Raw genomic sequence first — 45,479 nt, forward strand, 5'->3', positions numbered from 1 at the left:
TCCCATGCGCCTAAGAGCAGAAAGTATTGTAACATTGCTCATTGGTCTTTCTTTTGACCGAGCATTAGGAAACACATATTTCCATTGTCCTGTTAATGGCTGAATCTCTTTCAAAATAGAAACCGCCTGCTTAGAAAGCGGTATGATGTGCGGTCTTCTCATCTTCATTTTTTCGGCTGGAATCTTCCACAGTCCTGCATGTAAATCTATTTCAGACCATTCTGCCTGCCTGAGTTCGCCAGGACGCAACATAACATAAGGAGTCAGCCTCAAGGCACATTTAGTAACAATATCGCCTGTATAGCTGTCTATAGCCCTCATAAGCCCGCCTATCTCGTCAGTCTCAGTTATTGTTGCCATATTCTTAGATACTCTTGCTGTCAAAGCTCCTTTGAGGTCATGGCTAATATTCCTTTCCGCTCTTCCAGTGGCGATAGCGAAAGAATAAACCTCGCCAACAATATTTTTAGTTCTGTGTGCAACATCAATAGAGCCTCTTTCTTCTATTAGTCTAAGAACAGATAATAACTCCTGAGCTGTTATATTTTTTACTGGTCTATCACCAATATAAGGAAAGATATTTTTCTCTAATGCTCTCCATTTCCTCTGAGCATGGCTTTCAATCCATTTTGGTTTGTTGACAGCGTGCCACTCGGTAGCCACATCTTTAAACCTGTTACTCGCTTCACAGTATATATTATATTTCTTAGCCTTCTTTAACTCATTAGGGTCAATACCTTCCGAAATCAGCTTTCTTGCCTCATCTCGCTTTTCTCTGGCTTCTTTAAGTGATATTTCAGGATAAGAGCCTATTACATAGGTTTTCCTTTTATTTGCATAGCGGTAGTCTAGACGAAAGGTTTTACCGCCTGCTTCGGATACATAGATATACATGCTTTTTTCATCTTGAATCTTATAGCCTTTGTCTTTTGCTTTAGCAGTTCTTATGGCGGTATCAGTTGTTCCCATGACGGTATAACCTCATCAGAATATTATAAGCAATAACACTATAACTGATTGTATAAAAAGATATTTTACTGGTCATGGCGGTATAGCTTATATAATGATTATATCGTACCGTCAATCATACCGTCAAGAAAAGTTGGCTTTCGTTGGATTTGTCTGGAACTCTAAAGAGTTGAAACCCCCTCCAAATGGGCATTAAAAAAGGCTTCGCAGATTTCTCTGGAAGCCCTTAAACTTCGATTAAATGGCGGTGCAGGGAATTGAACCCCGGACACTGCGGATATGAGCCGCATGCTCTAACCATCTGAGCTACACCGCCGTAAGATAGGGATGTTTATATACCCTATCTTTTTATCACAGTCAATAAGTTTTTAATTCGCAAGAACAAAGTCTTTATTCTTTATTTCAACAATGACGAAAGAATCCTTTGAAAGCCCTGTGTGGTCGCCGGGCGTCATATTGAATTCACCAGCTATGCCGATCATCTTTTTAATTTTTTCAAGCTCTCCGGCAAGTTTATCGCCGCCTGTGTGCGCTTTGCTGTAAGCAGTTTTGAACAGCATGAAAGCGTCATATGCGTGTCCGCCGAAAGCAGATACCGGTGATTTGAAATTGCCTTCAAAATCGTTCTTATATTTCACGAGCGTCTTTTTGAATTTATCGCTGTCGGGAAGCTGGTCAGCAACAACGATTCTGCCAGCTGTGAGTTTTATGCCGTTTGCCGCATCTCCCGCAAGCTCAATAAACTTCATGGACGCAACGCCCTGTGTCATATAAAGATCGCCCATGCCGAGCTGCTGGGCATTTCTGGCGATGATGGCAGGAGCCGCACCAGCCGCCCAACAGATGACGGCATCATACTTCTTCCCTTTGATGTTAGAAAGCTGGGAGGTCATATCCTTGTCTTTGTCGCGGAATTTCTCGTCCGCAACAATGTTCATTCCGTATTTCTTTGCGATATCAAGAACCGCGTCTCTGCCTGTTGAGCCGTAACCGCTCTGTTCAGTGATAAGCGCTATGTTCTTTTTCTTTTTAGACGCAAGGTATTCCAGCAGTTTTTCAGCAACCTGAGTGTCTGACTGGGGAGTTTTATATACATATTTGTTAACCGGAGTAACGATATCAAGGCTGGCAGCGCATGATATCAGCGGGAGTTTATATCTTGCCGCAAGATTTTTGATAGCCAGAGCAGAGCCTGTTCTGGACGGTCCCAAAACAGCGACAACCTTGTCGACAGTTGCAAGTCTTTTGAAAGAGTTTATGGTGATGTTCTCGTCACCCTGCGTATCATAGATAAAAAGTTTTATCTTTTCGCCGTTGATTCCGCCCTGTTTGTTCACTTCTTCAACAAGCATCTCAAGGGTCTGCTTTTCAGGCATCCCGAGGAAGCTTGTCGGTCCTGTAACGGAAAAAAGACCGCCAAGCCTTATCTCCGCGTGCGCCACGGCACAGATGAGCAGCGCGAGCATAATAAAAGATATCTTTCTCATTAATCTCACTCCTTGGAAAACGTCGGTCGTTGATTATATCAGATGTCATGATAATTTCAAATGTTTTGTCAGACTAATTATAGGCTTTATTGGTAACAAAATAGTTATAATTACAACTAAAATTATGTAAAGTTTGTGATTAAAATGTCGATATAAAAACACAGGAGATTTATATGGACCTGTCATCAATAGCTGCAGCCGCCAGCGATATGAAAGCGGCCGAAACACAATATGCTGCCAACATAAAAGTCATGAAAATGGCTATGGATACTCAGAAAGCAGGACTTTCCGTTCTGGCTCCTCTTGATTCCGCAGCAGCAGGTGTCAGCCGTGCCGCAGACGGTACTGGCAAAGGCACGCTTCTCGACATTATGGCGTAAAAGTGACATCTCCTAATGATATATACAGAGATCAATTACTCGCTAAACATATTGTTTATATAAATCATTACGATATGCTGATTAGCGGAGGACTTAATGCGCATAACATCAGCCTCAACCCTTAACAATCCTGTTATAAACCAGGCTTCAAATACCAGAACCGCCTCTAAAACGCAATCCGATGGAGGATTCTTTCAGGCTGTCGAAGATTTTTTTCAACCCATATGGCCTTTTCCGCCTGAAAAATCAGAAGAATCCGAATCAGCACTGGAGTCTTTTACAGAGGATGCAATAAAGACAGCATCCATAAATATTCTTGCATAGTTTTTGAGGGAAGAAATGTCAATAACACCTGCACGCAGCAGTCTCACAAGTTCTGCACAACAGATAAAAAGTGACGTAAAATCTGCACAAAGACAGATTAAGAATGATGTTAAGAATGCAGTCTCGGACGTGAAAAGTAATGTCAAAAGCGCCGTTTCCGATGTTAAAAGCAACATAAAAGCTGCAAAAACAGAAATCAAAGACAACGCCGAGGACGCTGTTGAAGACGTTAAGAGTACAACTCTCGGAGACATAGCAAAGGCGCTAGGACTGGATATATTTGCCTGATTACCTGATGATGCTTCCGTCGGCTATTTTTATGTACTGAACACGCTCAAGAGTCTGGAACTGTCTGATCTTTTTGCGCAGAACAAGCCCCACAGCGTCCTCAAGGTTCATCTCATGCCTGTCAAGCCACTCTGAAAGCCCCTGATTCAGCTCAGTTACGGCAGAAAATCCTTTTTTATAGAGCATAGATGCGACCTGAACAGTTGATGCGCCGGCAAGAACGTACTGTGTCAGAACGTCGGCGTTATGAACGCCAGTTGAAGCGGAAATATCTATAGAAGATTCTTTAGCAACAGCCGCAACCCAGCGTATAACATTATATGCTTCACTCTCCTGCGAAAAATAATGCACGGGTTCAAGCTCCAGCGTATCGGTATTTATCTTCATCTGATAGTATCTGTTAAAAAGCGTCACAGCTTTTGCGCCCGCGCTATGCAGTCTGCGCACCATATAGGGTACTGCGGTGACATTCTGCCCTATCTTCACGGAAACGGGTATGCTGACTGTCTCTTTGACCTCATGAACCACTTCAAAGTATCTGGATTCCACTTCCTGCGAAGAGATTCCGGCGTCAAAAGGCATAAAGGATATATTCAGTTCGATGCCGTGCGCTCCGGCTTCCTCGATGGATTTCGCATATTCCGTCCACCATTTCCCGCCTTCGCAGTTCACGCTTGCGATAACGGGTACTGAGACCGCTTTAACAGCTTTTCGCACAAGTTCGAGGTATTCGCCGGCACCGTAAACCATAGCGGCGTCAGCGTTCATATAATCGTATGCCTCACTGTGGAAGGATGTATCTATATCAAGCCCGCTGTCCTGACGGATCTCCTCTTCAAAGAGCGATTTGAGGATAACTGCGCCTGCGCCTGCCTCTTCCGCCTTTTTCAGATTATCGACGTCCTTGGTCAGCGTGCTGCTTGCTGTTATAACTGGGCTTTTCAGTTTCATTCCCATATAGGTTGTGCTGATGTCGGGCATATTGGTCTCCTAGTCCTTAATGAGCAGTTCTCTGGGCTTGGAAGTACCGTCGCTGGGAGCCACGATACCCTGTTTTTCCATTATCTCAACAATGCGCGCGGCTCTGTTATAGCCTATCCGCAGATATCTCTGTACCATGGATATGGAGGCGAAACCTTTCTGGCGCACCAGTTCAAGTGCTTCCTGATATTTCTCATCCATTTCGCTGTCGTCGACATCCTCAGCGTCAAGACTCTGCTCGCGCACAAGATCCATGTTGTATTCCGGCTTGCCGATGCTTTTAAGGTGTTCAACTATTCTGCCCACCTCTTCATCCGAAACAAAACATCCGTGTACGCGTGTGCAGTCGCTCATGCCCGGCGGAATGAAAAGGCTGTCACCTTTGCCGAGAAGCACTTCAGCACCGCCGGTGTCCAGAATGGTTCTGGAATCTATCTTGGACGAAACACGGAACGACAGACGTGCCGGCATGTTCGCTTTTATGATACCTGTAATGACATTGACAGATGGGCGCTGTGTCGCGAGAACAAGGTGTATGCCCACCGCACGCGCCATCTGGGCAATACGGATGATGGACTGTTCAACCTCTTTTCCGGAAACCAGCATAAGATCCGCGAACTCGTCCACGATAACCACCAGATAGGGCATTTTGGGCAGTTCGGGGTCGTTTTCCGCCCTCATGTTATATGAATCTATGTTGCGCACCTTAAGTGACGCAAGAGCTGAGTATCTGTTCTCCATCTCTTCAACAACGTTCTTAAGGACGTTCGCCGCCTTGCGAGGGTCTGTGACAACCGGTGCGGCAAGGTGTGGGATATCGTCGTAAACTGAAAGCTCAACCATCTTCGGGTCGACCATTATAAATTTCACTTTGTCGGGCGAGGCTTTAAATATTATTGAACATATAAGCGTATTCACTGCCACGGATTTACCGCTGCCTGTTGTTCCCGCCACCAGAAGGTGGGGCATGGTGGCGAGGTCACTGACATAGCCTTTTCCTGCTATGTCCTTCCCCATTGCGAAAGTAAGAGGCGAGGGGCTGTTGGCATATTCTCTCGATTTAAGAAGTTCGCTGAGAGATACCATCGCGCGGTATTTATTGGGAAGCTCTATACCCACAACGGATTTGCCGGGGATAGGAGCTATTATGCGCACGCTGACCGCTGACATTGCCAGAGCAAGGTCGTCGGTCAGATTTGCTATCTTGTTTATCTTAACGCCGGGTGCTGGCTCAAACTCGTACTGAGTAACCACTGGTCCCGGCTGAATTTCGCGTATCTTACCGTTAACGCCAAAATCTGCAAGTTTGGAGAGCAGAAGCTCGCCCTTAATTTTCATCTCTTCGGGAGATTCGGCGCGGCTGTCCTTCTTCGCCTCGTCCAGAAGGGAAAGAGGCACGGTGTAGTTTCCTATGACCTGTTCCATGGTGACGGGTTCTTTTATATTCACATGGTTGAACGGCTCTTTAACTTTCGGCTTATTCACCGCTATACTTTCAAGGTTTCCCAGTTCCTCTTCAACCTTCGGAACTGTCTGAACGGCAGGTTTTTCAGGCACCGCAACCTTTGATGGAGGAGTATAAACATCTTCCTTATCAGCACCCACAGATCTGTTAAGACTGCCTATGGGAGAATTTTCGTCAACGGGCATATTCTTAACAGGCATGAAATCGCCGTAGTCAGGCTCTTCATCCTCCGTTACAACACGGCTGGAACCTTCCTTTCTCTTCAGTTCGGGTATCTTCGGCAGGTTAATCCCGTCGCGGATGAAGCTGATTATAACCCTCGGAAAGAGCGCCAGAAGTGTCAGCAGTATCAGGAAAATACAGACGATAACCCCGCCTACCCGCCCCACAAGTGACGAAAACAGGTCAGCGGAAAAAAGTCCCCAGAGACCGCCTGTGGGTTTCTGGGAAAATATGAAATCCGTACCGCCCAAAAAGCCGGACAGAGTTGAAAGCAGGTAAAGCAGGATAAGAAACAGGATAAAACGGAAAATCGTGCGTTTCCATTTCATTGCCTTGTTTTTACGGTGCAGATGTGCGCTGTACGCCAGCCAGATGAGTACGCTGGGAAGCAGAAACGTCGTCCAGCCGAAAAAAGTCGCAAGGATATCGCTGATATAGGCTCCCGTCTTGCCGAACAGGTTTGAAACGTTCTGTTCATAGTTTGAAAAGACTATGAAGGTGTAACCAGGGTCGGATTCCGAATGGGAATAGATGGCAAGAGCGGCAAAGACCGTCAGAAAAGCGATCGCAAGAAAAACAATGTCGGCTCGGATGCTTTTGGTTTCTATATCCATACTATTGATATGATTCCCACTATGAGGCAATACAGAGCAAAAGCCCTGAGATTTGCCCGTTTTATAAAGTATACCATAATATTTATGGCAAAAAGTCCCGTTATGAACGCCGCTATCATCCCGACGATATACATCGGGATATGTGCAGACGGCACTGCGTCAAGGTGCCTTGACTGCAGAATTATAGCTCCTATTATCGCCGGAATTGACATAAGAAATGTAAATTCTCCCATTTCCGAACGTTTTATACCGAGAAAAAGTCCTGCTGCCGTTGTCGAACCCGCTCTGGAAATCCCCGGAAGTACGGCGATGCCCTGAACAATACCGATAATAAAGGCTGTTCCGGCTGATATCAGTTTCTGCCCGTGGAATCTGTCGGAAAAGAGCAGAAGTACCGATGTCACTATCAGAAAATATCCGACAAACGTAGGCGTGGCAAACATCCCCTCGACACTCTTTTCAAGCGACAGTCCTATAATGCCTGTAGGGATGGTGGCAATGATTATTCCCCAGAAAAATCTTTTATTCTCGAAGTAAATAACCTTATAGCTGCTGTTCACCAGCCCCAGCGGGCTGATTATAAGCTCGAATATTCTGTGGCGGAAATAGACAAAAACAGCGCCCAGTGTGGCGCCGTGCAGCAGAGTGTCATAAAGCATCCCGGGCTGCTGAAAGTCTTTCATAAGTGCCTGTGCAAGAACAAGGTGTCCCGAACTGCTGACCGGAAGGAATTCCGTCAGCCCCTGAACGATACCTAAAATAATGGCATCAAAATAACTCATTTATTTCTCCGTAACAACCGGGATTACCAGCGGTCTTCTGTCCAGTGTCTTTTTGAAATACCGCTTCGTCAGGCGTCTGAGTCCGTCCTTAATCTCCGTGTTGTCATAATCTTCCGCATTAATAAATTCATGCATATGTTCCGTCAGAAACTCCTGAAGTCTTGCCAGATTCTTTTCATCCGGCTTAAAGCCCGCAGTTTCCACCACCGGAGGCAGTTCAAACGTGCCGTCGGGGTTTTTCCGCATAACAACGGTAACGGCTCCGTCGCGGCTCAGGTGTTTGCGCTCGCGTACGGATTCCTCGTCCATGGAAAAATGACCGCGCAGGTCGATGAATATCTTACTGGCGGGAACCTTGTCCCTGCGTTCAAATTCGCCCCGATGGAACTTTATTCTGTCGCCGTCCTCAAGCATCAGCACGTTTTCGTTGTCCAGCATGGACATGCTTTTAAGCATCCTTTTCATGGTGATAAGGTGCATCGGCTCGCCGTGTATTGGGATGACGTATTTCGGGCGGGTGAAGTTCACCATCAGCTTAATCTCTTCCTGAGATGCGTGACCGGAAACGTGTATCCGGTTCTTGCCGATGTCAACAACTGTACCGCCTGACTTGTATATCATATTTACCAGATTTATCAGATTCTTTTCATTGCCCGGAATAACCCGAGCGGATATCACGAAAAGGTCGCCATCCTTAACGGAGAGGTCTTTTCTTTCGCCGGAAACCACTCTGTAAAGGGTGCTGTTCGTCTCTCCCTGACAACCTGTGATTATAAAGCATATTTTGTCGGGATCCATCCGCTTTGCAGTTTTAAGATCAACTATCATGTCGGTCGGCAGTGCGATATGCCCCAGATCCGCCGCAATGGACACGTTTCTGTCCAGAGCCGCACCTTCCAGAACAACCTTGCGTCCGCATTCGCGTGCAATGTCAAAAACCTGCTTGAACCTGTCGACGTTTGACGAAAATGTCGTGAAAAATATCCGTCCGGTTGCGTTGCGGAATATTTTTGAAAGATCGCTGCGGATAGATGATTCGGAATAGGTGAATCCTTCCCTCTCGGCATTAGTGGAATCTATCAGCAGAGCTGTAAGTCCCTGTTCTGCAAGCACTGTGAAATCAGCAGGACAAAAAGGTTCGCCGCCCACAGGGGTCTGGTCTATCTTGAAATCGGAACAGTGGAGCGCAGAGAAATCTTCCGTGACGATATGCAGAGCATAGGTATCGCTGATGGAATGGGTTACTGGTATGAAAGTAATCGAGAAACACCCTGCCTGTACAGTCTGTCTGGGATCGATGAAATTGAGGTCAAAGGGACAGTGTCTGGCGCGCCCTTTTGCGGCCAGAATACCAAGCGACAGCCTTCCTCCGTACACGGGCAGATCAAATTTACGCAGAAGTATCGGCACGGCGCCAACATGGTCTTCGTGTCCGTGGGTTATAAAAACCCCTTTCAGCTTATGCTTTATCTGCTCGATATAATCAAAGCCCGGGACAACGTAGTCTATACCGGGAAAGCTGCTATCTGCGAACATTACTCCGCAGTCAACAATAATAGCGGAACTTTCGGTCTCGTAGACATACATATTCATGCCTATCTCGCCGACACCGCCTAAAATTGAAATAGAACAAGACATAAGAGTATATTAATGAAGTCCTGAAGAAAATACAAGCAAGTTAAACATCAGACGATGAATATCTTCCCGTCAATATTTCTTCCAAACCTCTGGCTATGCCCGATACGCCAGAAGACACGGGAAATATCTGTTATATCGGTATCGTCATCAAACACAAATATTTTTGAAAACCTGCCGTAAAAGGGGTCATTTTTAAGTCTTTTCAGCAGAATATCGTTAATTCCGTCCGCAAGGACAAAGCAGAGCCGCCCGTATACGCCCACTTCCGGATGCCGTATGTCCCGCACTGCGGAATAGCTCTCACGAAAACGGTAGAAATTGACACGAGCAGCAGCCTGACCAAGATACACGTTCTCCATAGGCGGAATATCCGTTATCATTGTCTGCAAAAAACCGCCGCGCATCATCTGCACGGATTTTATATTCAGCACTGGAAAATCCTTCGGCTCGGTGAAGCGTCCGGTGTGATTCAGAAACCTGCCGCCCTTGGCGCGCTCCGCACCGACAGTCCCGTGGATTATAACACGGGTATCAGACGGAACAGGGAAACCGGAAGTGCGTATATACTTTACATCGCCAAGACGGGAAGCAAGCCGCAAAGCGTCCGTGTCATATGGAAAACTGCATGCGCATGTGAACACCAGAAACGGCGAACAGCCCACCGCGATAGTGACGGGAATGTCTCCGTGTGCTTCTGCTATGGATTTTGCCAGTCCGCTTTTGTCAGCGCAGTGGATAACAGCACGCTTTTCGCCGATGGGTTCGATGCGGTAGATTCCGCCATGGTATATGCCGCTGTGTTCGTTTATGACGCATCCAAGGTTTATGGAACCTGACGTATCGCCATCATGGAATTTGCAGAGCGGGAGGTCTTCAAGCCCTTTAAGAGTGTCGTATGCCCTGGGATCTGTAAAAGAAAGCTGTGAAATATCCCGCGATTGACGGTTTGCGCGCTCGGCAAGTGTGTCCGCGGACATGCCCCATGCCGCTTCAAGACGCTCCATTGACGCGAAGGCATTTATAAGCAGAGGAAACTTTGAACCTGCAACACAGGCAAAAAAAGGCGGTTCACTGTTCATACAGCCGCTTTTTGCCAGTTTTGAAAGCTCTTCCCCGCTGCGTTCCCCCTCAAGAAAGGGTATCTCTGTGTATTTCAGGTAAAAATCAAAATCGGGTATAACGTCCTCCTGACGGCATACCCGATTATACACATAAAAAAAAGGAGAACGCACCTTTATTCTGTGCGGAACTCGTTGGCAAGTGCCATAAGCTCCGAAGAATCTTTCTGGAGCTGAGCCACAGTGTCGTTCACATTTGAAACGGCAACGAAGCTCTGTTTTATACTGTCGGTAACGTTTTCAAGCCGCGCGCCTATCTCGTTCATAGATCTTGTCTGCTCCATAACTGATGAGGACATGCTCGAATTGGCACCTTTAATCTGATCCATGGCATTGATGATCCCGTCGAAAGTAACCTTCGCATCGGTGATGGTGCTTACGCCCACCGTAACCGTTTCAGCCGCCTCTTTCATTGTGGAGTTCACCGTCTGGGTTTCAGACTGAAGGGTGGAGATTATCTTGCCTATTTCCGTTGTAGCAGACTGGGTTTTCTCCGCCAGCTTGCGCACCTCGTCGGCAACAACCGCAAATCCTCTGCCTGCCTCCCCTGCTCTTGCAGCTTCAATGGCAGCGTTCAGCGCAAGGAGGTTAGTCTGGTCTGCAATATCGCTGATGACGCTTATGATATTTCCTATCTCCCCTGAAGATTCGGAAAGCCTGTCAACTGTGGCGGAAAGTTCATCCACCTGAGTGTTTATATCCTGTATGGCGCTGAGCGACCTGTCCAGCTTAACTCCGCCGTCTCTGGTCTTGGATATTGTTTCGTCTGTCTGAACGGAGATATTGCCCAGACTGTTCTCAACAGCGTCCGCCTGCTCCCGAACGGCGGAAAGCTCTGAACTGATACCGGTTATCTCTTCGGTCTGTATGCGAAAAGTAGCCGCGAATTCCTCCATTGTGGAGGCGAGTTCGCTGTTTATGCTTGAAAGGTCTGTGGTACTCTCTTTAACCCTTACGATTATCCTTTGCAGATTCTCGACAAAGGTATTCATGTATGCCGCAAGCTGACCTACCTCGTCGGTTCTGTCCAGCGTGATCCGTTTGGTCAGATCTCTCTCATCGGTCATTTTATCGCGCAGGAATATAAGGTCTTTCGCAAGTATCCCTGTGACTATTATAACCGTGAGCAGAAGGGTTATTATCGCTCCAACATGTATGAATGCAAGACCCTTGATAACTTTTTGCTGATACACAAGGAATTCACTTTCATATGAGCCTGTGGCAACGACCCAGCCCAGCTTATCAAGAGTGAAATATTTCAGAAGCTTAACTGCGGGTTCGCCGTCTTTAAGATCGCTGTACTCTATCTCGCCATTTTTTTCCTCTATCATCTTTTTGATATAAGCAAGCCCTTCGGTGTCTTTATCCTCAAGCCCGTTCTGACCCTGTTTCTGAGGGTGAACAAGATAGTTGCCTTCTGTATCGATTATAAACGGGAATCCGGTCTCAGCGACCTTCATCTTTGAGAACGAATTTCTTATTGAGTCAAGAAGTACGTCTTCCGATATCCCTACATAAAGCACGCCGATAACATCGCCGCCTGATTTTATGGGTTCATATACAGTCCAGTACCATTTACCGACAACGTTAGCCCTGCCTCTGTATGTTTCACCGGACATCACTGTCTGATAAACAACGGAATCACGCGGAATAAAAGTACCCACCGCGCGGGTGCCGTCTTTTTTCATAACGTTCGTGGAAACACGCAGGAGCCCCTTGTCTATAACCTGAAATATTGTAGCGGTCAGTCCTTTGATATCCGCGCGTTTTGCCGCTGCATCAACGGGTGTAAAGTTGCCGTAGATATCCTCGCCGTCATACATCATGGCGGGGATAGTCACGGAATATTCGTCGCCGCTCTTCTGATCCACAGCTTTAACGGTTTTTGTGTTCGCGCTGTCGATGGAAAATTCAGATTTCATATAAAGAAGGGTGCGGAACGTTGAAAAGTTTGATCTGACAAGTTCAATTGACTGTGCATAAAAAAGATTAACGGTTTCGCCCAAAACCGCTGTGTTTTCCTCAAGCGATGCTCTTGATTCGAGAAGCATCTCTTTTTTCACTTTTTCTCCCGTCGTATAGGCGAGAATAAGGAAAATGAGTATCAGTGGAATGCCGAAATACAGCGAGTATTTCGCTCTGATGCTTTTAATCTTCATCTTTCCCCCAAAACCAATAGAATCTAATCGTTAGTGTATTTGTGTATGAAAAAATATAGAGTGTACAAACATTAATTCAATAAAAAATTAACATAATGAATCATTATTTTTTTATGCAAATTGTGGCATCGCAGATACCAAAGCTCATCGGATTGAATTGAGCTTCAGAAAATCCTGCATCAAGAATCATTTGTCGGTATACATCCTTTTTAGGAAATTTGTAAACCGAATCGGGAAGATATTCATATGCTTTTCTGTTTCCGGAGATGATACCGCCGATGAAAGGGAGTATCTTCGTAAAATAAAGCCTGTAAAGTCTGCTGAAAATCGGTCCTTCCGGCTGTGAAAACTCAAGTATGCAGAGCTTTCCGCCGTCTTTAAGCACTCTGTGCATCTCTTTCAGACCTTTCGGCTTGTCGGTCACATTCCTGAAACCGAATGATATGGTAATCCTGTCGAAACTGTTGTCGGCAAACGGCAGGCAGTGGGCATCCGCCACACTGAACGAACCTTTCGGGAATTTCTGTTTACCTATCAGCATCATGTTATAGCTGAAATCGCCGCCCACAAGGTTAACGCCCAAAACCCTTCTGTCCATCTCTATCATCATGTCGGCTGTTCCGCACGCAAGGTCGAGAACTGTCTGACCGCCTGCGATACCCGCCAGTTTAATAGCTTTTTTCCGCCAGCGCACGTCGGTACGGAAACTCAGAACCCTGTTCAGAAGATCGTACCTTCCGGCAATATTGTCAAACATCTGCTGTATTTCTTTTGATTTCTGTTCCAAGAAAAAACCCCTTAAATCCTTATGATCATGCAGGTGAAATCATCCTTCTGCATATCTCTGTCCAATACCATATCCTCGTAAAGAACATCAAGTATATTATCAGCACCGGAATTTGCAAGCTGTTTGACCTTCTTCATAAGATTATCTTCGGTCATATATTCAATCAGACCATCGGTATAGAGAAACAGCGTGTCGCCTTTTAAAAGCGGTTCACTCTTCACCGTGTATTTCTCCTCCATCAGCCCGATAGGAAGAAAGTCTGAAACTATTGTTTTATCACCGCTCTCCGAAAGGTGCATGATCGGCTCGTGTCCGCAAGAGATGTAGCGAAGACTGAGGTCTTTTTTATCTATGAAGCCGAAAAAAGCCGTGATGAATCTGTCGCCGAAATTTTTACCCAGCAGGAAGCTGTTCAGTGTTCCCGCCAGTTTGTCCAGCGCGACATCCCTGTCGAAAAGATCGGCATTCTCTGTGAAAACGCTGAGTACTACAGTAAAAACGGCTGCGGAATAACCTTTCCCGCAAACATCGGCAATGCAGAAAAAAAGCCCTTCCGGCGTTTCTTTCACAGTCATATAATCGCCGCCGGCAGCGCGTGCCGGATGGTTTATACCGCGCAGGGATATTCCGCAGTCTGCCGAAACGGATTTGGATACAAACTTGTTCAGTATCTCGCCTGTTGCGGACATTTCTGATTCCTGAATTTTCAGTTTTGTCATTTTCTGATGATACATTGCGTTTTCAACAGCAGTTGAGACGATGGACGAAACCAGTTCTGAAAATTCCTTATCCGGTATTATGTCAAAATGTATATTGAAAAGCAGAATGCGGATGTTCTTTGTCTCTTCATAGATAAAAAATATATTCTCAATGTTGAATTTGGAACAGTCTATCCGGTCCTCGATAAATTCCGTGTAGTCTACACCCATCACATAGGAATAAGCGCCCTGTTCGCCGATGCGGATGTTGTTCCGCACGTCGCCCTCTTCCAGCCCGAAGCCTATGAACTCGCTGTTATGAAGAACACAGCCCGCCTCTGCGGAAAAGACGTCCATAAAGAATGTGAGTGCAAGCGCCACAACCTCGTCAAGCTCAACAGCTCGCAGTATCCTGCTGCTCTGCTTAACAAATTCGATCTTCTTCTGGTAATCCACATATACGTTTATGTTCTTTTCACGGGCGATAAGCTCCGCAAGCCGCTGTCCTATATAGTCGCTGAAAGCGATGAGTTCCGCGAATATTTTATATTCCGGTGCCTCATGAAAACTGACTGCGCAGTATACAGTTCCCATATGACTGAAAAACACGGTACCGTAAACTTCTATCTTTTCGTCGAAAAATTCGAGGGTATGGCGTTCCTTTGAATTTCCGGTGCCGTCGAACCCAAGATCGTGTATGTCGTATTTCCCTTCCGCATTTCTATGCGCGCCTGTCACGGGCGTACAGATACTCATATCTATCTGCCATATGGTAAAAGGCGCAAAGCATGCGCTATCCAGATACTCACGCATCCCGTGATAAAAATCCTGAATACCGTTGGCAAAAAGAGCGTCGAGAAGCTTTTTAGGAAATATCATTATCCGCCTTCTCCGAATCCAGCACAGGGTCAACCGCCTCGTGCAGTTTTTCAAGTGGCAGCCCCAGTGCAAGCGCACAGTCGGAAATTGTGTCCTCAAGCGCCTCCGTGTCGTCTATGTTCTTGTGCATCTGGTTGGCAAAATACAGCACGCGGCTGAAAGTGTCCTTGCCAAGCTGATGGTGATAGCGTACTGATTCGGCTATGCTCTTAACCACTGCCCATTTGGTAAGTACCAGCTCGCCAACGGCGCAGTGGTCGGTTCCGAGCTGATTGCGCTCATCTTCAATTGTGACCGCCTCCTTAACAAGAAAGTCCACAATAACGGTCTTGCCCATATCGTGCATAAGACCTGCCAGATAAAGCGCGTCCTCGTCTTCGCCCACCAGCTTCGCGATAGCCTCGCAAAGTCTTGCAACGGCAAATCCGTGCTGCCATATTTTCTGACCTGTTGTTTTCAGCAGGCTGAAATTTTTATTGTAAAAAGACTCGGTTGAAACAGCCAGCGCAAGATTCTTGACGGTATTAAGTCCCAGAAGCACCGTCGCTCTGTCGATACTGGATATCTCCTGACGCACACCGTAGAAAGGGGAATTCACCAGTTTTATGATGCGGGAACTGAGTCCCTGATCTTTCTTAATCTGGTCAACAAAATCCTTGATCTTCGTCTTATCGTTGCGCGTAAGCCTTACCAGTTCCCTCGCAAGAGCAGGCAGAGGCGGGATATTCTCAGCTTTCGCTATTATTTTGGCTTTCAGTGTATCAAACTCGCTGCCGTTGGCTGTGGACGTCTGAACCTTTCCGCTGAACATTTTTTTAACCACTTCTTCCGGTTTCAGAGGAGGGAAAAATATCCCGGAAATTTTGAAATCCGTAAGCGCGTCAAGGAGCTGCCTGTCTTTTTTTGTGATGTAGAAAAATGTGGGAACAGAGAACTTCTTCGGCAGACGGAAAAGGGTGGACGCCTCAGCTATTTCGATGACGCAGAGATCCGCGTTCTTCTCAGAAGTTATCTCCCCGTGTCCGGCGATGGCGGACTGAAACAGGTTTCTGCTCTCCTGCGAGCCTATGAAAAGAACACGCATCACGACCTGCTTTTTATTATGTCGATCAGCTCTTTGGGACTGAACGGCTTTGTCAGATATTCATCTGCACCCGCGTCCCTGCCTTTTTTAATATCGTCGGATTCTGCCATGGCTGTCAGCAGAACGACTGGTATGGAAGCAAGTTCGGGAACGGACTTTATTTCGGCGCACGCCTCAAGTCCGGTCTTTTCCGGCATCATGACGTCAAGCACGATGACGTCCGGCACCAGCTCCTTTGCCATTTCCACCGCCTGTTGACCGTTTCCTGCCTCATAAACATCAAAACCACTCTTCTTCAGATGAAGCGCCACCACTTTGCGAAGGCGAAGCTCATCATCGGCAATTAATACTCTCATCATGGAACCTCAAAATAATGGATGTTTTATCATAGCTCATCACTATACCGGTTCTCTCAAAAATCTCCGCAAAAATGGCAAATATGGGCTGTATCTCATTATAACCCTTATCGGGCAGAATATATATTTTGTTCTCGTCGTGGGTCACCTTAAGTTCCGCTGCAGACGACGAAAGCGCTTCCTGCAAAAGGATCTGAAACAGGCTTTTAAAAGAGTACGCATCACAGCTCACGCTTACGCCTTTCAGATGACTGTTTACAGCTGCACCCTCCTGCGACACTGCATTTTTGATATAAAGCCCTGTGAGAAGAGCTATATCCACATCTTCAAGCTCTATGTCGTGCGGTTTCCCAAGCACATGGTTGAAACAAACGCTCATCCCTCTGTCATAAAGGTCAAGCAAATAACCGGACTCCATTATCATATCGGTCATGGACTTGTCTGTAAGCCCTTCCGCAACTACATCCAGCATGGCAACGACAACAGACGTACATGTCCTGATATGGTGGGAGAAATACCGATATGTAACGTCCAGACGACGTTCAATATCCTCAGGTGAAGACATCCGAGCTACCCCCGATTTCTTGGAATTAAAATCATAAAAAGATTTTACACGAATTTTCAGTAAAATGCTCGAAATATTTACTAAGACAGAATGTGCGGGCAGGTTTAATGCCCGCACGATAAGAATTATGTGTACTAATTCGTGATGAGGGTCTGGGCAGGAAGGATTGAACCCTTATACTTTTCCTCTATAAACTTTTTGACATCTTCGGAAACGAGAACGTCTGCAAGTTTTTTAAGAGCGGGATCGTTCACCCTGTCAGATTTCACAACAAGAATGTTTGCATACGGAGAATCGGAATCCTCTATAAAGAGAGCATCCTTTGAAGGATTGAGACCGCCCTCAAGAGCATAGTTTGTATTTATAACAGCTATGTCCACATCCTGAAGCGCGCGGGGAAGCTGTGCGGCATCAAGTGTTTTAACAGTCAGCTTTTTTGGGTTATCCACTATATCCTGAACTGTCGCCTGTATTCCGACCCCTTCGTTCAGTTTCAGAAGCCCTGCCTTTTCAAGAAGCACAAGTGCGCGTCCTGCGTTTGAAGGATCGTTGGGAATTGCGATAACCGCTTTGTCCTTTATCTCTTCAACTGATTTCACTTTTGACGAATAAAGACCGATAGGCTCGATATGCACTTTTGCAACAGCGACAAGACTAAGTCCATGGTCTTCGTTGAAAGAATCGAGATACGGCATGTGCTGGAAGTAGTTAGCATCCAGATCACCTTTGTCCAGCGCAAGGTTCGGCTGAACGTAGTCAGTGAACTGCACTATCTCAAGATCAACACCTTCTTTCGCCAGAATAGGTTTCACAAACTCCAGAATCTCCGCATGGGGAACGGGAGTTGCGCCCACTTTTATTACCACGGGGGCATCCTGTTTCGGTTCCGCCGCAGCCTCCTCTTTTTTGGGTTTTGAGCATCCTGAAATAAGCAGAACACTGAAAACCGCAACAATGAGTGCCGTAATACTTCTTTTTCTCATATAAACCTCCGTCTATATTATCTTTTTGTATGCATTGCGCTGACCGCAAGTCTGGTACCGAGGGTCTGAACCGCCTGAACGAATACAACAAGCACAGCAACGGTGATTATCATCACGTCGGTACGGAAACGGTTATATCCGTACTGGATGGCAAGGTCGCCGAGACCGCCGCCACCCACTGCACCCGCCATAGCGGTGTAGCCGATAACATTGATTATTGTGATTGCCGCGCCGAGAATAAGTGATGACTTCGCCTCCGGCAGCAGTACCTTATAAATTATCTGAAAAGGGGACGCGCCCATGGACTGCGCCGCCTCTATGACCCCGTGGGGTATCTCTTTCAGGGAGGATTCCACAACCCTCGCCACAAAAGGAGCCGCCGCCACAACCAGCGGAACTACCGCCGCAGTTGTGCCTATCGACGTGCCGATTACCATTCTGGTGAACGGTATCAGCGCCACCATAAGGACGATGAAGGGGGCGGAACGCAGGATGTTGATAATAGTTCCCAGCGTCCTCTCCACCCATGGCGCAGGCACAATATGCCCCTTTGATGTCACAACAAGCAGTATCCCCAGCGGAAGCCCTATCACATAGGACATAACTGCGGAAGCCGCCACCATATATAAAGTTTCAAGCACTGCCGGAGTGAGAAGCCCCAGCATTGATGCGATATATCCGTCACTCATAGCTCACCCTCTCAACGGAAAGATTCTGTCCCAGAAGATATTCGTGCGCCTTTTTTCTCTGCTCTTCCGTTCCGCGCAGTTCCAGAAGCAGGTTGCCGAACAGAGTAGTTCGGACGTGGTCAACGCTGCCGAAAAGGATGCTAACCTGAACGTCGCTGCTGCGGATAAGTCCGTTTATCATAGGTTCCGATGCGGAACCGCCCAGAAACGATACCCTGACAAGTTCCGAATCGCCGTGGGATTCAAGCTCACGCAGAAGCTCTTCGGGTATCTCAGCCTTAAATATCCCTGACACAAACTCCTTCGCCACCTGTGACTTCGGAGACAAAAAGACCTCTTCAACAGTCGCGTTCTCCACACACTTTGAATCGTGCAGAACAGCAACATGGGTGCATATATCTTTTATGACATGCATTTCGTGAGTGATGATTACTATGGTAAGCCCGAGACTGCGGTTGATATCCCGCAGAAGGGAGAGTATCGAACGGGTGGTTTTCGGGTCAAGAGCTGAGGTCGCCTCGTCGCAGAGCAGAACATCAGGTTTTAGTGCCAGCGCACGGGCAATGCCAACCCGCTGTTTCTGACCGCCGGAAAGCTCCGAAGGATAAGCGCCCGCCTTGTCTTCAAGCCCCACAAGTGGCAGAAGCTCCGCCACGCGGGAACGGATTTCATCGGCAGGGACACCTGCAATTTCAAGGGGAAAAGCGATGTTTCCGGAAACCGTTCTGGACTGTAAAAGATTAAAATGCTGGAATATCATGCCTATTTTCTGTCTGGCGTTTCTAAGCTCTTTTTCGCTGAGCTTTGTCAGATCATGACCGCCAACGATTATTTCGCCGCCGGAGGGGCGTTCCAGAAGATTGAGACAGCGCACCAGAGTGCTTTTACCAGCGCCGCTGAGACCCATAATGCCGTATATCGACCCCTGAGGAATGTCGAAAGATACGCCTTCAAGCGCCCTGACATCACCGCTGCGCGCGGGGTAAACCTTTGACAGGTTTCTTATCTGAATCATATGTTCCTCTTAAAAAAACAAATAACAGACACGGCAGAATACCGCGCCATCCGTAGTGTTTAACGCGACTAATGAAATAGCAACAAAATTATATTAAAATGAGATCGCTTCGGGCATAAAGCCCTCGCGAAGACATAACGAAATTAAGTCTCTGCGAGGAATAAAGTGACGAAGCAGTCTCGCCTTTCAATAATTTGGCATTATTTACGTTAAGCACTTAAAACCCATTTAATCTATGATTTTTATATATTATTCTTTCCCGAAAAGTCAACAATAAAAAATCTACATCTGCGCAGAAAAACTTATAGCCCCGAAACTCTGATATCTGCTCCCCTGCCCTTCAAACTCGCGGGAGCGCATAACCTGAGTATACCCGAATCTGTATTTTTTCCACGACATAACAGCACCGAACTGCACATCCATAACAAAAGGCTTTTTGTCGGCGCTTACGCTGTCGCAAAAGGTGTTGCCGTCTATGAATATGTTGCGAGCAACTGCTCTGCCGTCCAGTCCAGTGAACACATACCAGCGGAACCTGTCCTCCGGCACAAAAAAACCGGAACCCGGCATGCTTGGCTGAATTCTCGGCGGTCCGTAATCAAGATCGGGCTGCTGCCCGTAGCGCACCATAAAACCGGTGTTAGCGTATGTAAATATATTACCGGCAGCGCCTCCGATATGCGGAGTGAAATCAACAGGCATCCCGAAAACGCTCTTTTCCGCCAGTTTCCGCCAGCTTCTCTGATACATCAGAATAAACCCCGGTTCGTTCTTAAGCTGGTTGTGCCAGCCTTTGGGATCGTCGGAACCTATTATCTTATGAACGGTCTTCTGTGTTTCTTCCGCCAGCGACGCGGGACCCACTATCCCCGCCGTCAGCTCAAGCTGATCAAGCCGCCTCCCGTCCTCGGCAATAAGCCCCACGGAGCCGTAAAGCCATCCGGCATAAGGTCTGTCCCCTTCCGGCGGGTTTTCCTGTGTTATGCTTGTGGGAGTATACATGCTCTGACCGAACGAATAGGTTGTTCGAACCGTATATTCTTCGGGAAAAAGAGGAAAAAACTTAGCCGCCTGTCTGGCGAGGCTGTTGCCGCCGTTTGGCGCACTGAGCCACGAAGCCCTTATCCCGTTCGTATAGTACCTGTCGCTGTGAAATATATCATTCTCCGCCACAAGGCTGAAAGTGCCGTTGTCCTCTGCAAAGGCGATGACGGACACAGAAAAAACTGTGAAAAAGACTAAAAATTTTATCAAAAAAAAGCTCCCGAAATCATATCGGGAGCATGTTAACATTTTATACCTGAATCTTCCAGACTATTTAGCGGGGCATCCTTCAAGCCCTTTCAGCTCTGTTTCGGTCGCCTCAAATGTAAATTCTTTGGCACCGTCGGTAGCTTTACCGAAGTTATCCACAGCATACTTAGACAGCACTGCGGCTGTTTTTGAAAGGTCTTTTTCATGAGTGAATATCTTGCCCTGCCAAACAGGCGCCTTATCCGTATTGCCAGCCGCGAACAGCTTTATGTTCAGGTAGCTCATATCCCTGTCCTCTTCGGACACAGACCTGCCCACCGCAGTTCCGAGAGACAGCCCGGGGGCTATTCCGCCGGAGAAAAATCCTATCCCGCCGCCGATGCTTACACGAGGTTCAGCAGAAGCCTTGCCGAGAACAACGCCGTACACTGGGGAAATAATGTATGCAGGATTCTTTGCGTCCCTCTTCCAGCCGATACAGTTGAGCTGGGCTTCCAGAACGCCGACGTATTTTATCATCTCCAGATCGGTTTTTGATTCTGATGAAAGAGCGAAATCGTAGGTCTTATTTTTGAAATTATTTTGTCCGCCATAGCCTGTAACGTTCACGTCATACTTTGACGCACACCCGAACAGAGCGAACATTCCGATTATGACTGCTATCGTTTTAAACATATGGTTCTCCTTAGCTAATAATCTAGTAAAAGAACCACGCTTAACAAGACCAATTTAGTTTTATTCAATTCCAAGAAGCTGTTCAGCCTCCGCAAGAGAGGGCATCCCCCCCTGCGCTCCCGCCTTTGTCGTGGATATGGCGGCGGCAGCGTTTGCAAATCTTACTGCGTCAATAATAGGAAGTCCTCTGCCAAGTCCGAAGGCAAGCCCTGCATTGAACGTGTCTCCGGCGGCAGTGGTGTCAACTGCGGCAACAACGAATCCCTCAACATGGGTAAGAGTGCCGTCTGCAAAGACATATGCGCCCCTGCCCCCCGCTTTCAGCACCGCAGTTTTGACACCCATCTCTATAAGTCTCTGTCCGGCGGCGGCGAATCCCGCCTCGTCCGCCGGTTTGACTCCGGTAAGTATCTCCGCCTCTGTTTCATTAGGCGTTATGATGTCTACATATTTAAGAATTTCCGCACCCAGAGGCAGAGCAGGTGCAGGGTCAAGGATGACCGTCACACCGGCTTCGGAAGCGGTTTTTGCTGCCTGAACAACAGCATCCGCAGGCACCTCAAGCTGAAGAAGAAGAAATTCTGAAGATTCAATTATCTCGCGGTTTTTCAGTATATAGTTCTTATCAACCACGGCGTTAGCGCCCGGAACGATAATGATATTATTCTCACCCTTTCCGTCAACGGTTATAACGGCTATTCCTGTAGAGGTGGCAACTCTGCCTACTCCGTCGGTATTGACCCCAAGCCTGCGAAAATACGCCATGTAATCATCGCCGTATATGTCGTTTCCCGTCAGCCCCACCATGGCAACGTCCGCACCGAGTTTTGCCAGTGCGACAGCCTGATTAGCCCCCTTACCGCCTGTAAAAGTGCTGAATGATTCACCATACATTGTTTCACCGGGCTTCGGAAATCTTGGTGCTTTCGTAACAAGGTCAGTATTAATGCTTCCCGCCACACAGAATCTGCTCATGCCTCTTCCTCCCCGGCAAGGTTTCTTACGCTGGCGCGCTCCACAACCTCACCGCCGATGACGGTCTTTTCATATGGCATGGAACTGCCCTCTTTTATCCTCTGCACAAGTATGCGCACCGCCTTTGTACTGATGCTCTTTTTGGAAACGTCAACAGTTGTCAGCGGCGGTTCCGCCATCGCACTCATGGGCAGGTTGTCGTATCCCGCAACGGAGATATCATTCGGAATGGCAAGCCCCGCCTCTTTCAGTGCGCGCATACACCCGAGAGCAATGATATCGTTAACGCATAAGAGCGCTGTCGGCATCTCTTTCTGTTTTGCCAGAAGCCTGCGCATATCCTCATAAGCGCCTTCATAGGTGGATTCCACCGTGAAGACGAAATCTTTGCGGAATTTATGCCCGAAGTGCTTCATGGAATTTTCAAAAGCCTCAAGACGCTGTTGAAAATTTATGGTTCCTATCCGTCCGGTGACTATACCTATCTCGCTGTGTCCCATGCGCGTCAGGTATGACATCATATTATAAACAGAGGAAGCGTTGTTCATATCCACGAAATCATATGGCATGAAAGGGCATAAAATATCTATGAATACCAGTGGAATATGTATCTTCAAAAAATGTTCGACATCCGCCTCGTCAAGCTCGGTACCCAGAACCAAGGCACCACTGGCGAATGAATTATTCACATAATCAGTTATCTCAGCAGGATCAAACCTGTCGAAAACAGCGACCTCCAGAGAATATCCTTTTTTGGACGCTTCCATCTGCGCACCATTGATATAGTCCGCTACGAAAGCCTGATGATTATTATTAAGTATCTGCCCGTGCTTGACAATATTCACAAACAAAATTGTTCTGTGCCGTCTGTTCAGCCCGCTGTCAGTAGTTCCTTTATACCCGTGTTCACGCGCAATCCGAAGCACGCGCTCCCGCGCGGCGGGTCCTACTCCGGTTTTGCCGTTCAGCACCAGAGAAACTGTACTGACAGACACGTCCGCCATTTTAGCTATTTCAGTTATTGTTATGTTCTTTTTCATATATGTTACTAAAATTTCAGCATGAACCAATGTTGCTATAGATTTTACAAATACATACTATAAAGCCGCATTATGTCCGTTGCCTTATATTTTTTATTATAGCATATTTTATCAGACAGCAACTAAAATTTTAGTAAAAAGTGCTAATATTTTTACTTGATATCTTACAGCGCTCTGGTATTCTTAATGTTATAGAGGGTGACATGAAAAAGGGACAACTGCTCAACAGCCGTATCTCGGCGGTTATTTCCGAGATGGGGCACACCGACACTATAGTTATAGCCGATGCCGGACTTCCCATACCCGACAGTGCAGAACGCATTGACATTGCACTTTGTGCTGGGGCACCCGATTTCATAACGGTTCTGAAAACCGTCCTTTCGGAATTGCAGGTGGAGGAATTCACAATTGCTTCCGAGATATCCGAAAAGAATCCGGTGACAAAGGATGCGATAGTCTTCCTGCTGAAAGACGCGAAAATGAACACCGTTTCCCACGAAAAATTCAAGGAACTCACTAAAAACGCAAAGGCAGTTATCCGTACAGGCGAATGTACTCCATACGCGAATGTGATACTTCATTCGGGGGTGGTGTTCTGATGTCCGGTTCACCTGTTCTGCAAATGAAAAATATCTGTAAATCATTCCCCGGCGTAAAGGCGCTTAACGACGTCTCGCTGAACATATATGCCGGCGAGGCAATGGCACTTCTTGGCGAGAACGGGGCAGGAAAATCAACCCTCATGAAGATACTCAGCGGGGTTTATACGAAAGATTCAGGCGAAATGATATTCAAAGGAAAAACCCACTCGCCGAAAGACCCTAAAGATGCCATGAACAAAGGGATAGCCATTATCCATCAGGAGCTTAATCTTATCCCAGAACTGACAGTGGCGGAGAATATCTTCATCGGTCGGGAGCCTGTTAACATACTGCGCAAAGTAAAATATTCCGAAATGAATGCCGAAGCTAAAAAATATCTCGAACAGCTCGGAGAAAAAACTCTGCCTACTGCGAAAGTATCCTCGCTCAGCGTAGGTCAGGCGCAGATGGTGGAAATAGCGAAGGCGCTCTCTATGAACGCGGAAGTGATAATCATGGACGAACCGACTGACGCGCTCACCGATGTTGAAACGGAAAATCTTTACAAAGTAATCCGAAACCTGAAAGCCGAGGGCAAAGCACTGATATACATCTCCCATAAACTCTCCGAAGTGTTTGACGTATGCGACAGGGCAACCATCCTCAGAGACGGTACATTTGTTGATGAAAAGCCCGTATCGGAACTCGACGAAGAAAAAATAATACAGCTCATGGTGGGGCGCCCCATCAGCGACAGATACCCCAGATGCCACTGCGAGGTCGGCGATATCGTTTTCACTGCGGAAGGTCTGACCAACAGCCGCATAACTGACGTATCGTTCAGCATCAGAAGCGGTGAAGTAGTTGGCATTGCAGGACTTATGGGTTCCGGCAGAAGCGAGGTCGCAAAATCCATATTCGGCGAAATGCACCTAAAAAAAGGCAAAATAACCCTCATGGGCAAAGAGCTACGCATAAACCACCCTTCCGAAGCCATAAAAAACGGCATTTCATACGTTTCAGAGGACAGGAAACAGCTGGGACTTATCATAGGCATGACAATTAAAGAGAACATAACCCTTCCTGCGCTGAAAAAATTTCAGACTGCCCTTTCAAAGATATCTTTCGGGAAAGAGGAAGAGGTTTCCAAAGAATATATTGATATGATGTCCATCAAGACCACCGGACCGTCCCAGAGGGTTGTCGATCTCAGCGGCGGGAACCAGCAGAAGGTAGCTATCGCAAAGGGACTGGTCACGGCACCGAAGGTTCTTATTCTTGACGAACCCACCCGCGGTGTGGACGTCGGCGCGAAAAAAGAGATTTATGAGCAGATAAATATCCTGAAATCAAAAGGAATGTCCATCATCCTCATCTCCTCCGAAATGCCTGAAGTAATAGGCATGAGCGACAGGATACTTGTTATGAGTGCCGGACGTATCGCAGGGGAGGTATCCGGTGCGGATGCAACTCAGGAAAACATCATGAAACTTGCCATAAGCAATATAAAAAACGCCGTATAGTTTCGGAGAATTTATGAAAATAGACATCAAAGACGTGCTGAAAAGGTTCAGACCGCTGTTGGGACTTATCATCCTTTCGGTGATAGTGTCACTCATCAGTCCCGACTTTCTCACCGTGGGCAACATACTGAACGTCATGCGCCAGACATCCATAAACGCTGTCATAGCGGCGGGCATGACCTTTGTTATTCTGACAGGAGGCATCGACCTTTCTGTCGGTTCCATTCTGGCTCTGTGCGGAGCCATTGCCGCAACGATGATATCAACAGGATTCGGCGTGGCGGCGACAGTCTTTGCAACACTGGCACTGGGCATACTTCTCGGTGTCCTTGCAGGCATAGCTATTACCAAAGGTAAAATCCAGCCGTTCATAGCAACTCTGGTTGCCATGACGCTTCTGCGCGGCGCTACGCTTGTACATACCGACGGCAAGCCGATTTCCACAGGTTATGACGCGGCGGCGGATGCCTTCGCATGGTTCGGAACAGGTTACGTTTTTGGAATCCCAGTTCCCGTAATTCTCATGATACTCGTCTTCATCATTTCACATTATATACTTAAACACACCCGCTTCGGGCGCTACGTTTACGCCATCGGCGGCAACGAGGAAGCTTCAAGACTTTCCGGCGTTCGTGTGGACAGGATAAAGATAGCCGTTTACGGAATATGCGGTCTCGTTTCCGCACTGGCGGGCATAATACTCACATCAAGGCTTTCATCCGCACAGCCAACCGCAGGCGCAGGATATGAACTTGACGCCATTGCCGCAGTTGTTCTCGGCGGAACAAGCCTAGCGGGCGGTGTCGGAACCATCTTCGGAACTTTCACCGGTGCGCTCATCATAGGAATTCTGAACAATGCGCTCAACCTTCTTAACGTTTCATCCTATTATCAGATGATAGCAAAGGGTGCGGTGATTCTTATCGCCGTTCTTATGGATAGAAAGAAGTAAGAAGATCGCTTCGTCGCCTGTGCTCCTCGCGAAGACGTCTCTGCGAGGAGGCTTTCTAAGTCGACGCGGCAGTCTCATTTAAGGAGTGAAGTATGAAAAAGTTATTCGCTATTTTCGCAGCCATTATGATCATCCCATCCATGATGGCATTTGCGGCACAAAAGACGGTTGGTCTGGTGGTTTCCACACTGAACAACCCGTTCTTCGTCACACTTAAGGACGGAGCAGTCGGCGAAGCAAAAAAAGCAGGTATCAAGCTGATAGTTCTCGATTCCCAGAACGACCCCGCTAAAGAGATCGCAAACGTTGAAGATCTTTTGTCTAAAGGCGTTGCGGCTATCCTCATCAACCCAACTGACTCAGACGCAGTGGGCAACGCCATCAAAATGGCAAACAGAGCCAAGATCCCCGTCATCACACTTGACAGAGGCGCAAATGCAGGAACAGTTGTTTCTCACATCGCCTCAGACAACGTTGCAGGCGGCAAGATGGCAGGTCAGTACATAGCTGAAAAACTCGGCAAGAAAGGCAGCGTGGTAGAGCTTGAAGGCATACCCGGAACATCCGCAGCAAGAGACCGCGGCAAAGGCTTTAACGATGCGCTTAAAGGCACAGCAGTGAAAGTTGTTGCACGTCAGGCGGCAGATTTCGACAGAACAAAAGGTCTGAACGTAATGGAAAACATTCTTCAGTCACAACCCAAAATAGATGCGGTTTTCGCACATAACGACGAAATGGCGCTGGGCGCAATGCGCGCTATCTCAGCCGCTAAAAAGAATATAATGGTAGTCGGTTTCGATGCGACAGACGACGCTGTTAAAGCTGTCAAAGACGGCAAGATGGCAGCTACAGTTGCACAGCAGCCCGCATTCATCGGCGCAAAAGGCGTTGAAACTGCAAAGGCAGTTCTTGAAGGCAAAAAGGTTCAGGCATACGTCCCTGTGGGTCTGAAATTAATCGTAAAATAGTTAGGTATTGCAAACACCAAACTGAAAAAGGCGGTCAATCGACCGCCTTTTTTTATAAAAGGACAAAAGGAGGAATGATGAGGCTAAATTATTTAATTTTCCTGTTCCATTTCATATTTGTTTTATGACATTTATCGCAGAAATCAGTAAAATCCTCATGAACGTTGTGGCACTTTACACAGCTCATATTGCCGAAATGCGATTTATGAGGGTTTCTTTTCTTATCTGCAGTTTTCTTCGCCAGATCTTCATATTCACCATGACAGCCTTTGCACTTCTTCGCCATCTCATCCACGTCATCGGGTCCGAAAGTATCGTGGCAGTCAAGGCAGTAAACTCCTGATTTTTTGTGCGAGTTCGCCAAATACGGCGAATCGTTCCATGTTGCAAATTTATCTGCGAGATCCTTCATCTCTTCTTTTGAAAAGGTTATCCCGTTCTTATGAGACACGGACACATTGCCGTCCTTATCCGCCGCATGGCAGGAGAGACAGGTTTCTGCAGAACTGCCGAGAGAATCCGTATGCTTTAAATGTATTTTCTGCCCTAAACTTCCTGCTTTCGACTCGGAATCATGGCAGTCAAAACATTTGGAAAATGAATCGGCTTGGGCATGACCTTTTTTCAGCACCTCCACCGTATTTTTGTGGCAGTCTGCGCAATTGAACTGCATATCATCGGCATAGACCGCAGCAGCAGCCAGAAGAATGATAATTATGTATATTATATTTTTCATTATTTCCTCTTTAATAAAAAGGCGGCCGCAAAATACGGCCGCCGCAGATTGTCTTAGAACGCGTATACGAATTTGAACCAGAATCTATCCGTTTCCGGTTTGTTCTCAACGTTGAACTCGTGATGATACTTCAGATTAAAAGACATATTTTTGTAGTCGTATTTAACTTCGGGACCGAGAGCCATAGCCTGACCTTTGTTACCGTCCAGATATTTTTCCCCATCCAGTTCATCATCGGTCACCTGTTTGTAATAATAACCGTTGACACCCACAGCATATGGTCCTGCATGGTATCCGGTAAAGGCATCAAAGTGGAATTCCTGTCCGGACTGATAGTCTGTGTCCTTGTTTTCAGTGTTTATGTCGTACATAAACTTGCTTGACACCTCAAATCCGCCGTCACTGAGATAGGTGAAAGCAAATACAGGTTCAAAAGTAAAATAATTTCTGCCCAAATTGACCATGTCATCCTCGTCATAGTCGCCGACAGGGACAAAAAGCTCAGGACCAAAGGCAAAATGCCAGTTTTTAAAGTGCCATGAGTCGAACAAGCCTATTTCAACATCACCCATGCCTGTTTTGTCCTGTTCACCCGCAGCAGTTTTAACATTCATGTGCACGAAAGGAACAATCATTTGTCCCCCAAGATTGCCGCCGAGAAACTGCTTCTTACTTACATAAACAAACCTGAGTATTTCGGCAAAACCCTTCAGCTCAAAATCCGGAACAACACTGTCGCCATCAGAGTTATTGAACCTGTCGGATGACATATACTCAAGATAGTTGAGCAAATACACCCCGGGAGGCGGCAAAGTTCCGCCCATTGTTCCTTCCGGTCCGTTAGCGGATGCCTGCCCGCCCCCTTCCGTTGCAAAAGAATATCCTCCACACAGAAAGAGAAACAACATTATCAGCATACATTTTATATTTTTATTTTTTCCCATGTCGTCACCTATTTATGTGCCTGCATAGCAGCATCAGCACCGGCAACACGACCTGAATAGGCTGCGAAGCCGAATGCCGAACCTGATGCAAACAGAGTGTAGGTGTCGCCGTAGAGACCGCCAACGTCACAGCCTACAACATAAAGACCCTTTATCTCTTTGTCGTTGGCATCGAGAGCGCGCATTTTGCTGTCAACCTTGATACCGCCGAGAGAAACATATGCCTGAGGAACTATTTTGATCGCATAGAATTTCCCTTTTTTAACAGGCATGATCCACTTGGGATCGGTGTAAAACTCTTTGTCGAGATTGTATTCTTTATATGAATTGTAGTTTTTGATTGTTTCAGCGAGAACTTTGGGATCAACCTTAATTTTTGCCGCAAGTTCAGCAATGCTGTCCGCCATAACGGCATTGGGGTTGCCTGCTTTTTCGGAATCCTCAAACTCTTTTTGCAGGTTGGTCATTTTTGTTCCGATGGGGATGATAACTCCGATACCGGCTTCAATACCGTCCTTCTCTGCATATTTGTCAAAAGTCTCCTGATCGAATATCTGCCACGCGAAGCTGTCGGGCGCATGCTCGACTGCGTTGCCTGTTGAAACAAAGCTGAACACTATTGACTCGTCAACAAATCTTTTGCCGTACTTGTTTACCCAGAGAGAGGGCTGCCATGTCATTGTGAACAGGTTGCCGAAAGGGATTACACCGGGACCTGCTGTTGCCTGGTGAGTCATAAGTCCCCAGCCTTCAGCAGCACCGCCGACTTCCATAGCCATGTTTATACCATCTCCGTTCTTTTGAAGAGGCAGGTCTGCCACAACTTTTTTACTGTCGAATCTGGTGTACTTGTCAATCATCTCCTTGTTGTTAGGGAACCCGCCTGTGGCAATGATTACAGAGCCGGAATTGATGATCACTTTATTGCCTTTGGCATCCACACCCTCAACACCTTTAACAACACCGTTGTTGTATATAAGTTTTTTTGCAGGTGTTTCGTACATTATCTTCACGCCTTTCTCTTCACAGACGTCGAGAAGACGGTTCACAAGAGCTGCACCGTGGTGGAATGTTTTATAATCCATAACAAGGTGCCACACAGGTGAATCAGCATAAGACATTTTAACCGCGTCAAATCTTACGCCGTTCTTTTCGAGCCACTCAATGTTTTTGTCGGACTCGTCAACAAACTGCCGAAGAAGAGCAGCGTCTGTTCTCCAGTGACCATACTCCATGATCTGTTTGTAAAAAGCCTGCTTTGAAATGTCCTGACCGTCGTCTCTAAGCTGTTTCGTGCCGATTGCAAAAAGCCCCTCGGCATAGTTTGTACTGCCGCCGGCTATTGGCATTTTTTCCAGAACAATAACTTTTGCACCGTTTTCAGCTGCAGAAACAGCCGCGGAAAGACCGGAACCGCCGGCACCGATAACAACAACGTCGGTGCTGTAAACCCTGTCCTTTGCATGAGAAAAAACAGGAAGAAGAGCAAGAATGGTTGTAACCAACCCTAGAAGAACATTCTGAATTGTCCGTTTCATAGATACCTCCTATGTAAAAACACAGGATAAGCATATAATAAGAAAGGAATTTTATTAATCGGCACTCATACCGGATGTGTATGAAAAGTTTTGCTGTAAAAAATAAGTAATATTACCGGATTTTTGTATGTAACGATACAACCACGGAAAAACCTTTACCGTCGGTATTCAGGAACTCCGCAGTTGCGCCTATTATAGAAGACCTGTATTTAATTATCCGCATTCCGTATCCGGAATCGGTTCCGCGGCTTGGGTCGAAACCGCACCCGTCGTCAGAAATGGTCATTATCAGCATGCCTTTTTTCTTACTGAAAATAATCGAAACGGATCTGCACCCGCTGTGCTTCACAGCATTATTAACCGCCTCCTGTGCGATAAGATAAAGATGCGTTGCAATATTCCCTTTAGGCAGGTGTACTCTTCCGTCATATCCAAAAGTGCAGTTTATTGAATATACAGAGCTTATCCTCGCAGACATGCACGTCAGAGCATCACCCAGATCGCTTATATCGCCCAGAACAGGGCAAAGCCCGTCAAGAATATTACGCATGAGCTTTTGTGTGTCGGCAGTGTACCTGACAATTTTTTTCACAATCCCGTATTCTTTCTCCCTTTCACTGTCCATTATCTCCAGCAGACTGGAAGACATCATTGATATAGCTGTCAGCATCTGCCCCAAACCGTCGTGAAGATCATGCCCGATACTGCGTCTCTCATTATTAGTCATCTCAAGTATCTGTTTTTCAAGGAGTTTTCTTTCGGTGATATCGCTCAATACCATAACAAGTGCATTTAACTCATTTTTATCGTTAAATACCGGATTAACATGAATTATTAGAGTTTTATCCACCATCACCACCTCTGCCGTCTGTTTGCGTTTTGTCGCCACCGACTTCGGCAGGCTGCAAACATCACAAACAGCAGGCGATCCCGGACAAAAATCTGAACACCTCTTTCCCTTCATTCTTCCCAAAGGTATTTCCATAACCTCGGATATCACTTTGTTTGCCCAGATAACTCTCATTGACGTGTCAAAATAGATAACTCCGTCGGACATGACATCCAGAATAACGCGCTTTTCATTCTCTGACTGCATCAGAGCCTTGTTCGCATGCACCGTATCCGAAATATCAAGGACAAAACCCACTCCACCGGAAAAGTTGCCGTTGTCGTCGTAGACAGCCCTTGCGCTGTGCAGTACGTCTATGATCTCCCCTGATTTTTTCAGAAGCCGCCACCTGCGCTTACTCGTATAACCTGATTGCTTGAATCTTTCAAAACACTTAAGGTGACCTTCCACCTCATCGTTATCTGCCAGAAAATCCATGAAGTTTTTGCCTGTGAATTCCTCCGCCGTATACCCCATTACCATCTCAAAACCTTTGCTGAGTTTGGTGATATATGCTTCCTTGTCTATCGTGAGTTCAAACACAGGCACATCGTCCAGAGCAAGCATCTTCCTCTGCTCTTTCCCATGCAGTTCGTTATAGGCGTTTTTTATCAGGAGAAGCTCTTCCTGAAGCTTATTTATTGTGTCAGCTTTATTCATATAACCTTATCTGAATGTATCCATTTAATAGCAAATTTTGTCAGCTCCGCCGCACTCTCCAGCCCTATCTTATGTTTGATATTCTCCCTTACCGAATCTATGGTCTTGATGCTCAGATTCAGCTTTGAAGCCATATCTTTTGACGTAATACCCTCGCCGATATACTGAAAAACCTGAAATTCCCTGTCGGAAAGGTTCTCTACAGAATCGGCATCGCTTTTTTCCTTAGGATTCATAGCTCTCAGGACAACATGCTGTGTCATCTTCGGACTTAGGTATATTTTGCCCTTCATTATAAGCCGCATAGCATCAATAATAGCCGACGGGCTTTCACTCTTCATAATATATCCTGATGCTCCGGCTCTTATGCAGCGCTCTGCGAAAACAAGTTCGTCATGCATGGTCAGAACAAGAACCCGCACGTCGTCATAGCGAGCCTTAAGACATTTTATGAAATCCAGACCGTTTGAATTCTCAAGGGTAAGATCGACTATGATGATATCAGGTTTAAGACTGAACAGTTTGCTCATGGCGGAAGGACCATCAGATGCCGTTCCGCATACTTCCATATCCGGCTCTTTATTGATCAGGATAGTAAGACCTTCAAGTAAAACAGCGTGATCATCAAGAAGAAAAATTAAAACTTTATCGCTCTCAGACATAGTGTTCCCCCATATGGGAGTTTACCAGTTATGCGGCACCTATTTCAATATTCTATAAATCCGGGAAGATTTGAGGCATAAGGAAAAAACTATAAATATCGCTTATTTAATAAAAAATTCACACGTATCGGGAGTGTTATCGATAAAAAAACAGTAAAACTACCTAAGAACTACTTCCCGGAGATATCCTTAATAACCTTATCAAGCTCCGCATCCGTAATGCGCACTGGCGGCATGACAGCAAGCTTATTTATGCTTCTGGGGTTTTTTATCCACTCCTTAAGCCTCTTTTCAGTCCAGTGCTTTCCGCCGACAGGCAGCACAGACGAAACAAAATATTCAGTGAGCAGACCGGAAAGATTAGCTGCCTCATTACCTGTGCCTTTTCCGCCGCCTATTCTGGTTATCATGCGGTGACACCCGCCGCAATGCTTCTCAAAAGCCCCCTTTTTGGAAGGTGTGATATAGGCAACATAAGGTTCGCTCACCTTTTTCGGCTGTTTCGATGCGGCGTTCAGCAGATAGAGAATGACAACACGTCTCTCGCCATCGGTGAAGTGGAAATCAGGCATATATTCGTTGACGTTCTTAATTTTGCCGTCCAGATATTCGCCTGTGTATTTCATGGCGGATGCGTTCAGATCGGCGGCGGCGGTTCCGCCATCCGCCCCTATGTTATGGCATCTGCGGCAGGCGGAATCAGAAACTATCTTTTCACCTGCGGCGACAGCCTTTTTATCAGTATAAAATGCAGAATATTTGGCAGTCAGAAGCCCCGCATGGGCAACGTTCTCTCTGGATGAGCGCATTTCGCCCCTGTGACAAGCCGAACAGGTGCCTACCTCCGAATAGTGCGGCTTATGGCACTTCGTACAGGCAAAGACCTCGGCGGCAGCCAATAAAAAAATCAGTAATAGAAAGGTACGAGTTCCCAATTCGCCCCCCTGAAATATACGGCGATAATCGTGAGCGCCACTATGAACAGCGTGAGCAGAAGAACAGAAAGCCAGATACGTCGGTCATTTCCAGAAAACCAAACCGCGCGGTCAGCATGCACACGGCTGAACAACGGCAGGAAATAGCAAAGCACAAAAACAACAGCCACCGCATTGAACAGCGATGCGCGCCAGCTCACTACCTCCTGAATCCAAAGCAGAAACCATGCACTTTTCGCAGGATTTGGCGGAGTGGCGGCATCCGCCGGAAGCTCCAGCGGGCTTTTGAATATCAGAGACAGCACGATTGCCGCAATAACCGCAGCAAAAGAAACCACAAGCGAAAAACTTACCAGCTGTTCGCGGGATTTGACCTTCTCCGGTTCCAGCATGGGCAAAAGTCCGCCGTCGCGTCTTATATTATATAGATGTGCCGACAGCAGAATCAGAGTCAGTATCGGCAGAAAAACGATATGCAGTGCAAAAAAGCGCAGAAGCGTCAGCCGACCGCCGACATCGTCGGGCATCAGCAGATTTTTCAGAAAACCGCCAGCAGGCAGTGTGTTCATAAGTTCCATTCCTGTCTTTGTCGCCCAGAAAGAGAGCTGATCCATGGGCATGAGGTAACCTGTATATGCCTCAAAAATTATGAGACCGAAGATGATATAACCAAGCTTCCAGTTTTTCTTTCTGGCAGAGTAAACGCCAGTGAAGACAGTCCTTAAAAGGTGCAGAACCGCAAAAACCAGAAGCATATGAGAACACATGCGGTGCAGGAAACGGATGAACGCGCCGCCAGCCACATGCTCTTCCAGAAATATTACGGAGCCGTAAGCCGCTGTGGTTTCAGGTGAATAATAGAAAAGCAGCAACACGCCCGTAAGCCCCAGCAGAACGAACAGCGCGGCGGAGATGATGCCGAGATATCCAGTTTTGCGGAAAAGCAGGGTGTCCTTATTAAATGTCACAGGAAAAAGGTGGGCAAAAAAACGGCTTATCATACCGCGCTCCTGCGGTAGACCGTTACCTTGCCGTCCTTCTCATCGGTGGCAAAAACCGTCAGCTTTTTCACGGCGGGTCCTTTTATCACTTCGCCATCCAGAGAGAATACACTTCCGTGGCAGGGACATGCGAATCTGTCGCCGTCCAGCGCAACGGTGCAACCAAGATGGGTGCATGTCAGCGACATAGCGGTTATATCGCCGTTAAGTTTCATGACAGCGGTCTGTTTGTCGGAAAATATCAACGCTCCGCCCTCCGGCACGTCAGCGCTCGCCACGGTCAGCACCACGTTTGTGCCAGCCGTCCGCGGAGTAAGAAATCTGTACAGACCGAAAAGCCCCGCCGCGCCTCCTATGAAAATGGACAGCCTTCTGAGAAATCCGCGTCTGTTCATACCTTCCGATAACCCCATCAAATACCTCTGAATTATTGAATATGGCAGTATAATGAAAATAGGATCGGGGGTCAAGAAGACCCCCGCGCTGATAAAACCTACTGGATATAGTCCGTAAACTTCTGGGTATAAACCCCTGCGTGAACTATCAGAAAACGCAGAAAATATCCGCCCAGAAGTACCAAAGCCTCGAAAAATATGAGTTTGCCGCCTGAAACATGCATCCTGCCGCTCTCGCCCAGTCCGAAGACAACCGCGGGAACAAGCAGACCGAGGAAAACAAGCACAGCCCAGAACTCAACGGCAAATTTACCGCTCAAAAGGCTCTTAGCCGAATACTGCATCTCCGGCACACCCTGCATAGCAATGAGGAACATACCGAACAGAAGCAGAATCTCAAGCACTATCAGATAGAAGTGGGTTGTCTCTATCTTGTGCATACTGTCTTCCGTTTTAAACGCAAGCTCCCGCACTATCATAGCTCCGGAGATACCCGTCGAGGTAGCGGAGATGATGAACAGGATAGGCAGGGACGTTTGATGCCAGAAGGGGATAGCCCTGAGAACACCAAGCAGAACCGCCGTATAGCCTGCCGTGCAGATACCTGTGAGAATAAGCATCCATTTTATCCATTTGCTGCTTCCCATATTATCAAGCAGTCTCGGCAGCCAGCCGCCCATAAAGCGGAAGAACCTTGCCAGACCGAGGTTGTATATGGCATACAGCATCGAAAAAATCGTAAAAAGAGTCAGAATTCCCGTACCCCATGAAATAGCGGAGGTAGGGTTTACGAACAGAAGGATGAGCAGCCAAGGCTTCCACATACCCTGTCCAAGGTCAATATACAGAAAGAAGATACCTATCATCACCAGCGGCATACCGATCACGCTTGCCGATTTGATGAACGAAATATATTTCTCCCTATCGTACATATCCGCCAATACAGCCGCAACTATCGAACCCGCGCCGACACCGGCGAGGAAAAGATAAACGGCGATATACCATTCAAATGCTTCCTGAAAAACCATACCGCCCTCCTACTTCTGTATATAATAGATATTCGGCTCTGTACCGAGATCCTGACGCAGTTTCCATACCTTATAATGTTTCTCTGCGGCATCACTCAGCAGAACGGATATTTCGCTTTTGGGATCGTTTACGTCCCCGAAGACCCTGACATTGCCGGGACATGTTGTCACACATGCGGGAGCAAGTCCTTCCGCAATCCTCGGTAGGCAGAACGTACATTTTTCCGCCACGCCAAGCTCGTGGTTGAAGAATCTTGCGTCGTAAGGACATGACACTATGCAGTATTTACATCCGACGCATATCTTCTGATTGATGGAGACGATGCCGTCTTCCCTTTTGTGGCTTGCCTTTGTGGGGCATACGGTGACACAGGGTGCATCGTCGCAGTGGTTGCACTGGTGGGGAAGAAAGTGCATCTGCAGTTTCCGCGTATGGTCGGGGCTTCTGCCCGTGTCGATGTGCGTGCGGAAATCTTCGTCCGGCACATGCCATTCCGCCTTGCACGCCACCATACATGCTTTACAGTCGACGCATCGGTCAACAATATATGCCATTGCGTATTTCTTTTTCATCTTCGCCTCCCCCTTACGCCTTCACGACTTTGACAAAGCCGTTGTGGAAACCGGCAGAACCGCTGATTGGGTCTGTCTCATCCGACGTGAAATCGGAATCACGCGCGCCCACACCTGATATTCTCGTCAGCATCTTGCTGACGGAACCGAAACCGTGGGGGATGAAGATGGCGTCCTTATGGATGTTGTCGACGACTTTGGCTATGCACGCATGGCTCTTTTTGTCGCCTTTGACTATGCAGACGTCGTCGCCGTTCTTTATGCCCAGATTTTTCGCGCGCTCGCTGTTTATCCAAAGCTCCACCTGCGAGTGGTGCAGGGCGAGCAGCCATGCGTTATTCTGGGTTCTGGCGTGGGTATGGAAGCTGAGACGGCCGAACAGCAGCCTGAACTCGTCGCCTCTGGGCATGGGCGGCGCCTCATAAGAGGGCATAGCTTCATATCCCAGATCGTCCATCATGCTGCTGAAAAGCTCCGCCTTACCCGAAGGAGTATGGAACTCCGGCTCGGCTCCGGACGCTATCGGGAAGGGGTCGCCCTCTGCGCCCACAAGACATCCGTGCTTCTTCATGTTCTCCTCGGTGAGACCGATGGATTCCAGAAATTCTTTATTGTACTCGCGCACATCCATGAAATGATTTTCGTAGCCCATCGCCTTTGAAAGCCGAGCCGCGATCTCCCATCCGCCAAGGGTATCGTGCAGAGGCGGAACAGCGGGTTCGCGGTATTGGATGTATCCGCTCTTTCTGGATGTGATGATTATCGGGTCGTACCTTTCCAGATATGTGGATTCCGGCAGGATAACGTCTGAATACCACGCGGTATCCGTCATATATATCTCGCAGGTAACGATAAGCTCGCTCGCCTTTATCGCCTTTTCCACGGTATCGGCACTTCCCTGATTATGAAACGGGTTGCAGCCGTAAACGAACATTCCTTTGAGTGGATGCTTCTGCTGCGCTATCGCCTGCATCATCTTGTTGGCAAGACCAAGGTCGGTGGAAGCTATGGGAAACTCTGTTCCAGCGCCGTCAGCTCTCTCTGTGTCCACCTTCTCAAGATCGTGAACCATATGGGGAGTGTCGAGTTTAAGAGGTACTGGCTTGTATATACCGCCCGGCTGTTCCCAGTTGCCCATCAGAGCGTTAAGGATAGCGATTGCTCTTACGAACTGGGTATCCGTGCCGTAACGTGTGAGACGGCGACCGGGGTGGATGTAGCAGTGTGGAGCCGCTTCGCAGAGCTTATTCGCCGCCTCGATGATATCCTGTTCGGGTATCTCGGTTATACCGGCCGCCCATTTGACGGTGTACTGGCGGACGTGTTCTTTCAGCTCTTCCAGACCATAGGTATAGTTATCGACAAAATCTTTGTTATATATCTCTTTTACGAGAATATAGTTTATCATCGCCAGAACAAGAGCCGTGTCCGTTCCGGGTTTTATCATCATATATTTGTTTGCTTTCGCGGCGGTCTTGCTGTATCTGGGGTCGACATATATAACATATGCACCGTTGGCACAGCCGTTTATGAAATCCTGAAGTTCGCCGACGTGCAGTGCCTCTGCGATGTTGCGACCGAGGAGCATTATACACTTGGCATTTTCAGAATCCACAGGTTCCTTTCCGCCGACGGGTTTGCCGTATGTGAGCGCCCAGCCGATATCCCTGCTGCCCGTACATTGGGCATAGGAGGGGATGCATATATTGGGCGAACCCATTATATGAAGAAGATCGACAAAAGAGTGTTCACCCGAACCGTGAGCAAAGAGTGTGAATGTTTCGGGACCGTATTTGCCCTTGAGCGCGTTGCATTTTTCGGCAACATACTTTATGGCTTCGTCCCATGAAACTTCTTTGAACTGACCGGAACCTCTCTCTCCGGTGCGGATGAGAGGTTTTTTAAGTCTGTCTGGGTCGTAAAGCTGAAAAACGCCTGAGTTACCCTTTGCGCAAAGCTTACCGAAGTTGCTGGGGCAGCTCTTCTGTCCTTCAAGTTTCGTTACTTTCCCATCGACAACCTTAGCTGTGAGGCCGCACTTCCAGAAGCACATTTCGCACCAGTTCTGGGCGTATGTAACTCCGGATGGGGTAGAGTGCTCAACCTCTCCGGCGATAAGACTGAGTGACGGCAGGGTCGCCGCCGCCGCACCTGCGGCAATGGTTCCCTGTAAAAACCGCCTGCGGGAGATTCTGCTTTTCATTTGTGTCCCTCTTGATTTTTGCGTGATGAGGGACATTTGTACCGATTGAACTTAACACCATAATAATATAGCCAATGGATTTGTCAATACTTATCGGATTAAAATATAGATAAAAAATATTGTATACAATCCAGGTTTTAATTAAGACTAAATATGAATTAATTACAAGAAATCAAACTTGCAAGTATTGCATTTGATTTTTCAATAATGCTATCGCTTCTTTATAATTACAATGGCATATCGCATATTTGATGATGCTTTTAATTAAGGACGAGATCGCTTCTGGCATAAAGCCCTAGCGAAGGCGGAATAAAAGTCACGTCTTTGCGAGAAAACCGCAGGTTGACGAAGCAATCTGAACCACATAGAATTCTCAGTGCAATATATTACCGCCGCACCGCCGTATTCGGAATCTATTTTCCTGCGTCTTTAACCGTGTCGGTCACCTGTCTCCATTTCTTCATTGCGGCTTTTTTATATTCAATATTTTTGGTCATAATTCTTCTATATTCAGAATCATTTACAAACCTACCATTAACTACTTTGAACCCTTTGAAGTTATAAAAACTTTCAAAAGGCAATCCGTCCTTGTCGGTCAGATAAAGCCTATCCTCTTTCTTCTCGCGCATGAGCCTTCTGGCATCTGCATGACAGCTTTCACACATCACCGTTTCGCGGCGCACAGTGTGGGGAAAAACCGCCCTGAAATCGGCAGCGAGCAAGTCATTCTCTTTGCCGACAACCTTGTCGTCTTTTATATTCGTCAAGAGAGCAATATACTGCGGACGCAGAGGCGAATATTTCTTTCTATCGTTCACGCCTATGGGAAAGTCTGCATATTGTTTTGTGTGACTGCTCTTCGCATAATCTATGTGCGGACGTTTCACCCATCTGAAATATTCCGAAAATTTCGTGTTCTGCAAATATATCCAGAAGGTGCCGTACTCCTGATTTGCCCACGCGGAATGGCATGTGTAACACTCCATGCGGCTGTGTTTATCTATCGAATGTTCAACGGACGTGCTTTTCTTCATATCGTGGCAGTCGGTGCAGGTCTTAGAAAATTTTCTGCCCTCCGCAAGGCTCTTCATGGAGTGACATTCGCCGCACTGCATCCCCTTTTCGTGATGCACATCAGGAAGCATTGAGGCATATTTCCAGCCCTTGTGCTCCTTCCCTCTGGCATATCTCTCATGGTCTTCCCGCTGTCCCAGTCCGCTGTATTCAATACCTGTGTAGTAGTCTCTGTGACATTCCTGACAGTTATCCGTTGTGGGTTTCTTTATGGCGTGAGGATTTCCCCCGTCGTGGCAGTTCATACAGCTCAAAACATGGCAGTTCTGACAGTTCTTGTTCCAGAACTGTCCGTCAACCCGACCATAAGTCTTATCTACAAAAACCTTTTCGGCGCTTCTATGCACCATAGGGCTTTCCAGTATTCCGGCATATTCAGCGTGGCAGTTCAGGCACCCCTTAGCTGAAACGGAGAAATCAGCCGCTTTATCGTAATGCTCTTTATTGGGCGCATGACAGGTTTCGCACTTCTGTTTTGCGTGTACTCCCGTCACCCGTTCCTTGTGGCAGGCGGCGCAGTTTTTATCGCTTTTCTCCAGTGCAAAGCCGCTTTCAGCGAAGCAGAGGCTTATGCACAGGGTCAGAAAGAACACTGTCATATGAAAACTTCTTGCCATATATCCTGCCTTCTCCTTTTTCGTGGCAAACAATGCACTGGTTCGCCCTCAGCATGGAAGCCAGCTCATTGTTGTTCAGAATCCTCGAATGGTCTCGGACAACATCAGACGTCACATCCTGCTTTCCGTTCTTTATGCTGTACAGCGAATCAAGCGGTTTTTCGCATTTATCGCAAAGATATGCGCTGTTTATATTCTTATTTGTAACAGACACAAGCCCCTGACCAAAGCCCGCAAAAGCAAGCTTTGTATGGCAAGTTTCACAGCTCACCGCTTTTTTGCCCGTGTTGTGACTGTAAAACGGTGCAAATTTGAAGTTCTTCACACCCCTGTAGTTGAAAACGTGATCGTCCAGCACCTTATTGCCTTTTTCATCCAGCACGGTCAGAAACGTCTGACAGCCTGGGGTCACAGGAGATATCTTTCCGCGCTGGTTGACACCAAGAGGAAACGGAAAAAGTGTCCTGAAATCCTCCGTTTCGCTGAACGCCCCGTATGTGTCCTGACCTTTGATCAGGTCTGTCATCTTTTCGCTCTTGTCGTATGTAGTGTGGCAGCCGTAGCACTGCACAACTGTATTTGAATGGCAGGTGTAACATTCCATGCGATCGTGACCGTATACTCCGTGGTTGTCGGTACCCTTGACCGTCTTTATCTCAATGCGCTTGCCTTCGCGCTTGGTATACAGATAATACTTTCCTTTCTCTTTGCGCACATTGGAATACATCCGACCTTTGGATGTCAGTACCATTTCGTCGCCGTAATTCACTCTGAAAGCGTAGTTCTGGGATTCTCTTACGGGTCTGCTGTTCTCTTTGGTTACCTTCTGCGTTTTCGGGAGCGCGCTCTCCGTGCCGTGGCAGTCCTCGCAGGCGGTCTCAATCTGCATGTACATGTTCTCATACATGTAACCGTCACCCATCATATCCGCCGAGGTGTGGCAGTCGATGCACTCCATGCCGAAATCGAAATGGATGTCCGCCTGCATGTGGCGCACGTTGCGCACGCCGTCTATCAGATCGGGTCCCGGATAGCCGCCGCTTGTGGGAACAAGCGAGTTGTTGCCGTCGTAAAACCCTTCATATGAGAGAGCTATACGACCGCTTCTGTTGTGGCATGTCAGGCATACGTCGTTTGACGGCAATGCCGAAATCTCGTGTTTTTCAGGATACGGTCCTTTGCCGTGGATACTCCTGTCGCCGCCCTTGTACGTTCCCTCAACCGAATGATTAAAGTGACAGGCTGAACAACCTGACGAGTGGTGGGCGCGGTAGCCCTCCAGCTTGTCGTAACCGACGTGGCATGCGGAACAGAATTTTCTGTAAAGTTCGCCCGAAAGTTCCTCAAGTTCAGCCACAGACGGTCTCTTCTGCGGACTGCCCTCCGCATCGAACCCGTCGGCTCCGTGGGTACTGTATAGTTTACCCTTGTAGTCGTCCCAAGCTTGCTGTGAATTCTTTATCATCCCTGTTGCAGTATACATGAGCGTCTTTGAGACCCGCTCAAGCTGATATTGATGGCACTGCCCGCAGGTTTTATCCCAGACAGACGGATCCCCGGGATTTCTCCCGCCCAGCATATTCGCATGGGCGACCTTCTTGTCAGCCGCCTTCGGATCGCCGCCATGGCACTGTTCGCAGGGGATCTCATGGTTTTTTGAAGGATACTCAATTCCGGAATGGCAGTCCGTCGACATACAGCCCACAACCGCTTCGCCCGTGTGATAGAATCCGAAATACACAAACGCAGCGGCGCATACCGTTAAAATGATTCCTGCAATTATATATTTCAGCATCTACCCACCAAAGATTTTTTCTGATTATATGAGATATTGAATGGAAAATAAAGCGGGGCATAAAGCCCCGCCAAAAAATTGATTAACAGCCCTGAAGTTTGAAGCCGGGTTTAGCGCCCACAGCTTCCACTTTCACCGCGTCGCCGGCCTTAACATCAATTGCGCTGTCCAGCTTAATTGTAATGTTTGTTCCGTCAACGCTTGTAACTTTACCTTTGGAGGATTTTGCAGCAGCGATAGCTATTCCCGCTGTAACAACCATCACCGCAAGCACGATAATTCCAAGTTTCTTTTTCATTTCATCATCTCCTTTCGCTTGTTTTCAATTAAAATCTGACCTGCATATACAGTTCAAATGTGTCAAAGTCCTGATAGTTGGTGTTTGAGCCTACTTCTTTGTCAAAGTCAGTCTGTGAATACTGTGCAGTTATTTTGATTTTGTCTTCGTCGATATAGTAGTTCACACCGGCAGCGGCAAATTTGACCTCATTGTCATAGTAGCCGTTGAGGTTTGCGAATGTGAAATCATCATAGCGTCCGAAGAACTGCACCTGACCGGGACCCACTTTAAAGGGAAGCATATAGCCAGCTTTAACATAGTAGCCGTCACGCTCGCCGTAGAGACCATATGAATTGGAGTCAGGATCAGCGCCCTTGTAAGCGTCGTCAAAGCTGATATTCAGATATGCGCCGGACAGAGTGAAAGTTCCTGCCGCAGTTGGGACCTCACCGAAGATATCGTATGAGTAGGCAGCATAGTCCTTCTTGTCTGCATAGTTGTCAACGTCGGCATATACCGCATCAGGCTCATACTGATAGGAAGCGCCTGCTGTCAGCACTGTTTTCTTGCCGAAATATGTACCCTTGTAGCCATAGCCGGATTCCTTGTCGAAAAGGGACACATGGACACGACCGGTATAGCGGAGGTTTGAGCCGGGATCGGGAGAACCGTCGTCAGAATCGCTTGTACGGCCTTCCTGAATCTCACCCCTGACCTGTATCATATTTTCAAGAAACTCCGCGCGCGCACCGATACCTTTGTCGCGGCTTGTTTTAAAGGGCGCGTATACAAAGTATGAACGGTCGAGCGTCAGCGGGTTGAAACAGCCTTCAAGGTTTTCCCTTGTGAGGGAGTGCTTGAACTTACCGAGAATTATGTCGAAATTCTCGAAAGGGGTATATCTGATCTGAGCGTCAAGAAGATAGAAATCTTTGCCGTCGTCGTCAGATATGTCAACATACAGCGGATTTATGTTCTTGTCTTCAATGTACTCTGTCTGCACATAAAAACTGAGCTGTTCGTTGTATGTTCCGATGAAACCGAGTCTGTTTCTTCTGAAGTTGAACTCGTTGGTGCCATCTTCCGCATTTTCTCCGCTGCCGGTGTTTCTGCCTGTATAGCCGAACTGAGCGTCATAAAAGAATTGCAGATATTTTCCATCGCCAAGCTCAATGGGCTTGAAGGCAAACGCGCTTCCCGCACACATGAGCATCAGCATCAGAACGGTTAATATTTTTGTCTTAAACATAATTTTTACTCTCCGGTTTTAATCAGCATCCGCTGGGACCGCTGGGAGTTGTTCCAGAATCGTCTGAGTCGCTGTCGTCAGTGTCGGTGTCGTCACCAGTATCATCATCGGAAGCGACATACGCTTTGTCAGTCTCTTCGATCTCGTTGCCTGTTCCTGTGTATGTTGAGTTCACATTGAACATGATAACGCCGAGAGCGTCTTTCCATGATGTTGTTGCAGACAATGTTGCCGTCTGAGGAGCGACTGTGATAAGACCGTTTGCAACTGTAGGAGCAGCTGTTGAAAGCTTGAACGTGTCATATGCAAGTATTCCTGTGTTTGTTGTGCTTGACTGAAGAGGTCCGCCAAGAGCAACTATAGCGCCTGTTGTGTCGCTGGTTGCTGTGTTTGCAGCTCTAACGGCAGGGACACTCGCAGAGTTGGTATAATACATGAATGAGGAAGTTCCCCAATACACTTCTTCGGAAGCGTAGGAAGCGCCTCTTTCATAACCCGCATGGCTTGACCAGGCAGACCATGAACCGTCATAAAGGGCTACATTGTCATATCCAAGTACTTCTTTAATGTAATAGTAAACAGGTGTCGCGGAATAGCCGGACATACAGTGAACGACTATCGTATCGGTCGATTTCACACCGGCAGCTGTGAGAAGCGCTTCGCCTGATGTTTTATCAAGAAACTTTCCGCTGACAATAACAGAGGCAGCGTTAATACCTGTTACAGCGCCCTTGATACGTCCGCTGAAAGCAACTGAACCCTGTGTTCCCGCACTTCTGACGTCGATAACTTTTACAGAACCTGCTCTTACAAGATCTATAACGTTTTTAGTTGTTACACGGGCTGCATCGTGCAGACCGGGAAGATTTTTTACTGAAAAAGTGCTGTCCGCGGGATCAACTGATGCAGAAGAAGTATCCACAAGAGATGCATCGACAGCTTTAACAGCAGCTACACCGCCATCCAGAACTTTTATCTTGGATTCGGAGAATCCCCAATAGTAAAACAGCCACCAAGCTCTTGTCAGATCATAGTTGCTTGACGAGAGAGCAGAGTTTGTAAATACGATGACAGTGTCTTTTGTAACGCCCATATCCTGAATCATCTTGTCCATAGTGGCGCCTGTTGTCGCCATTCTGGCAGAGGTTGCTCTTGCGTCTATAGAGTCGATGGGACCTTCCGCTCTGTATTCGTCAAGAGCGAAACCAGTGATATCGGATTTGCTGAGAGAACCGATGATCCTGTCAGCTGTGGTTGAAAAATCTGTTTGTACGTCAACGATAAGTACGGGATAACCCGCTCCTGTTTTCGCAGAAGAGGTTTATAGTGGACCTATTGTCAAGACATCAGTTTACTATTTCTTAGTAAATATTATGCCGCCATCTTCATCTGATTCATGTGCACTTCCATAGGTCTCTTATATCCCAAAGCTGAATGCAGCCTTCTGTT

Annotated in this window: 44 protein-coding genes and 1 tRNA gene (1 of these 45 cut by a window edge); 8 read left to right on the forward strand and 37 right to left on the reverse strand. The window is 47.3% G+C overall.

Translation table 11 applies throughout. The features are described from left to right. The 3 genes from LRY47_RS09445 to LRY47_RS09455 all read right to left on the reverse strand — a co-directional run. On the reverse strand, positions 1–969 hold the 5' portion of the coding sequence (locus tag LRY47_RS09445) for a tyrosine-type recombinase/integrase (protein ID WP_295224632.1). 222 nt of this gene lie to the left of the window's left edge; the window shows 969 of its 1,191 coding nt (coding positions 1–969); the start codon lies at positions 967–969; its stop codon lies off the left edge, out of view. 242 nt (positions 970–1,211) lie between these two features. Further along, positions 1,212–1,285 (reverse strand) — tRNA-Met (locus LRY47_RS09450). Positions 1,286–1,337: 52 nt separating this feature from the next. Continuing rightward, on the reverse strand, positions 1,338–2,456 hold the full coding sequence (locus LRY47_RS09455) for an ABC transporter substrate-binding protein (protein WP_295224634.1): 1,119 nt from the start codon (positions 2,454–2,456) through the stop codon (positions 1,338–1,340). Positions 2,457–2,629: 173 nt separating this feature from the next. Between LRY47_RS09455 and LRY47_RS09460 the strand changes: the two genes are divergently transcribed. The 3 genes from LRY47_RS09460 to LRY47_RS09470 all read left to right on the forward strand — a co-directional run bounded on the left by LRY47_RS09460 (position 2,630) and on the right by LRY47_RS09470 (position 3,448). Continuing rightward, the gene (locus LRY47_RS09460; protein WP_295224636.1) at positions 2,630–2,836 is read left to right on the forward strand and encodes a putative motility protein; all 207 of its coding nucleotides are present in this window, start codon (positions 2,630–2,632) and stop codon (positions 2,834–2,836) included. Between the two features lie 96 nt (positions 2,837–2,932). Continuing rightward, entirely contained in the window at positions 2,933–3,160 is a 228-nt protein-coding gene (locus tag LRY47_RS09465; RefSeq protein ID WP_295224638.1) for a hypothetical protein, read from the forward strand. A gap of 15 nt (positions 3,161–3,175) precedes the next feature. After that, positions 3,176–3,448 (forward strand): hypothetical protein, encoded by a 273-nt coding sequence (locus LRY47_RS09470; protein WP_295224639.1) that lies wholly within the window; start codon positions 3,176–3,178, stop codon positions 3,446–3,448. On the opposite strand, the gene LRY47_RS09475 is transcribed toward LRY47_RS09470, so the two are convergent. The 18 genes from LRY47_RS09475 to LRY47_RS09560 all read right to left on the reverse strand — a co-directional run bounded on the left by LRY47_RS09475 (position 3,449) and on the right by LRY47_RS09560 (position 23,427). Then, entirely contained in the window at positions 3,449–4,429 is a 981-nt protein-coding gene (locus LRY47_RS09475; RefSeq protein ID WP_295224642.1) for a dihydroorotate dehydrogenase-like protein, read from the reverse strand. Between the two features lie 9 nt (positions 4,430–4,438). Beyond that, positions 4,439–6,730 (reverse strand): DNA translocase FtsK, encoded by a 2,292-nt coding sequence (locus LRY47_RS09480; RefSeq protein ID WP_295224644.1) that lies wholly within the window; start codon positions 6,728–6,730, stop codon positions 4,439–4,441. Beyond that, positions 6,721–7,512 (reverse strand): undecaprenyl-diphosphate phosphatase, encoded by a 792-nt coding sequence (locus tag LRY47_RS09485; RefSeq protein WP_295224646.1) that lies wholly within the window; start codon positions 7,510–7,512, stop codon positions 6,721–6,723. Before LRY47_RS09485 ends, LRY47_RS09480 begins: the two co-directional genes overlap by 10 nt. Continuing rightward, positions 7,513–9,150: a ribonuclease J gene (locus LRY47_RS09490; RefSeq protein ID WP_295224648.1), complete on the reverse strand. Its 1,638-nt coding sequence runs from the start codon at positions 9,148–9,150 to the stop codon at positions 7,513–7,515. It abuts the gene before it with no gap. A 47-nt stretch (positions 9,151–9,197) separates the two neighbouring features. Continuing rightward, positions 9,198–10,361, reverse strand: a complete 1,164-nt coding sequence (locus tag LRY47_RS09495; protein ID WP_295224650.1) for a UbiD family decarboxylase domain-containing protein — start codon at positions 10,359–10,361, stop codon at positions 9,198–9,200. A gap of 23 nt (positions 10,362–10,384) precedes the next feature. Then, a complete protein-coding gene (locus LRY47_RS09500) occupies positions 10,385–12,427 on the reverse strand; it encodes a methyl-accepting chemotaxis protein (protein ID WP_295224652.1) in 2,043 nt (680 codons plus the stop codon). A gap of 103 nt (positions 12,428–12,530) precedes the next feature. Continuing rightward, positions 12,531–13,214 carry a bifunctional demethylmenaquinone methyltransferase/2-methoxy-6-polyprenyl-1,4-benzoquinol methylase UbiE gene (gene ubiE / locus LRY47_RS09505; protein WP_295224655.1) on the reverse strand — a complete coding sequence of 228 codons (684 nt, stop codon included), beginning with the start codon at positions 13,212–13,214 and terminating at the stop codon, positions 12,531–12,533. An 11-nt stretch (positions 13,215–13,225) separates the two neighbouring features. Beyond that, the gene (locus LRY47_RS09510) at positions 13,226–14,791 is read right to left on the reverse strand and encodes a PP2C family protein-serine/threonine phosphatase (RefSeq protein ID WP_295224657.1); all 1,566 of its coding nucleotides are present in this window, start codon (positions 14,789–14,791) and stop codon (positions 13,226–13,228) included. Then, positions 14,778–15,875 carry an HDOD domain-containing protein gene (locus LRY47_RS09515; RefSeq protein WP_295224659.1) on the reverse strand — a complete coding sequence of 366 codons (1,098 nt, stop codon included), beginning with the start codon at positions 15,873–15,875 and terminating at the stop codon, positions 14,778–14,780. The genes LRY47_RS09510 and LRY47_RS09515 overlap by 14 nt, the downstream gene beginning before the upstream one ends. Next, positions 15,875–16,234, reverse strand: a complete 360-nt coding sequence (locus tag LRY47_RS09520; RefSeq protein ID WP_295224660.1) for a response regulator — start codon at positions 16,232–16,234, stop codon at positions 15,875–15,877. The genes LRY47_RS09515 and LRY47_RS09520 overlap by 1 nt, the downstream gene beginning before the upstream one ends. Continuing rightward, positions 16,209–16,796 carry a hypothetical protein gene (locus tag LRY47_RS09525; protein ID WP_295224662.1) on the reverse strand — a complete coding sequence of 196 codons (588 nt, stop codon included), beginning with the start codon at positions 16,794–16,796 and terminating at the stop codon, positions 16,209–16,211. The genes LRY47_RS09520 and LRY47_RS09525 overlap by 26 nt, the downstream gene beginning before the upstream one ends. Before the next feature lie 134 nt (positions 16,797–16,930). Beyond that, positions 16,931–17,779 carry a MetQ/NlpA family ABC transporter substrate-binding protein gene (locus LRY47_RS09530; RefSeq protein ID WP_295224664.1) on the reverse strand — a complete coding sequence of 283 codons (849 nt, stop codon included), beginning with the start codon at positions 17,777–17,779 and terminating at the stop codon, positions 16,931–16,933. 17 nt (positions 17,780–17,796) lie between these two features. Beyond that, entirely contained in the window at positions 17,797–18,468 is a 672-nt protein-coding gene (locus LRY47_RS09535) for a methionine ABC transporter permease (RefSeq protein ID WP_295224667.1), read from the reverse strand. Next, positions 18,461–19,483 (reverse strand): methionine ABC transporter ATP-binding protein, encoded by a 1,023-nt coding sequence (locus LRY47_RS09540; protein ID WP_295224669.1) that lies wholly within the window; start codon positions 19,481–19,483, stop codon positions 18,461–18,463. The genes LRY47_RS09535 and LRY47_RS09540 overlap by 8 nt, the downstream gene beginning before the upstream one ends. Positions 19,484–19,765: 282 nt before the next feature. Beyond that, positions 19,766–20,737, reverse strand: coding sequence for a lipid A deacylase LpxR family protein (locus tag LRY47_RS09545; protein ID WP_295224672.1), 972 nt, complete (start codon positions 20,735–20,737; stop codon positions 19,766–19,768). Between the two features lie 60 nt (positions 20,738–20,797). Beyond that, positions 20,798–21,412, reverse strand: coding sequence for a hypothetical protein (locus LRY47_RS09550; RefSeq protein WP_295224674.1), 615 nt, complete (start codon positions 21,410–21,412; stop codon positions 20,798–20,800). 60 nt (positions 21,413–21,472) lie between these two features. Then, a complete protein-coding gene (gene rbsK / locus LRY47_RS09555; RefSeq protein WP_295224676.1) occupies positions 21,473–22,387 on the reverse strand; it encodes a ribokinase in 915 nt (304 codons plus the stop codon). Beyond that, positions 22,384–23,427 (reverse strand): LacI family DNA-binding transcriptional regulator, encoded by a 1,044-nt coding sequence (locus tag LRY47_RS09560; RefSeq protein WP_295224678.1) that lies wholly within the window; start codon positions 23,425–23,427, stop codon positions 22,384–22,386. The genes rbsK and LRY47_RS09560 overlap by 4 nt, the downstream gene beginning before the upstream one ends. 203 nt (positions 23,428–23,630) lie before the next feature. Here LRY47_RS09560 and rbsD point away from each other — a divergent pair, with 203 nt between their 5' ends. The 4 genes from rbsD to rbsB all read left to right on the forward strand — a co-directional run bounded on the left by rbsD (position 23,631) and on the right by rbsB (position 27,451). Continuing rightward, a complete protein-coding gene (gene rbsD, locus LRY47_RS09565; RefSeq protein ID WP_295224681.1) occupies positions 23,631–24,026 on the forward strand; it encodes a D-ribose pyranase in 396 nt (131 codons plus the stop codon). Further along, positions 24,026–25,531, forward strand: a complete 1,506-nt coding sequence (locus tag LRY47_RS09570) for a sugar ABC transporter ATP-binding protein (protein ID WP_295224684.1) — start codon at positions 24,026–24,028, stop codon at positions 25,529–25,531. The genes rbsD and LRY47_RS09570 overlap by 1 nt, the downstream gene beginning before the upstream one ends. A gap of 13 nt (positions 25,532–25,544) precedes the next feature. Continuing rightward, the gene (gene rbsC / locus LRY47_RS09575) at positions 25,545–26,483 is read left to right on the forward strand and encodes a ribose ABC transporter permease (protein WP_295224686.1); all 939 of its coding nucleotides are present in this window, start codon (positions 25,545–25,547) and stop codon (positions 26,481–26,483) included. 92 nt (positions 26,484–26,575) lie between these two features. After that, positions 26,576–27,451 carry a ribose ABC transporter substrate-binding protein RbsB gene (rbsB, locus tag LRY47_RS09580; RefSeq protein WP_295224689.1) on the forward strand — a complete coding sequence of 292 codons (876 nt, stop codon included), beginning with the start codon at positions 26,576–26,578 and terminating at the stop codon, positions 27,449–27,451. A gap of 88 nt (positions 27,452–27,539) precedes the next feature. Here rbsB and LRY47_RS09585 read toward each other — a convergent pair whose 3' ends face one another. From LRY47_RS09585 to LRY47_RS09660, 16 genes are all read right to left on the reverse strand, one after another. Continuing rightward, positions 27,540–28,187: a cytochrome c3 family protein gene (locus LRY47_RS09585; protein ID WP_295224691.1), complete on the reverse strand. Its 648-nt coding sequence runs from the start codon at positions 28,185–28,187 to the stop codon at positions 27,540–27,542. A gap of 53 nt (positions 28,188–28,240) precedes the next feature. Further along, positions 28,241–29,131: a transporter gene (locus LRY47_RS09590; protein WP_295224693.1), complete on the reverse strand. Its 891-nt coding sequence runs from the start codon at positions 29,129–29,131 to the stop codon at positions 28,241–28,243. Positions 29,132–29,139: 8 nt separating this feature from the next. After that, complete coding sequence (locus LRY47_RS09595; RefSeq protein WP_295224695.1) at positions 29,140–30,669, reverse strand: FAD-dependent oxidoreductase; 1,530 nt, start codon at positions 30,667–30,669, stop codon at positions 29,140–29,142. Positions 30,670–30,781: 112 nt separating this feature from the next. After that, entirely contained in the window at positions 30,782–32,218 is a 1,437-nt protein-coding gene (locus LRY47_RS09600; RefSeq protein WP_295224698.1) for a PAS domain-containing protein, read from the reverse strand. Beyond that, the gene (locus LRY47_RS09605) at positions 32,215–32,880 is read right to left on the reverse strand and encodes a response regulator transcription factor (RefSeq protein WP_295224700.1); all 666 of its coding nucleotides are present in this window, start codon (positions 32,878–32,880) and stop codon (positions 32,215–32,217) included. The genes LRY47_RS09600 and LRY47_RS09605 overlap by 4 nt, the downstream gene beginning before the upstream one ends. 170 nt (positions 32,881–33,050) lie before the next feature. Further along, positions 33,051–33,815 carry a selenite/tellurite reduction operon c-type cytochrome lipoprotein ExtS gene (gene extS, locus LRY47_RS09610; protein WP_295224703.1) on the reverse strand — a complete coding sequence of 255 codons (765 nt, stop codon included), beginning with the start codon at positions 33,813–33,815 and terminating at the stop codon, positions 33,051–33,053. Continuing rightward, positions 33,788–34,816, reverse strand: coding sequence for a cytochrome b N-terminal domain-containing protein (locus LRY47_RS09615; protein WP_295224705.1), 1,029 nt, complete (start codon positions 34,814–34,816; stop codon positions 33,788–33,790). The genes extS and LRY47_RS09615 overlap by 28 nt, the downstream gene beginning before the upstream one ends. Continuing rightward, positions 34,813–35,229, reverse strand: a complete 417-nt coding sequence (locus tag LRY47_RS09620) for a Rieske (2Fe-2S) protein (protein ID WP_295224707.1) — start codon at positions 35,227–35,229, stop codon at positions 34,813–34,815. Before LRY47_RS09620 ends, LRY47_RS09615 begins: the two co-directional genes overlap by 4 nt. Positions 35,230–35,309: 80 nt before the next feature. Next, on the reverse strand, positions 35,310–36,239 hold the full coding sequence (gene nrfD, locus LRY47_RS09625; RefSeq protein WP_295224710.1) for an NrfD/PsrC family molybdoenzyme membrane anchor subunit: 930 nt from the start codon (positions 36,237–36,239) through the stop codon (positions 35,310–35,312). Between the two features lie 9 nt (positions 36,240–36,248). Then, complete coding sequence (locus LRY47_RS09630) at positions 36,249–36,812, reverse strand: 4Fe-4S dicluster domain-containing protein (protein ID WP_295224713.1); 564 nt, start codon at positions 36,810–36,812, stop codon at positions 36,249–36,251. Positions 36,813–36,825: 13 nt separating this feature from the next. Continuing rightward, positions 36,826–39,015 carry a molybdopterin-dependent oxidoreductase gene (locus LRY47_RS09635; protein WP_295224717.1) on the reverse strand — a complete coding sequence of 730 codons (2,190 nt, stop codon included), beginning with the start codon at positions 39,013–39,015 and terminating at the stop codon, positions 36,826–36,828. Positions 39,016–39,428: 413 nt separating this feature from the next. Beyond that, the gene (gene extO, locus LRY47_RS09640; protein WP_295224719.1) at positions 39,429–40,706 is read right to left on the reverse strand and encodes a selenite/tellurite reduction operon b-type cytochrome iron-sulfur cluster-binding subunit ExtO; all 1,278 of its coding nucleotides are present in this window, start codon (positions 40,704–40,706) and stop codon (positions 39,429–39,431) included. After that, a complete protein-coding gene (gene extM / locus LRY47_RS09645; protein ID WP_295224721.1) occupies positions 40,642–42,501 on the reverse strand; it encodes a selenite/tellurite reduction operon c-type cytochrome ExtM in 1,860 nt (619 codons plus the stop codon). The genes extO and extM overlap by 65 nt, the downstream gene beginning before the upstream one ends. An 82-nt stretch (positions 42,502–42,583) precedes the next feature. After that, positions 42,584–42,799 (reverse strand): selenite/tellurite reduction operon protein ExtJ, encoded by a 216-nt coding sequence (extJ, locus tag LRY47_RS09650; protein WP_295224723.1) that lies wholly within the window; start codon positions 42,797–42,799, stop codon positions 42,584–42,586. 28 nt (positions 42,800–42,827) lie between these two features. Continuing rightward, positions 42,828–44,030: a selenite/tellurite reduction operon porin ExtI gene (gene extI / locus LRY47_RS09655; RefSeq protein WP_295224724.1), complete on the reverse strand. Its 1,203-nt coding sequence runs from the start codon at positions 44,028–44,030 to the stop codon at positions 42,828–42,830. A 22-nt stretch (positions 44,031–44,052) separates the two neighbouring features. Further along, positions 44,053–45,144, reverse strand: a complete 1,092-nt coding sequence (locus tag LRY47_RS09660) for a rhodanese-like domain-containing protein (RefSeq protein WP_295224726.1) — start codon at positions 45,142–45,144, stop codon at positions 44,053–44,055. Position 45,145: 1 nt separating this feature from the next. Here LRY47_RS09660 and LRY47_RS09665 point away from each other — a divergent pair, with 1 nt between their 5' ends. Beyond that, a complete protein-coding gene (locus LRY47_RS09665) occupies positions 45,146–45,325 on the forward strand; it encodes a hypothetical protein (protein ID WP_295224728.1) in 180 nt (59 codons plus the stop codon). Positions 45,326–45,479: the final 154 nt, after the last annotated feature.

It is taken from the genome of Seleniivibrio sp., assembly GCF_021209385.1.
Classification (GTDB): Bacteria; Chrysiogenota; Deferribacteres; order Deferribacterales; family Geovibrionaceae; genus Seleniivibrio.

Coding starts and splice junctions, on each gene's coding strand:
- LRY47_RS09455 (WP_295224634.1), bottom strand. CDS start 2,456: ATGAGAAAGATATCTTTTATTATGCTCGCGCTGCTCATCTGTGCCGTG.
- LRY47_RS09460 (WP_295224636.1), top strand. CDS start 2,630: ATGGACCTGTCATCAATAGCTGCAGCCGCCAGCGATATGAAAGCGGCC.
- LRY47_RS09465 (WP_295224638.1), top strand. CDS start 2,933: ATGCGCATAACATCAGCCTCAACCCTTAACAATCCTGTTATAAACCAG.
- LRY47_RS09470 (WP_295224639.1), top strand. CDS start 3,176: ATGTCAATAACACCTGCACGCAGCAGTCTCACAAGTTCTGCACAACAG.
- LRY47_RS09475 (WP_295224642.1), bottom strand. CDS start 4,429: ATGCCCGACATCAGCACAACCTATATGGGAATGAAACTGAAAAGCCCA.
- LRY47_RS09480 (WP_295224644.1), bottom strand. CDS start 6,730: ATGGATATAGAAACCAAAAGCATCCGAGCCGACATTGTTTTTCTTGCG.
- LRY47_RS09485 (WP_295224646.1), bottom strand. CDS start 7,512: ATGAGTTATTTTGATGCCATTATTTTAGGTATCGTTCAGGGGCTGACG.
- LRY47_RS09490 (WP_295224648.1), bottom strand. CDS start 9,150: ATGTCTTGTTCTATTTCAATTTTAGGCGGTGTCGGCGAGATAGGCATG.
- LRY47_RS09500 (WP_295224652.1), bottom strand. CDS start 12,427: ATGAAGATTAAAAGCATCAGAGCGAAATACTCGCTGTATTTCGGCATT.
- LRY47_RS09510 (WP_295224657.1), bottom strand. CDS start 14,791: ATGATATTTCCTAAAAAGCTTCTCGACGCTCTTTTTGCCAACGGTATT.
- LRY47_RS09515 (WP_295224659.1), bottom strand. CDS start 15,875: ATGCGTGTTCTTTTCATAGGCTCGCAGGAGAGCAGAAACCTGTTTCAG.
- LRY47_RS09520 (WP_295224660.1), bottom strand. CDS start 16,234: ATGATGAGAGTATTAATTGCCGATGATGAGCTTCGCCTTCGCAAAGTG.
- LRY47_RS09525 (WP_295224662.1), bottom strand. CDS start 16,796: ATGTCTTCACCTGAGGATATTGAACGTCGTCTGGACGTTACATATCGG.
- LRY47_RS09530 (WP_295224664.1), bottom strand. CDS start 17,779: ATGAGAAAAAGAAGTATTACGGCACTCATTGTTGCGGTTTTCAGTGTT.
- LRY47_RS09535 (WP_295224667.1), bottom strand. CDS start 18,468: ATGAGTGACGGATATATCGCATCAATGCTGGGGCTTCTCACTCCGGCA.
- LRY47_RS09540 (WP_295224669.1), bottom strand. CDS start 19,483: ATGATTCAGATAAGAAACCTGTCAAAGGTTTACCCCGCGCGCAGCGGT.
- LRY47_RS09550 (WP_295224674.1), bottom strand. CDS start 21,412: ATGTTTAAAACGATAGCAGTCATAATCGGAATGTTCGCTCTGTTCGGG.
- rbsK (WP_295224676.1), bottom strand. CDS start 22,387: ATGAGCAGATTCTGTGTGGCGGGAAGCATTAATACTGACCTTGTTACG.
- LRY47_RS09560 (WP_295224678.1), bottom strand. CDS start 23,427: ATGAAAAAGAACATAACAATAACTGAAATAGCTAAAATGGCGGACGTG.
- rbsD (WP_295224681.1), top strand. CDS start 23,631: ATGAAAAAGGGACAACTGCTCAACAGCCGTATCTCGGCGGTTATTTCC.
- LRY47_RS09570 (WP_295224684.1), top strand. CDS start 24,026: ATGTCCGGTTCACCTGTTCTGCAAATGAAAAATATCTGTAAATCATTC.
- rbsC (WP_295224686.1), top strand. CDS start 25,545: ATGAAAATAGACATCAAAGACGTGCTGAAAAGGTTCAGACCGCTGTTG.
- rbsB (WP_295224689.1), top strand. CDS start 26,576: ATGAAAAAGTTATTCGCTATTTTCGCAGCCATTATGATCATCCCATCC.
- LRY47_RS09585 (WP_295224691.1), bottom strand. CDS start 28,187: ATGAAAAATATAATATACATAATTATCATTCTTCTGGCTGCTGCTGCG.
- LRY47_RS09590 (WP_295224693.1), bottom strand. CDS start 29,131: ATGGGAAAAAATAAAAATATAAAATGTATGCTGATAATGTTGTTTCTC.
- LRY47_RS09595 (WP_295224695.1), bottom strand. CDS start 30,669: ATGAAACGGACAATTCAGAATGTTCTTCTAGGGTTGGTTACAACCATT.
- LRY47_RS09600 (WP_295224698.1), bottom strand. CDS start 32,218: ATGAATAAAGCTGACACAATAAATAAGCTTCAGGAAGAGCTTCTCCTG.
- LRY47_RS09605 (WP_295224700.1), bottom strand. CDS start 32,880: ATGTCTGAGAGCGATAAAGTTTTAATTTTTCTTCTTGATGATCACGCT.
- LRY47_RS09615 (WP_295224705.1), bottom strand. CDS start 34,816: ATGATAAGCCGTTTTTTTGCCCACCTTTTTCCTGTGACATTTAATAAG.
- LRY47_RS09620 (WP_295224707.1), bottom strand. CDS start 35,229: ATGGGGTTATCGGAAGGTATGAACAGACGCGGATTTCTCAGAAGGCTG.
- nrfD (WP_295224710.1), bottom strand. CDS start 36,239: ATGGTTTTTCAGGAAGCATTTGAATGGTATATCGCCGTTTATCTTTTC.
- LRY47_RS09630 (WP_295224713.1), bottom strand. CDS start 36,812: ATGAAAAAGAAATACGCAATGGCATATATTGTTGACCGATGCGTCGAC.
- LRY47_RS09635 (WP_295224717.1), bottom strand. CDS start 39,015: ATGAAAAGCAGAATCTCCCGCAGGCGGTTTTTACAGGGAACCATTGCC.
- extO (WP_295224719.1), bottom strand. CDS start 40,706: ATGGCAAGAAGTTTTCATATGACAGTGTTCTTTCTGACCCTGTGCATA.
- extM (WP_295224721.1), bottom strand. CDS start 42,501: ATGCTGAAATATATAATTGCAGGAATCATTTTAACGGTATGCGCCGCT.
- extJ (WP_295224723.1), bottom strand. CDS start 42,799: ATGAAAAAGAAACTTGGAATTATCGTGCTTGCGGTGATGGTTGTTACA.
- extI (WP_295224724.1), bottom strand. CDS start 44,030: ATGTTTAAGACAAAAATATTAACCGTTCTGATGCTGATGCTCATGTGT.
- LRY47_RS09660 (WP_295224726.1), bottom strand. CDS start 45,144: ATGGACAAGATGATTCAGGATATGGGCGTTACAAAAGACACTGTCATC.